Raw genomic sequence first — 55,451 nt, forward strand, 5'->3', positions numbered from 1 at the left:
GTCCAACCAATAAGTTAATTTTATTTTCGCTATTTAGCTGCTGCTGAATAAATGCCAATAACGGATATGATGCATTTTGTGCTAACGCTTCATTGTTTTTAAATAAAGTACGGTAATATTCGTTTTTAATTTCGTTAATTGCGCGCCATTTTTCTTGGCTATCCACACGACCGTTTGCAATTTCAGAATCAGGCTTACCCACATAATGTGCGAGCAATAATGCACTGACAATTTTCTTCCCGGTGCTGATAGACCCCGTAATCTTGACCGACTTGCCGTCTTTGATACTGTATTCACCGACTTTTCCACCTAAATCACATTCGCCTTTTTGCAAACAGTTTGGTGAATTTTTATAATCGATGATTTCACTCAATAGCGCATAATTTGGCGCTAATTTTTGCTGTAAAGCGGTTAAATCAACGTTATTTTTTGCAGATTCAATCAAAGCTTGGCTTGGATTGTGCGCCTGCGTGTTAAAAATTGGATCTTTTTCTGAACCAATTTCACCGTGATGTTGCAGTTGAACATTACAGCCTGCAAAAGCTCCCGCCACAATGGCCTGACCTGTTGCAATGGTGCGTTGCACTCCATTCGCATAAGCGAAAATACCTTCACCCGATGCACAACGATCTGTCGTTAATAATCCTTTATCCGCAAGCCATTGTCCTAAATATTGGCCGAAATAGGTTTCTAGCACTGTCCCTTTTGCCGTGAGATAACCAGATGGCACATCCCATTTTGCCCACGCATACGGGGAATATTTCGCCATTTCTTGCGGATCTTTTTCCACTGGTGAACGCAATCCGTGTCGGCTGAAAATCAATACTTTCTCTAATTCATAATCAGAACTTGAGGAAGTTTGACCATTTTCTGTTGCAAACGCACTACTTGCTAAAGCTGAGCCAAGCAAAAGTGCGGTGAATTTTAGGGTTATTTTTTTCATATTCGATACCTAATCATTTAATGTTGAAATTGAGCTATAAAAATTCAAGGCATATTTGGTGCCGTAAACTAACACCATAAATACTGCAACAATATTGACTACCGCTTAATCAGTGCAATATTAAGATACTGATAGATAGGTTTAGAACTTATAACTGATGGTAAACAGCAAAGTCCTGCCTCGTGCGTAGTTGTTCAAGACGGAGCGTGTCGTACCGCCATATTTGCCATTGCATAAACCGTTGGCATCGCATTCGACTTCCTCATCATCTAAACCGCCTTTTCTTTCAAATACGCTGAAATAGCGCTGGGTTGCGGCATCATTTGCGGCGTCCAAAGGATCGACATAGCGTTTATTGAAGGCATTTTGAATGTCGAAACGAAGGATAAGGTTTTTCTTCGGTTCATAATTGGCATAGAAATCAAAAATCATCGGCTGTCTGTTGATGCTTTCTGTTTTTTTGATCACCCTTCTGCCCATTTGATGTGAAGAGTAGGTATTAGCACCGGTTGTACCGTCAACAAATTCCTCCTCAGTCGTCGCCCGTGTACTTTTGCCGTAATAGCGCATAATGCCGCCGATGGTCAATTTGTTGCCCAACCATCGGGACCCTAATTCAAACCGACCGTAATCTCGGGGCAGGCGGGAAATTTTGCTTAAGCCGTAGCCTTGTTTGATTTGGTCTTCTTTAGAAGAGTTGCGGGGAGATTCGCTGGCATCGCTATAATTGGTCGGCTGGTTGGTTTTTTGATAGGCGTAAGACAGGATGGTAAAAAAGCGGCCGAAATCATAGTTCATTTCCACTTCCAAACCATTTTTATGGACAGGTTTGGCATAGTTTCTATGCTGGATGGAGTATTGCAGGCCGGTACTGGTTACCCAGCTGGGTGCTTTGTCCAAATCCCACCATTTGCCATAAACATTGTGGATATAGTTGTTTATCCTACTGCGATAGGCAACCAGTTTGAAACCCAATACATCATCCGGCTTGAAAATCCCTTTTTTGAAGGTATTGAAACCTATTTGGTAAGTATTGGCCTGTTCCGGCTTGAGGGTGGTATTGACGCCCGAGTCGCCGATTTGTGAAAAATACATTTCTTGAATATTCGGCATTCTATGCGTGCGCGAATAGCTGATAAACGGCATAAAGTAGTCGTTAACATTGATGTTTAATGCCACCGAATGGTTTACCGCATGCTTTTTACCGGATTTGGTATAAACCGGTTCGTAAAGGTCGCAGCTTGGTGTGCAATGCTGTTTATAAATTTTGGAATCTTCTCCAAATGCTTTTTTAAAGTCTTCTTGGGTATTGAAGTAGTCGGTATATTCGCCCTTGTAGCGGTAGTTGACCATATTGGCGCTGTAATTCAATTGATAAATACCTTTTTTCAAGGAAGTATCAAAATAGAAGGTATTGAATTTTTGCTGGCCTGAAGGTTGCAATATCGTTGATTTTTGGGGAAATATTCCTTTGTCTCCTTTGAAGCGGCCTAAAAAACTGTACAGGCCAGCATCTTGATCGGGACCGTCGTAAAACAAGCTCAGCTCTTCCGGAAAGCGGTTTTTACTGTATTGGTTTTTAAAGAAATTGAAACCGACGGTAGCTTTTAAATCTGTTTTTTGGGGAAGTTTGAAAGAAAAGCTGTTGTTGATATCCAAAAGATTGGCTGTGTTTTTGGTTTCCAAATAATCCAACAGCCCCCATCCTGAAAAACGTGAGTTTTTCGGATATTTTTGTTTACCCAGATTATGGGCGGCCAATACGTTTAAATCGACATAATCGCCAATGTTTAAGTTGTAATTGGCTTGGTAGTTGCGGTTTTCTACTTTGCGGCTGCCGATACGGTTGTTCATGGTACGAAGCTGAAGGTCCAGCTTGTTGTTGTCGTTTTCATATTCCACTTTGACTAAATGGCTGTTTGAGCGTTGTTGCAGGCTAGTCGGGTCGATTGGAGTCAGGTCCCATTGCGGTGCCAAATTCTCTTTCCAGCTTCTTTCCAAGTCATCGACATAATCTCTTTGTAAAACTTCAGGATCGTTATATTTTTTGGAGAAAGGGTAGTCCCAATAGCTTTTGCCGACTGCGTTACGTTTGGAAAAGTCACGAACCCAGAGATTTTGTTCGTGGTCGAATTTCAATAAGTTGCTTTCAAAATATTCTTGTTTTTTACGGTCCAAATATTCTTCGCCAAAATTGCCGATACGCTGACCGCCGCCGCCCACTTTATAGTTTTGCTCGACATTACGGTGGCTGTAACCATATAACGCGCCAAGGCGCGCACCGCTGTCAAACCATTTTTGTACCGCTCCGGTTGCCATAAAATTGCTTTTGGTGCTGTTTGTGCCGGTCAATCCTTTGGTTAAAAGGCCGAAGGTATGGTTTCCGTGTACCACATCATCTACCCGTAAAGTACGGAAATTGGCTGTACCGGATAAAGTATTGATGCCGTTGGCACCCGAGAAACTGCCTTTGGTTACATCCACACCGGCAATAAAATTGGGATCCAGTGCCGTACCAAATTGCGAGGAGCTGCCGCTGCGTCCGGCATCGGCGGAAGTGGAATAGAAGGTTTGGGTTACGCCGTCAACCATCGTATTGACACGTCCCAAACCGCTATCGCCACGGATATTAACTGCCAATACCCCCGATCCCTTGTCTTGTTGGGTGAAGACGCCGGGCATGCTCCGAACGATGGTATCGATGTTTTCGCTGGATTGATAAACCCGTTCACGCGAACTTTTGGCTTGGCCTTCGGTAAAAACTTTTTTCTCTTTGGCAATGTGTTTGCCTTTGACTTGAATTTCATCAAGCTCTTGAGTTGAAACTTCTTCTTCTGCGTGTGCGATACTTGTTATAGCCAGTAAAGATAATGTCAGTAGATTTAATTTGAAATTCGGATTCATGATAGTTACCTCAGAAACGAAGTCGCTACTTTATAACATATTATTAAACTTTACAAATATTTTGAAAATGGTTTTTATTTATTAAAAAATAAAGTAAAATTTTGTTTTATAAGATAATCCAACCGCATATGATTAATCTGGCTGAAAAGATAAAGCAGGTCTGAATTTGAATTGGGTTGGTTGAGAAAAGGGGAGATTTAATTGAATTTAAACAGCCGGAAGAAGAAAATTTGATTGCGCTATGTGAATTGAGCCGTCGGTTTCAAATGAAACCGGTAAAAAACATGAAATGCAAAATATAAAGTCGATATAGAAAGGTTTGAAGTCAGTTGAAGAAAAGGCCGTCTGAAAATGATATTTCAGACGGCCTTTATTGTTTGTTTTAAGCCTTATTCCGGACCGCGGAATGTATCGTGGCAGGATTTGCAGGTTGCACCGGTTTCGCCGTAAGCGGCTTTGATTTCTTCGAGCTTGCCGGTTTGGGCAGCGGCGTTGAGTTTTTCAACCGCAGCAACGAATTTTTCTTCTTCGGCTTTGAATGTTGCTGTGTCTGTCCAGATGGCAGGCAGGGCGCGGCCGTTGCCTTGAGGATCGGATTCAAACAGGGTGAACGGTTTTTTGCTGTTTTCAGCAAAAGTGGCTGCAGCTTGTTTGAATTTCTCAACGTCGTAAGGCTCTTCGTCTTTGACCATTTTGCCCATGCGGGTAAACTCAGGCATCATGGATTTGAATGCGGCCGTACGGTCTTCGGAAATAGGGCCTTTAGGCTGGGAAGGCGCGCCGCTGCCGCCGCAGGCGGAAAGGGTAAGCGCCACTGTTGCCAAAGCAACAGGGAGAAAACGGGTTTTCATATGGAGTGTGTCCTATTGTAATGATATGATTATCGTTAAATTTAAAATCAGCCGGTCAACCACTCAGGCCGTCTGATAAGGCGTTATCATACCTTAAAACCCAAGTCTGAAACGAGTACAGAAAGGAAACGATATGGCAATTTTGATTACCGGGGCATCGGCAGGATTCGGCGCGGCAATGTGCCGCACCTTTGTTGCAGCAGGCTATCATGTCATCGGCGCGGCACGGCGCGAAGACAAATTGCAGCAGTTGGCAGAGGAATTGGGCGAGCAGTTTTACCCTTTGGAAATGGATGTTTCGCGCACGGAGTCGATTCAAAACGCTTTGAACAGCCTGCCCGAGCATTTGTCCGAAATCGATTGCCTGATCAACAACGCCGGTTTGGCTTTGGGTTTGGATACTGCCGATAAAGCCGATTTTGGCGATTGGGAAACCATGATTCAAACCAATATCATCGGCCTGACTTTTCTGACCCGACAGATTTTGCCGCAAATGGTCGCGCGCAAACAGGGCTATATCATCAATTTGGGTTCGATTGCCGGCAGTTATGCTTATCCCGGCAGTAATGTCTATGGCGCGACCAAGGCTTTTGTGCGTCAATTCAGCATGAATCTGCGCGCCGAATTGGCAGACAAAAACATCCGCATTACCAATATCGAACCGGGCTTGTGCGGCGATACCGAGTTTTCCAACGTCCGTTTCAAAGGCGACGACCAGCGTGCGGCCGAGGTTTATGAGAATGTCGAGTTTATCCAGCCGCAAGATATTGCCGATACCGCTTTATGGCTCTATCAGCGTCCGGCGCGGATGAACGTCAATTCCATCGAAATCATGCCGGTTGCCCAGACCTTTGCAGGCATGAAAGTTTACCGCGACGAGCCTGCACCGGCGAAGGAAGAAACGTTTGAAAAACAAAGCATGTCTTTGTTTGGAAAAATTAAATCTTGGTTTAAGTAATCGGCATAAGGCCGTCTGAACGTTTCAGACGGCCTCTTTGTTATCTGAAATTGAGTAAACACGCTATAATGTAATTTTTTATTAACAAGGCCGTCTGAAAGGCTGTTTCAGTTATGAACGCAATCAAACAAAAAATCTTAGAACAAGCGCAGCGCGATGGCGTGCAGGTAACCGCATTGCGCGAGCAAGTGCTTGATATTGTTTTGAAACAAAGCGGCGTGATTAAAGCCTACAACGTTCTGTCGCAGATGCAGCAGCAAAGCGAGGGTGTGGTTGCGCCGCCGACGGCCTACCGCGCCCTTGATTTTTGGGCGGAACAGGGCGTTTTGCACAAAGTGGCGGCGGTCAACGGCTATATTTTGTGCAGCCACGCGCAGCACGAGTGCAACGACCATTGCCACGACCACGAAGAAACAGAGGCGCACCACAGCGCGTTTATTTTGGTTTGCACCGAATGCGGTACGGCGGATGAGCAGACCTTGAGCCAAGAATGGGCGGCCTTGCGTGCAGGCGTGGCTGAAACCGGTTTCTCATTAAAAGAAGAACATGTTGTTTTAACAGGAATTTGTAAAAAATGTCAGAAGTAAAAAAGACTAAAGTCCACCTGATTTCAGGCTTTCTCGGAACAGGTAAAACCACCGCACTCAAAAGTCTGATGGCGCAAAAAGACCCGAATGAAAAATGGGTCATCATCGTCAACGAATTTGGCGAAATCGGCATTGACGGCGCCGTCTTGAGCGACAACGGCATTCCCGTGGCCGAAATTGCCGGCGGCTGTTTGTGCTGTACTGCCGGCGCGCAAATGGGGACGACCGTACAAAAAATGCTGCGCGATGCCCAACCCGACCGCTTGATGATTGAAGCCAGCGGTCTGGCGCACGCCGCCAGCGTTATTGACGAACTGAAAGCCAAACCGCTCGACAGCATGCTGGAAATTGGCGCCGTCTTTACCGTTGTCGATCCGCGCCAGTTTATTAATCCCGATTACGCGCAACAAGCCTTGTATAAAGACCAAATCGGCATTTGCGACGTATTGGTCGCCAGCAAAACCGACTTGTGCACGCCGGATCAACTGGCCGAATTTCATGATAAAGCGGCCAAACTGTTCCCGCCCAAAGCCAAAGTGGTTGAAGTCCAAAATGCGCAACTCGACATCCAATGGCTTGACATTCCCGTTATCGAAAAATCACGTTACCGCCTCAAAGCCCTGCCGGACAACACCATGGGCTTCCAGTCGCAAGGCTTCACATTCCCTGCCGGACGCGATTTCGACGGCGAAAAATTGACCGATTTCTTCAATGACCTGCCTAAATTGACAGACGGCCTCGTCCGTGCCAAAGGCGTGTTCCAAGTGCTCGGTACTTGGGTATGGCTCAACTGGGTGGACGGACAATGGGGCGCAAATCAGGTTTCATGGCGTCGCGACTCGCGCTTCGAGCTGATTGCCAAATCCTTTGATGCGGATTTGATTGAGAAAAAATTGCTGGAGGCTTTGGAGAAGTAAATCATCGTCCAAACGCTTATTAATCCGTTACGATAACGCCGTCTGAAGCAAGCGGTTTCAGACGGCCTTCAAATCAAAAAAATAGAGGAACACTTAACCATGTGGCGTTATATCTTTCATCGTTTGCTCCTTTTGATTCCCACGCTGTTGGGGATTTTGGCGATTACTTTCGCCGTGATTCAGTTTGTTCCCGGCGGCCCGGTGGAGCAGATGGTTCAGCAGCTGACGCAGGGCGCGGTTGGCGGCGAGACGGCGGGACACAGTATGCCCGGAACTTTGGCCAAAAACGGCAACCGCATCAGTGCGGAGGATTTGGCCGCGCTGAATGCTTTATACGGTTTCGACAAGCCGCCTTTGACGCGTTTTGCCGATATGGTATGGAAATTCGCCCGTTTCGATTTGGGCGAGAGCTTTTTCCATCACCAAACTGTGTTTGAATTGGTGAAAGAGAAAATGCCGGTATCGATGAGTTTGGGTTTGTGGACGTTTTTCCTGACTTATTTGATATGTATTCCGTTGGGTATTGCCAAGGCGGTCAGGGATGGCAGCCGATTCGATACGATTACGGGCATGATCATTTTGGTCGGCTATACCGTACCGCCGTTTGTCTTGGGCTTGGTGTTGCTGGTGTTGTTTGGCGGCGGCAGCTTTTTTGCCTGGTTCCCGCAGGGCGGTTTGGTCGGCGATGATTTCGATACGCTCTCTTGGGCCGGTAAAGTCAAAGATTATTTGTGGCATATGGCCTTGCCGATTACCGCTTCGGTGGCAGGCAACTTGGCGGTGATGACCGTATTGACGAAAAACGTGTTCCTTGAAGAAATCCGTCGCCAATATGTTTATACCGCGCGGGCCAAGGGCTTGCCTGAGAAACAGATTTTGTGGAAACATATTTTCCGCAACGCCATGATTCCTCTGATTACCGGTTTCCCGGCCGCATTTATCGGCGCATTCTTTACCGGAAGCCTGTTGATTGAAACGCTGTTCTCGCTGGACGGGTTGGGTTTGCTGTCTTACGAGGCAGTGATGAAACGTGATTATCCTGTCGTAATGGGCACGCTGTATGTGTTCACGCTGATGGGGTTGTTGGCTAAATTGGTGTCGGATATTTCTTATTCGTGGGTCGATCCGCGCATTCACTTTGGCGGACAGAAATAAGGCCGTCTGAAAATATCTTCAATCCATTATTAAAGAATGTTTCGAACCATGAAAAAGAAAAAATCTACTTCAAACCCTACTTGGCAGGCCTTTAAGCAGCATAAGCGCGGTTGGCTGGCTTTGCGGATTTTGGCCGTTTTGTTTGTCGTTACCTTGCTTGCGCCTTTGTGGAGCAACGACAAACCTTTGTGGATACGCTATCAGGGCGAGTATTTCTTCCCTTTGGTAACTGAATACAATGAAACCACATTTGGCGGCGATTTCGATACGCCTGCGGATTATTTGGATCCGCTTATCCGCCACAACATCACTTCAGACGGCAATTTCGCCCTGTATCTGCCCAATCCTTACGATGCCGATACCTTGAACGATTTCGATACGGCCCCCGATCCTGCCAAACCGTCCGAACGGCATATCTTGGGAACGGACGACCGCGGCCGCGACCTGTTGGCGCGCTTGGTTTACGGTTTCCGCGATTCGCTGCTGTTTGCCTTGGTATTGACCGTGGTGACTACCGTAATCGGCGTGGTTGCAGGCGCGGTGCAGGGTTATTTCGGCGGCAAAACCGACCTTCTGATGCAGCGTTTTATCGAGGTTTGGGGCGGTATGCCGGAGCTGTACCTCCTGATTATCCTGTCTTCGTTCTTTAATCCCGGACTGTTGATTTTGCTGGTATTGCTGTCGCTTTTCGGCTGGATGGGCTTGTCCGACTATGTCCGCGCCGAGTTTTTGAAAAACCGTCAGACCGATTACGTTTTGGCGGCGCGCGCGATGGGCGTGAGCAACCGTGAAATCATGTGGCGCCATATCCTGCCCAACAGCTTGACGCCGGTATTGGCCTTTTTGCCTTTCCGTATTTCAGGTGCGGTACTCGCCCTGACCAGTTTGGACTTCTTGGGCTTGGGCGTACCTGCCTCACAGGCGAGCTTGGGCGAGTTGCTGGCGCAAGGCAAAGACAACTTGGACGCGTGGTGGATCGGTCTGTCTGCCGTTGCTACGCTGACGGTGATGCTGCTTTTGCTGGTTATGATCGGCGAAGGTTTGCGTCAGGCATTTGATGTACGCGCACGCAGCTAATTGCTTTTCTAAAGCGTGAAGAGGGTGGGCGGAAAAGCTTATCCTTCATTCTCAAGGCCGTCTGAAAAGTTTCAGACGGCCTCATCCATTCGTTTGAATCATTAAAAACCATGAATCAAGAAATCACATTTCTTACGCTTTTTCTGCTCGGCTTTTTTGGCGGAACGCATTGCGTCGGCATGTGCGGCGGATTGAGCAGCGCATTCGCATTGCAGCTGCCGCCACATTTAAACCGAATCGGGCTGATTGTATTGTTGAACTTAGGGCGCATCAGCAGCTATGTCGTCATTGGCCTGTTGGTCGGTTTGGTCGGGCAGGTTGGCATTTCCTTGGACGATACGCGCGCGGTTCAAAACGGTTTGTATATTGCCGCCAATGTCTTGCTGCTTTTACTTGGGCTGTATCTTGCCGGTATTTCGACTGCCGCAACCAAAATCGAAGGCATCGGCAAACCGATATGGAAACGCCTGAATCCTTTACTGAACAAATTGCTGCCGATTAAATCAGTGCCTGCCTGTTTCGGCGTGGGCGTGCTTTGGGGCTGGCTGCCTTGCGGCTTGGTGTACAGCGCGTCTTTATATGCTTTGGGCAGCGGCAATGCCTTGCACGGCGGACTGTATATGCTGGCGTTTGCGTTGGGGACCTTGCCGAACCTGCTCGCGATGGGCATATTTGCAGCGCAGTTGAAAACCTTTTTGCAAAAACGCATGGTTCGTTTGTGCGCCGGATTATTGGTGGCAGGATGGGCGATATGGCGCTTGGCCGTCTTTGCGATGGGGCAAATCGGGTAGGGAAAAAGGTTTTATCTAGTTTGTTGTTTTGCAATCAAAAAGGCCGTCTGAAAGATTTTCAGACGGCCTTTTCACAAGAAAGATTTAATGAATCAAATTCCAAGTCATTTTGGCGGCAATCAGCAGCAACATGATGCCGAAAGCAATTTTGAGTTTTCGGGCGGGCAGCTTGTGCGCCGTTTTAACGCCGAGCGGGGCAAAGAGGATGGTGGCAATGCTCAAAATGGCTACGGCCGGAAGATAGATAAAGCCTGCCGCACCTTCAGGCAGGTTGGCAATAGGCAAACCGTTGGCAAAATAGCCGATGGTGCCGGCAACTGCAATCGGCCATGCCAGGCCTGAAGATGTGCCGATGGCGCGGTGCGCCGGAAAGTTGCAATACAGTAGGAATGGAACGGATAGTGAACCGCCGCCGATACCGACCCAGCTTGAAGCCGCACCAAAAAGCGTGCCTGCGGCTGTCAGGCCGGGGAGGGCGGGCAGGGTGCGTGAAGGTGTGGGTTTGGAATCGCGTAGGGTTTTGAGTGCGATAAGGGTAAGAAATGCAATAAAGAAAACCTGCAAAGCCAGCGTCGGCATATATTTTGCCGTTGCTGCGCCGAGGAAGACGCCGAGTATCATGCCCGGCGTCATCCGGCGGACGGTTGCCCAATCGATGGCGTATTTTTTATGCTGGGCATACATGCTGGAGAAGGTGGTAAACACCATGACGGCAAAGGAAGTGCCGATGGCGAGATGCTGTGCATAGGGGTGGTTGCCTACGCCTTGCAGTTGCAATGCCCATAAGACAACGGGGACAACCAGCGTGCCGCCGCCTACGCCGAACAGCCCGGCAATAAAGCCCGCCGCGCTGCCGACGGCGAGCAGGGCAAGGATGATGTCCCAAGACCACATTTCAGACGGCCTTGTCGTGTTTGTGTGATTTATGGCGTTTTTTAAACCAACGGATGACTGCCATCACATAACCGGACAAGCTGTAACCGAGGAAAAACAGGAAGAGGACGAGCGAAGGCTCCCAATTGATCAAAAGCAGAATCAATACGGCCAACACCATGCCCATAAACGGCACTTGGCGGCGGATGTTGATTTCTTTGAAGCTCCAAAACGGAATCTGCACAATCATGGAAATGCCGGCAAACAGGGTGATACCCAATGCCCACCAATGCACGTTGGGGAAACGCTCGACGCTGTGGTTGACCCAAATCAGGCCAACAATCAACGCAGCGGCAGTCGGGCTGGGCACGCCGATAAACCAGCGTTTGTCGACTTTGCCGATAAGCGTGTTGAACAGTGCCAAACGCAGGGCGGCGCAGGCGCAGTAGATAAAGGCAACGGAATAACCGATTTTGCCAAATTGCCAAAGTTGCCATTTGTAGGCAATCAGGGCAGGCGCGACGCCGAAGCTGACCATATCGGCAAGGCTGTCGAGCTGTTCGCCGAACGCGCTTTGGCTGTTGGTCAGCCGCGCCACGCGTCCATCCATACCGTCGAGCAGCATGGAAAGGAAAACTGCAATCGCCGCTGTTTCATAACGTCCGTGCATAGACTGGGTAATGGCAAAGAAGGCGCAAAACAGTGCGGCGATGGTAAAGGAATTGGGCAGCAGGTAAATGCTGTTTTTGCGGATGGAGTTGCGCGGTGGAATCGGATTTTCTGTATTTTGTGAGTTGTCCATAATGTTTCCGTATATGCTGCGGGTGCAGATGAGGCATTATACCGCATTGGCAGGTTAAGGATTTTTAAAAGGCAGTCGTAGTTTCACTTCATCAGCATAAAGTTTCAGACGGCCTTTATTGCGTCAGTCAAACAACTCGCCCTGCGCCTGCTCTTTGGTCACGCGTACGTCGGTTTCGCCGTCGGCAAAAGTGATGTGCAGTTTCTGCCCTTGTTTCAACGTATCGGCATTGCGGATGACTTGTCCGCGGGTGTTTTTGACGACGGAGAAACCGCGCTCTAGAATATGCTGCGGCGATACGGCTTCGAGCAATGCTGCTTGGGCGGTCAGGCTTTGACGGCGGTGGGTAAGCAGCTGGCGGAAGGAATGCGATAAGGCCGTCTGAAAGTGGTCGATGTTGTGTTTGTAAATGGAAACATCAGGATGGCAATGTTTCAGGGTTTGGGTTTGGCGTTCAAAACGGGCGGTATGGGCGCGGAGGTTTTGCGTCATCGAGTAAGACAGCGTTTGCGCCAGTTTGCTGATTGAAGCGCGCTGATCGTCAAGTTTTTGGCGCGGATGACGGATTTGCCGCGCGAGCCAGTCGAGTTTTTGGCTGGCATCGAAATAGCGTTGTTCCAAAACGGTTTTCAGACGGCCTTTGGCTTGGGCGAGGCGGTGTAACGATTCTTGGCGGTTTGGGCTGACCAATTCTGCCGCGCCGGTCGGCGTGGGCGCGCGTACGTCGGCAACAAAATCGGCAAGCGTGAAATCGGTTTCGTGTCCTACGCCGCTGACAACGGGAATCGCGCAGGCTTCAATGGCACGCACGACCGGCTCTTCATTAAACGCCCACAAGTCTTCAATGCTGCCGCCGCCGCGACAGACAATCAACACATCGCATTCGGCGCGTTGCGAAGCGGTTTTAATCGCTTGGGCAATTTGCAACTCGCTGCCTGTACCTTGAACGGGCGTCGGATAAACGATAATGGGAATTTCAGGCGCGCGGCGGTTTAAGGTGGTTACAACATCGCGCAATGCCGCCGCCGCCAGGCTGGTGATGATACCGATACATTGCGGACGGGCGGGCAACGGTTTTTTGCGTTCCGCTGAAAACGCGCCTTCCGCCTGCAACTGCGCTTTCAATCGCTCATAGGCTTCGTAAAGCTGCCCCAAGCCTTTGAGCCGCACCTCGTTCACGGTAATCTGAAATTCGCCCCGCGCTTCATAAATACTGATTTTTCCTGATACTTCGATATGGTCGCCTTCTTTCAAAGGCTTCGCCAAACGCGCCGCCGCACCTTTAAACATCGCGCAACGTACCTGCGCGCGGCTGTCTTTGAGCGAGAAATAATAATGTCCGCTGGCGGCATGGGTCAGGTTGGACACTTCGCCGGCAATCCACAAGCCTGCGAGATGGTCTTCCAACAAGGCTTTGGCGAGGGCGTTGAGTTCGGATACGGAAATGGAGGAGGGTGCGAAGAGTTCGGACATTACGAAACAGAAAAATTGGGGAAAGCTGAATTATAAGGGTTTTAGGGCGATTCGTTGTATTCGTTTTTATGAAACTTGCGCCCTTTGTTTTAATATTATCAAAGCCGCATGTTCAGACGGCCTTGTCCGGGCAGGCTTGTGTTATATTATCGTTTGATTTTCGCTTCAAAAGCCGTGCGTATGCCCAAACTCCACCAAATTATCGAGCGCCATTGGCAATCCCCCAATCCGTTTTTGTCTTTGCTGTTAAAACCATTGTCCAAGCTGTTTGCCAAAATTGCGGCGAAACGGCGCGATGATTTTGTTTCAGGCCGTCTGAAAAGCGAAAAATTGCCTGTGCCAGTGGTGGTGGTCGGCAATATCCATGCAGGCGGAACAGGGAAAACGCCGATAGTCGCCGCGCTGGTGTCGGGTTTGCAGAAAAAGGGCGTTAAGGTCGGCATCATCAGCCGGGGTTACGGGCGCAAGAGCAAGGCGGTTCATGTATTGAATACAGCCAGCAGCGCGGCAGATGCAGGCGACGAGCCTTTATTATTATTTCGCCAAACCGGTGCGCCTACGGCGGTAGGCAGCAGCCGTACAGAAGCAGGCAGGGCATTGCTTGCGGCGCATCCGGAGCTTAAATTGATTGTGGCCGACGACGGTTTGCAACATTATGCCTTGCAACGCGATATGGAAATTGCCGTATTTCCTGCGGCAGATACAGGGCGTACCAATTTGGATTTACTGCCCAACGGCAGCTTGCGCGAACCTTTGTCTCGATTGGCTTCCGTTGATGCGGTTGTCGTCAGCGGAGGGAAAGCAGATGCGGCATTTAGGCCGTCTGAAAATATGTTTGCCAGCCATATTGAAACAGGGCGGATTTACCGTTTGAACAGGCCGTCTGAAAAATTGGATTTTGCGGGTTTGGGAAATCAAACCGTCGCCGCCGTCGCCGGTATCGCCAAGCCGGAGCGTTTTTTCGATTCGTTGCGGAACATGGGCATCACCTTGAACCAAACCGTTGCACTGCCCGACCATGCCGACATCGCAGCAGCAGACTTGCCCAATGCGGATGTGGTCATTATTACGGAGAAAGATGCAGTCAAGTTTTCAGACGGCCTTAATCTGAATCATGTATGGGTCTTGCCTGTTTGTGCGATAATTGAACCTAATTTGGCGGTGTTCGTATCCGCGAAAGTTTCAATCTAAATGCTTATATATGTTTCACAGATGTTTTAAAGATGATCTTCAAACTACGCGATAGGAGTAAATCATGAAGTTAAAATATTTGTTGGTCGCTTGCGCAGCTTTATTTGTATCCACTCAAAGCCTGGCTGCTAAACCAAGTGATGAATCTGCAATGAAATGGTTGGAGATTCAAGACATAAGCAATAATTATAGCGAGAAAGTACAACGTTCTTTGGAGATGGTGAATAAAGAGGACAATGAGCGCTTGTTAGCGATGACGCCCAAAACGCAAAAAGCGCAGATGAAGGCGGTCATCAGCCGTTATATGAAAAATATGCAAGACGATTTGAGCCGCCCTGAGTTGAAAAAACAATGGTTGGATGAAGAAAAGCGTGCCGTACAGAAAGTATTTACACAAGAAGAAGTCGATGCAACCAACCGTTTTTTCTCTTCGGCTCAGGGAAAAAATATTTTGAAAAAGATAAGAAGTTTACAACAGCATGGTGGAAATCTTGAGGATGTATTGAGCCAATCGGATATAGAAAAGATGGCTGAAGCATTTGGGCATGGTGCCGGCAAGTCTGCGCTCGAAAAAGTCAAGCATTTCGATAAGCTGAGCGATGAGATTATCCAAAAAAACATGAGTCAAAACTACCTCAATGCAAGCGATAAATATACGCCCGCTTTTGAGGCTCAAACACGCGATATTTTGTGTAAGGGTAATAAACATTCTTCGGAATGTGCCAAATAATTTTCCGACTATCTGAAAATATTTTTTTATTGAAAAGGAGAAAAAATGAAACTGAAAACCTTATTATTGCCCTTCGCCACGCTGGTCTTGTGTGCCAATGCGTTTGCCGCGCCGCCCAGTGATGCGTCGCTGGAGCGTTTGTTTGAAGTTCAGAAGATGGATGCACTGCTGAATCAGTCTCTCCAAAGCGATGGAGGTATTGTGCTCTCTGATCCGAAGATACAGGATTTTTTAAAAGATGTGCCAAAAGATAAGCGTCCACAGTTAGAAGAGGTCCTTAAAAAATATACAAATCAATTAATGAACGAAATTAATGCACTACAAGAGAATACCCAGGTACATAAAGCAGCTTTAGATGGTATAAAGGCGGTTTATACTCAGGAAGAAGTCAACGCATTGATTGACTTTTACGGCACTGCAGTGGGGCAATTATACTTACTAAAACGCCGCGCTATTTTGAGGCTACAATGAATCTAATATTGAGAATTATCACTGAAAAATACGAAAAATCCAGTAAAAACAAAAATTTAGTCCGTAAAATCCGTCAGATCATGTACAACGGCAAAAATCCTGACCAAGTCTGTACACGGCAAACAAAGCAAGCAAAGAAAACGGCACGGAAAAAATGATGCCTCTTGAGGCCGTCTGAAAACGAGCGCAGCGAGTTTCGCCAAAACGAGTGCAGCGAGTTTCACTAAAACCACCAAACCCGAAAGTAAACCCCCATGGAAAAAAAATTCTTAGACATCCTTGTTTGTCCTGTTACCAAAGGCAAACTCGAATACCATCAAGACAAACAGGAATTGTGGAGCCGTCAGGCGAAGCTGGCTTATCCGATTAAAGACGGCATCCCTTATATGCTGGAAAACGAAGCGCGAGCGTTGAGCGAAGAGGAACTGAAAGCATGACCGAATTTGTCGTATTGATTCCGGCGCGGTTGGATTCTTCACGTCTGCCGGGCAAGGCTTTGGCTGATATTCATGGTAAACCGATGGTTGTACGCGTTGCCGAACAAGCAGCAAAAAGCGAGGCTGCGCGTGTTGTCGTTGCCACCGACCATCCCGATATTCAGACGGCCTGTCAGGTGCACGGTGTCGAAGTGGTCATGACTTCCAATCAACATGAAAGCGGTACAACGCGCCTTGCCGAAGCGGCCAATACGCTGAAACTGCCACAGCATCTGATTGTCGTGAACGTACAAGGCGACGAGCCTTTAATCGATCCCGAACTCATCAACCGTACGGCCAAAGTTTTGGTTGAAAACAATGTGCAAATGGCGACGGCCGCCCACGAATTGCACGATTTTGACGAGTTTATGAATCCCAACGTCGTCAAAGCCGTCCTCGACAAAAACCGCAACGCCATCTATTTCAGCCGCGCTCCGATTCCTTATCCGCGCGACACCATGCGCGCCGAAAAACGCGAATTGCCTTCCGAAACAGCCGTTTTACGCCATATCGGCATTTATGCCTACCGCGCAGGCTTCCTGCAACGCTATTCCGAAATGGAAGTTTCTCCTTTGGAAACCATCGAATCGCTGGAACAATTGCGCGTCTTGTGGCACGGCTATCCGATTGCCGTTGAAATTGCCCAAGAAGCGCCAGCCGCCGGCGTGGATACGCAGGAAGATTTGGACAGGGTAAGGGCTGTGTTCGAGGCCGTCTGAAAGGAAAAAACATGAATGATTTACGCCATTTGAGCCGTGACGAACAAAAACTGCTTGCCGATGTCGCTTTGCTGGTCAAAGACGACGATCAAGAGTTCAACTACGAAATGTTGAAAGTGGCCGCGCCCGATGAAGCCAGCGGCGAATTTTGGTTTCGCATGGCAGAAATGCTCAGCACCCTGCCGCCCAACCAGTCTTTAGATTTGCGCATGACCGGTGGACGGTTGGCGGTCGCCGTATCGATTTTATCGGTGTTGTTGCAGGAAAGCCCCGACATTCCCCAGCTTTGGGCGCAAAAAGTGATTGCGCTCAACTATCTGGCACACGGCCATCGGACACGCGCCCTCGGTTTGGCGCAACAGCCGGACAAAGCGGCAGAAGCCAACGAGGAAGAATATTTGGCAAAAGCCTTGTCCCAAAATCTACTTTCCACGTTGAAAGACGCGTTGGAACGCTTCCCCGAAGACAGCTGGTTTATCGAAATGCGCGATGATGCGTGGCAGCACTTTGGCGCAGAGCAGGCCGTCTGAAGTTTTGAACGATAAACGCAAGGCGTGTAGAATTAAACAAACATCAAATCCATAAACCAAGAAGGACTCATCATGAAAGTATTATTGTTGGGCGCACCCGGCGCAGGCAAAGGCACTCAGGCCCAATTCATCACTGCCGCATTCGGCATTCCTCAAATTTCTACCGGCGACATGCTCCGCGCGGCCATCAAAGCAGGCACCCCGCTGGGTTTGGAAGCAAAAAAAATTATTGATGAAGGCGGTTTGGTGCGCGACGACATCATCATCGGCATGGTGAAAGAACGCATCGCCCAAGACGACTGCAAAAATGGTTTCCTGTTTGACGGTTTCCCACGCACATTGGCACAAGCCGAAGCGATGGTTGAAGCAGGCGTGGATTTGGACGCGGTTGTTGAAATCGACGTACCCGACAGCGTGATTGTCGACCGCATGAGTGGTCGCCGCGTGCATTTGGCTTCCGGCCGTACTTACCATGTTACCTACAATCCGCCTAAAGTCGAAGGCAAAGACGACGTAACCGGCGAAGATTTGATTCAACGCGATGACGACAAAGAAGAAACCGTGAAAAAACGCCTTGCCGTTTACCACGAGCAAACCGAAGTTTTGGTTGATTTTTACAGCAAACTGGAAGGCGAACACGCGCCGAAATACATCAAAGTTGACGGCACCCAAGCAGTAGAAGCCGTGAAAGCCGAAGTATTGAAAGGTTTGGGCAAATAAGTTTTGCCGAAGTAAAATCATGAGGCCGTCTGAAAAAATATTTTCAGACGGCCTTTTCATATTATTGTATGAGGATCAACTGAATTTTTGTTCTAGTTCTTTTGCTAGAGTCCATCCTGCTGCTTCAAGTAATGCAACAGAAATAGTTGGTGCAACAACGCTGCCTAAGCCTGGAATTAATTTTGAAAGTTCTTTTGCCATTGTTTTTATGGGTTGTTTTAACATGGTATTTTTAATTGCAGCAATAGCCATTGCCTTGGCAGCTGCTTCGGTCATATTGCCACCAAAAACAGCACAAAGACTTGTGCACATGGTAGTCATTGTAACCATATCTGTAGCGATACCCAGTCCTGGTACTGGTATGGCGTTGCCTGCGGCAGCAGCAATTGCATGAGAATGAATAATTTTATGGCATTTTGATTCTTGGTCTGGTGTCATGGTTTTCTCACAATAGGTAAAGTATAAAATCATTAAATACTACGTTATTCGTAGTAAATAATCAAGAGAAATATACGAGATTCGTAACTTTGATTTTTAGGATAGAAGTTATGAATTTACAAGAAATTTTTACAAGGCGATTTAAGGAAGCAAGAAAAGCAAAAAATTTGACGCAGGAGAAGCTGGGACTGGCGATAGGATTAGATGAGTTTGTGGCAAGTACGCGTATTAATCGTTATGAGAAAGGAAATCATCAGCCTGATTTGAATACTTTGCAGAAAATTGCTGAAGTATTGGAAGTTCCACCAGCCTTTTTTTTCAGCGATGATGAATTTTCTGTAAAAATTTTAGATTTATATAAGAATAATTAAGGTATGTTGTGATGAGGCCGTTTGAAAAAATATTTTCAGACGGCCTTTTGTGTACAAAAGCTGTTAAAATCGAAGCTATAACCGTTTATCCGCAGGCATCTTATGAATCCCTTAATCTCCGACTTCCAAACCCAGCAACAACGCACTCCCGTCATCGTCGCCCTTGATTTTGCCAACGAAAAAGACACGCTCGGATTTGTCCGCAATCTTGACCCGACATTGTGTCAAATCAAAATCGGCAAAGAGCTGTTTACCGCGACCGGCCGCAATTTGGCGGAAAGCTTAATCAATCAAGGTTTCAAACTTTTCCTCGATTTGAAATACCACGATATTCCCCACACCGTCGCTCAGGCATGCAAAGTTGCCGCCGATATGGGCGTTTGGATGGTCGATATGCACGCATCGGGCGGCCGCCGCATGATGGAAGCCGCCGTAGAAGCCGTTGCCGGATATCACACCAAGCCGCTTTTGATCGGTGTAACCGTGTTGACCAGCATGGAACAAAGCGACTTGGCCGAAATCGGTTTGAACATCGCCCCTGAAGAACAAGTCATCCGCTTGGCGAAACTGGCGCAAAGTTCAGGCTTGGACGGCGTGGTATGTTCTGCTCAAGAAGCCGCACCGTTGCGCCGCGAATTAGGACAAGATTTTGTCTTGGTTACGCCGGGTATCCGCTTGGACGTTGCCGGCAACAACGACGATCAACGCCGCATCATGACACCGGCCGAAGCATTGGCGGCAGGCTCGACTTATCTGGTAATGGGCCGTCCGGTAACCAAAGCTGCCGATCCGGTAGCCGTATTGCGCGAAGTGAATCGCGTAGCAAACGCTTAAGGAGTCTGAATATGAGAGCCATCATCATCGGAGCAACCGGCGCAACAGGCAAATCCCTGTTACCCTTGTTGACAGATCATTCGGAAATCGAGCGTATCGACTGCTTCGGACGCAGAAATTCCGATTTTTCCCATCCAAAACTGTACGCTCATCAGATTGACTTTGCACAGATTGAAACATGGCGTGATGAAGTGCAGGGTGATGTATTGTTTGCCTGCTTGGGCACGACTTTGAAAGCAGCAGGCAGCAAAGAGGCGTAATGGGCTGTCGATTACGAAGCAAATCTTAAGTTTGCCAAAGCCGCACGAGAAAACGGCGTGAATACCTTGGTTTTGGTTTCCGCTTCCGGCGCCAATGCCGCTTCACGCCTGTTTTATCAAAGGATGAAAGGCGAATTGGAGCAGGCATTGATTGCTTTGAACTTTCCGCGCCTTATCATTTTCCGTCCGCCATTATTGATTCGTCCAAATAGCGACCGCTTGGGCGAAAAAGTCGCCAAACGGATTTTGTACGGACTCAACCGCATCGGCCTGCTGAAAAACCAACGTCCGCTTGCCGTTGAGACATTGGCAAAAGCCATGCTGAAAGTAGCTTTGAGACCGCCTGAACATTCAGTGCAGGTATATGAATCTCAGGACATTTTCAGACTTTCGGACGGATAATCCGAATACGCAGTTTTGCAGAAAATTTTAACAACGGAGGCAATATGCCCACCAAGTTCCAACAAGAAACCCTCAAATCTCGTTTTGCACAAGCCAAAGTCCTTGTTGTCGGCGATGTGATGCTCGACCGCTATTGGTTTGGCGATGTGTCCCGTATTTCTCCTGAAGCCCCCGTGCCGGTGGCGAAAATCGGACGTATCGACCAACGCGCGGGTGGCGCGGCAAACGTTGCGCGCAATATCGCCTCATTGGGTGGCAAAGCAGGGCTGTTGTCCGTGACTGGCGATGATGAAGCTGCGGATGCACTGGATGCGTTGATGGCGCAAGACGGTGTTTCTTCCTATCTGATGCGCGACAAGCAAATTGCGACTACTGTCAAACTGCGCGTTGTTGCTCGCAACCAGCAGCTTATCCGACTTGATTTTGAAGAGCCGCCGCATCGTGAGGTATTGGAACAAATCAAGCAGCAATACCGCGAAGTGTTGCCTGAATATGATGCCATTATTTTTTCAGATTACGGCAAGGGCGGCCTGTCGCATATTTCCGATATGATTGATTGGGCGAAACAGGCCTGTAAACCTGTTTTAATCGACCCCAAAGGCGACGATTACGAAAAATATGCCGGTGCTACGCTGATTACGCCGAATCGTGCAGAATTGAAAGAAGTGGTGGGCAGTTGGAAAAACGAAAACGATTTGACCGAAAAAGCTCAAAACCTGCGCCGTCATCTTGATTTGAACGCAATTTTGCTGACCCGAAGCGAAGAGGGCATGACCTTGTTCAATGAGGGCGAGCCGATTTATCAGCCTACACGGGCTCAAGAAGTCTATGATGTATCCGGTGCGGGCGATACCGTTATTGCCGGAGTGGGCTTGGGTTTGGCGGCAGGTTATACCATGCCTGAAGCGATGCACCTTGCCAATACGGCGGCAGGCGTTGTCGTGGCAAAACTTGGTACGGCGGTTTGCTCGTTTGCCGAATTGACCAAGGCATTGGAAGAGCAATAATGATTGTTTCTGACGGCCTTAAAATTCTAAATGCCGTCTAAAAATAAGAATTGGAAAATAATCCAGACAGAGAAGTTTTTATTTTCAGACGGCATGATTACTTCAAGGCCGTCTGAAAAATCAAAATAAAGGAAACTTATTATGACCATTATCGTAACAGGCGCGGCCGGCTTTATCGGCAGCAACATCGTTAAAGCACTTAACCAGCGCGGTATTACCGACATTGTTGCCGTTGACAATTTGAGCAAAGGCGAAAAATTTAAAAACCTTGCCGAGTGTGAAATTGCCCATTATCTCGATAAACATGAATTTATCCGCCAAGTGCGCGGCCATCTTCTGCCTTACGAAAACATCGAAGCCGTCTTCCACCAAGGCGCGTGTTCCGACACCATGAACCACGACGGCCTCTACATGATGGACAACAACTATCAGTACACGCTTGATCTCTTGGACTGGTGTCAGGACGAACGTATTCCGTTTCTTTATGCTTCCAGCGCCGCCGTGTACGGCAAAGGCGAAATCTTCCGAGAAGAGCGCGAACTGGAAAAACCACTCAATGTTTACGGCTACTCTAAATTCTTGTTTGATCAAGTATTGCGCCGTCGCATGAAAGAAGGCCTGACCGCCCAAGTCGTCGGCTTCCGTTACTTCAACGTATATGGACAGCAGGAGCAACACAAAGGCCGTATGGCATCCGTCGCCTTCCACCATTTCCACCAATACCGTGAACATGGCTATGTTAACCTGTTTGGCGCCAATGACGGCTACGGCAACGGCGAACAAACCCGCGATTTTGTCAGCGTAGAAGACGTCGCCAAAGTTAACCTTTACTTCTTCGATCATCCCGAGCTTTCAGGCATCTTTAACCTCGGTACAGGCCGCAGCCAACAGTTTAACGAACTTGCCGCCGCAACCGTCAACGCCTGCCGTGCAGCCGAAGGCAAGCCTGAAATGAGTTTGAAAGAGCTGGTTGAAGAAGAACTTATTCGCTATATTCCATTCCCAGATGCACTTAAAGGCAAATATCAGAGCTTCACTCAAGCGGACATCACCAAGCTGCGTGAAGCCGGGTATACAGAAGAATTCTTGGATGTAAAACAAGGCGTCAGCCGTTACGTGAAATGGATGCTGGAGAACTTGGTTTAAGTCCTTCTGATTTGAATGATAAGGCCGTCTGAAAAAGGATTTTCAGACGGCCTTATCATTTTGGGAAATTTTAAAATGAGAAATTTACTTTTCTGCGATGGAAATTGGAATAGTATTTTCAAAACTCATGTTTTATAAAAGATTTAGCTTATCAGGGGGATATCTGATGGGGTAGTGGTTGATTACTTTTCTAAAAGCGGTTGGGATAATTAGATGTAAATAGGTATAAATAGGCTAAGGTTATGGCCTGTAAAAATAACTGAAAGTTCTTGTTTTGTAGATTGTAATAGACAAAAAAATAACCGCTTAAAAGCGGTAAATGGTGCCCGGAGCCGGAATCGAACCGGCACGGCCGGTTTAGGGCCGACGGATTTTAAGTCCGTTGTGTCTACCTATTTCACCACCCGGGCGTAGACAGTAAATTGAGAAGTTGGAGGCGGGGGCGCGGATTTGAACCGGCCTGTATAAGGGTTGCACCCCTTATAGCATAAACACTCTGCCACCCCGCCATGAAAGGGATGGAGGCGAGAGTCGGAATCGAACCGGCGTAGACGGATTTGCAATCCGCTGCATAACCACTTTGCTATCTCGCCAAAACTACGCTTGAGTGTTGTAGTATGAAACTGGAGCGGGAAACGAGTCTCGAACTCGCGACCTCAACCTTGGCAAGGTTGCGCTCTACCAACTGAGCTATTCCCGCATATTCGGATGCATGATTTGATGGAGCGGGAAACGAGTCTCGAACTCGCGACCTCAACCTTGGCAAGGTTGCGCTCTACCAACTGAGCTATTCCCGCATTTGAGTGCATCTGAAATTAAACTGGAGCGGGAAACGAGTCTCGAACTCGCGACCTCAACCTTGGCAAGGTTGCGCTCTACCAACTGAGCTATTCCCGCATATTGAAAAAGAACAATCAACAAGTAATCGGAATGGAGCGGGAAACGAGTCTCGAACTCGCGACCTCAACCTTGGCAAGGTTGCGCTCTACCAACTGAGCTATTCCCGCTCTGATATTTGTTGCTTCGTATATCGAAGAAGACGCAATTATTATGGATTTAATCGTGTGCGTCAAGTGTTTTGTTTTTATTTTTTTAAAAAATTTATTTGAATTCTTTCCATGCCATTTTCAGGTAGTAGCACATTGACCAGATGGTCAATACAGATGCTATAAACATCAATATGTTACCAATGAGATAGAAAGGATCGTTATATTTGTCTGTGCCGATAAGCAAAAGGAAGATGGCGATCATTTGGGCAGTGGTTTTGAATTTGCCGATGGTTGCCACGGCAACGCTGCCGCGTTTGCCCATTTGTGCCATCCATTCGCGCAAGGCGGAAATGGTAATTTCCCGGCCGATGATAATCATGGCGAAGATGGCGTATGTCCTGCCAAGGCTGACGAGCAGGAGCAGGGCAACTGCGACCATGAGTTTGTCGGCAACGGGGTCGAGGAATGCGCCAAAGTCGGAAGTTTGTTTCCAGCGGCGTGCCAAAAAGCCGTCGAACCAGTCTGTAATAGCGGCAAGTGCAAAGATGATGGCGGCTGTCCAGTTGACGGTTTGTGGTTGAATCCATGTGTTCGGTAAATAGAATAGGATGGTGAACACGGGGATTAATAGGACGCGCATCCAGGTAAGTAAAATAGGTATGTTCCAAGGCATGGTTTGGGATCTTTTGGATGATGTGTCGGGTTGTTCATTATAGCTTATTTGTTCACTCTGCTTTTTGAAGTGTTGTTTTTTTGCCGACAAGTATCTCGGGCATAGGTTTTTATCGTGTGGGTTGTGAAGAAAATCTGCTAAGGCTGTCTGAAAAATAGGCTGTTGCGGGGTGTAAATGTTTTTGGGTAGAAAAGTGGCTGCGAAATAGTGGGCAATAAGGTCTGCCTGCTGTTCGATATTTAATTGGTTAATGTGTGGTAAGGGGATGGGATAGGCGTAAGCTTTGCGTTTTCTGTATCCGCCTTTGAGCATGATGAATAGGCCGGAAAGCCAAACTTTGTGACCGTGTTGGTGTTGCCAGACATGTGTCAGCTCATGAATCAGCCAAATTTTGTAGGCTATGCCGGCTTGAGTGAAATCTTCGGGGCAGTGTTTACGCGGAAAGTATATGTTTCCATTGGGTGCAATGGCGGTATTGGCGTTGGGTATAAGCGGAATGCCGCGATATATTTTGATGCGGTGGAAATCTATGCTGTCCGCAAAAACTTGTTTTGCCATACGGACTTCGTTTTCGGTCAGTCTGCGCCAATCGGAAAAAATCATATTTGGAAGAGAATAAATATAAGAGGGCATGAAGATTTCAGGCCGTCTGAAAGGTTTCAGACGGCCTGGGTCGGGATTTATTGTTCTGTTGAAGCGGCTTGTTTGCCGTTGTCGAACAATTTGTCCATGGGTGTCAGGTTGACTGCATTGCCTTGGCTGACTATCCATTTGTTTTCAACACGCCATACGCCTGAAGCATCTTCAACGCGCAAGTACCAATGATTGGTTGGGCGTAAAGGCTTAAAGACGGCTTCGTATTCCATGCGGCCGTTTTGCGGTTCGGCTGTTACGGCGCGCAGCTTGACGGTTTGGTCATCGGCTTTGCGCGTCGGGTGCATCAACAATAGGTTTAATGGCTGTTTGGTATCGAATTGTCCGCTGACGAATACTTTGGCGGCGTTCATATCCGGACTGATTAAGACCTGCACCTGAATTTGCCGTTTAACGGCTTCTTCATCGCGGTGAAGTTGGATTTCGATGTGTTTGCCGTCTTTGTAGTAATCGTCAGACACCAAGTCTGTCGTGTGTTCTTTTGCGACGAAGAACATGGAAACGCTGGCGATAACGACGAAGATGGGGCCGGCCATCAGCACCCAGGGCCAAATATGTTTGTACCAAGGTTTGATTTGGGGTTGTGGGGACACCGTTTATTCTCCGATAAAGGTTGCTTTTTCTTCTAAAGTAGTCGGTTTGGAGTCGGCAGAGCCGGTCTCACGATAGGTAAAGGTAAATTCGATCGGATGGCTGCCTTTGTCGGCGTATTCGGGAATGGTAGATACCTGTACCGGGATGGTAACGGTTTCCCGCGGCGCAATTTTAATACCGTTTTCAGGCAGGCCGGTCAGCGCGATTTCGTCAAAGCCTTTGACGGTTGCGGTCATCAGTTGTTCGTTTTCACTATTGTTGATAATGCGCAGGTTATAGGCATTTTCCAACCAGCCTTGGCTGTTTTCGCGAACCATGACGCCACGGTCTTTCAGGATATCGACTTCGACCATTTTTCGGGTGGAAATGCCGACTAAGAAGGCGATGATGACCACCAGGAGTACTGCGCCATAACCGGCTACGCGCGGACGTTTCAAGCGTTTTTTGATGTCGCTTTCAGGGTATTCGTGTTCCAACGCGCCTTCGGTCGTATAACGGATCAAGCCGCGCTCGTAGCCCATTTTGTCCATGATTTCGTCACAGGCATCGATACACGCCGCGCAGCCGATACATTGGTATTGCAAACCGTTGCGGATGTCGATACCGACGGGGCAGACTTGCACGCACATGGTGCAGTTGATGCAGTCGCCCAAGCCGCTGTCTTCTTTGTTGGCGGTTTTTTTGCGTGCGCCGCGCGGTTCGCCGCGTTCGGCATCGTAAGAAATAATCAGCGTGTCTTTGTCAAACATTGCACTTTGGAAGCGTGCATACGGACACATATGCAGACAAACTTTTTCGCGCATGATGTGGGCGAAGAAGAAAGTCATGAATCCGTAAAACGCTGCGGCAAACATCGCGCCGCCGCCTGCTGCTCCGGCAAACAAATCAGGAACAAACTGGCGGATTGGGACAAACCAGCCTGCAAAAGTAATGCCTGTCCATGCGCAGACAAGGAAAATCAGCAGGTATTTGGTGGCTTTGGTGCGGATTTTGGTGAAATTCCACGGCGATTTTTCCAGTTTTAGGCGTTTGTTTCTATCGCCTTCGACCAAGTTGTCAATCCACAGCATAATTTCGGTGTAAACCGTTTGCGGGCATGAATAGCCGCACCACAAACGACCGGCAATGGTTGTCCACCAAAACAATCCGAATGCGCAAATCATCAGCAGCAAGGCAAGGTAGATCAAATCGCCCATGCCCAGCGACAGTCCGAAAATGAAGAAATGACGGTCAGGGATATTGAATAAAACCGCCTGACGGCCGCTCCAGTTGAACCATGGAATAACGTAAAATACAAACTGGGTCGCCAATACGGCGGCGATACGCAGTTTGGCAAAGCGTCCTTCCGCCTTTTTGGGATGGATGCGTTCACCTTCGGGATGGATTTGAATCACGCTGGATTTGGGTTTGGAAGGTTTGGGCGGAGTGGCTTTTGCTGTTTTTTCTGTTGAGGGTGTGGTGTTTTCAGCTTGGTTTTCTGGTGACATTTCAGTGTTCCTTGATGAAGTGCACACAAGCCTGTTGTCATGGTAGTAGTTTGATGTGAATGTTTTCAGACGGCCTTTCGCGTGCATACAAATCATAACATTTGACTCTATTCAAAGCAAAAGAGGGACTTCGTCTTAACGATGGATTCCTTGCGGCCGTTTGATGTAGGGCCGTCTGAAAAGGGCAGTATTCAAAGGTTTATGGTTCGGCCTGTGTGCAAACTTATAGTGATTTGCTATTTACACGATAAAAATATATAAAGCACTGTTTCAAAACGAAATAACAGTTAATATCATCTATCCTGTCCGTTTCGGGCAACCGAGTGGAAACAGGCCGTCTGACAAAGCGAATATCAAAAGCTATCCTTGAAAGCACGGCTGATTCAGGCGATAATCGGTACACCTTTTTTCATATTTCCAATCTTGTCCAAGGAAGGTCAAACCATGTCTCAACTGGCAAACGCAATCCGTTTCCTCTCAGTCGATGCCGTACAGAAAGCAAACTCCGGCCACCCCGGCGCACCTATGGGTATGGCGGAAATGGCGGAAGTATTGTGGACGAAGTTCCTCAACCATAACCCTGCCAATCCTAAATTCTACAACCGTGACCGCTTCATCCTTTCCAACGGCCACGCGTCCATGCTGCTGTACAGCCTGTTGCACCTGACCGGTTACAACGTATCCATCGAAGACTTGAAAAACTTCCGCCAATTGCACAGCAAAACCCCCGGCCACCCCGAATACGGTTACACCGACGGTGTGGAAACCACGACCGGCCCGTTGGGACAAGGTATTGCCAACGCAGTGGGCATGGCTTTGGCCGAAAAAATCTTGGCTGCCGAATTCAATAAAGACGGCTTAAACATCGTTGACCACCACACCTACGTCTTCATGGGCGACGGCTGCATGATGGAAGGCGTGTCGCACGAAGCCTGTTCGCTCGCCGGCACTTTGGGCTTGGGCAAGCTGATTGTTTTATATGATGACAACAATATTTCCATTGACGGCAAAGTGGACGGCTGGTTTACCGAAAACATCCCGCAACGTTTTGAAAGCTACGGCTGGCATGTGATTCCAAATGTAAACGGTCATGATACCGATGCCATTCAGACGGCCATTGAAGCGGCCAAAGCCGAAACCGGCAAACCGTCCCTTATCTGCTGCAAAACCTTAATCGGCAAAGGCAGCGCCAACAAAGAAGGCAGCCACAAAACCCACGGCGCACCTTTGGGCGCGGACGAAATCGAAGCCACGCGCAAACATTTGGGTTGGACTTATCCTGTGTTTGAAATCCCTCAAGAAATCTATGCCGCATGGAATGCAAAAGAAAAAGGCGCGAAACTTGAGGCCGAATGGAACGAGCTTTTTGCCCAATATCAAGCCAAATATCCCGCCGAAGCCGCAGAATTCGTGCGCCGCATGGATAAAAAACTGCCGGACAACTTCGATGCTTACGTTCAAGCCGCATTGAAAGAAGTGTGTGCCAAAGCCGAAACCATCGCCACCCGTAAAGCCAGCCAAAACAGCATCGAAATTCTGGCCAAAGAGCTGCCCGAATTGGTGGGCGGTTCTGCCGACCTGACCCCGTCCAACCTGACTGACTGGTCAAACAGCGTCTCCGTTACCCGCGAACACGGCGGCAACTATATTCACTACGGCGTACGCGAGTTCGGCATGGGCGCTATCATGAACGGCCTTGCCTTGCACGGCGGTGTAAAACCCTTCGGCGCGACTTTCCTGATGTTTAGCGAATACGAACGCAACGCCCTGCGTATGGCAGCGCTGATGAAAATCAACCCAGTATTTGTGTTTACCCACGATTCCATCGGCCTCGGTGAAGACGGCCCAACCCACCAACCTGTCGAACAAACCGCCACCCTGCGCCTGATTCCAAATATGGACGTATGGCGTCCGTGCGATACCGTTGAATCTTTGGTGGCGTGGTCTGAAGCCGTTAAAGCGGCCGATCATCCGTCCAGCTTGATTTTCAGTCGTCAAAACCTGAAATTCCAAGCGCGCAACGAACAACAACTGAACGACATCAAACGCGGTGGCTACGTCATCAGCGAAGCCCAAGGCAACGCCCAAGCCGTCATCATTGCCACCGGTTCTGAAGTTGAATTAGCTCTGGAAGTGCAAAAAGTATTGGCAGAACAAGGTGTTGCCGTGCGCGTTGTTTCCATGCCATCCACCAACGTATTCGACCGCCAAGACGCCGCCTATAAAGCCGCCGTTCTGCCTGAAGGCTTGCCGCGCATAGCCGTAGAAGCCGGACACGCCGACGGTTGGTATAAATACGTTGGTTTGAACGGTGCAGTGGTCGGTATTAACCGCTTCGGCGAGTCTGCACCTGCTGACTTGCTCTTTAAAGAATTCGGCTTTACCGTAGACAATGTGGTTGCTACTGTAAAATCCGTTTTGTAAATCAGATTTTTGATTGAGATAAAAAGGCCGTCTGAAATTTCAGACGGCCTTTTATTTTTCAACTGGTTAAACAGTTTCTGCTTCAGGTTTGACCTTGTTTTTCTTAAACTTCAACACGGCTTCTTCTTTTGCTGCATCCCAGTCTATCCGCACGAAGCCGCCGTCGGCGAGTTTGCCGAACAGGAGTTCGTCGGCGAGCGGTTTGCGGATTTTTTCCTGAATCAGGCGGTGCATCGGGCGTGCGCCCATTTGTGGGTCGAAACCTTTTTCTGCCAGATATTTGCGCAATGCCGGCGTGAATTCGGCTTCGACTTTTTTGTCGAGGAGCTGGTGCTCGAGCTGGAGCAGGAATTTGTCCACGACTTTGGCGATGACGGGTTCGGACAGGGGCGCAAACGGGATAATCGCATCCAAACGGTTGCGGAACTCGGGCGTAAAGAGTTTGTTGATTGCCTGCATTTCGTCGCCGCGTTCGCGTTTGGTGGTAAAGCCGAGGCTGGGTCGGCTGAGGCTTTCCGCGCCTGCGTTGGTGGTCATAATCAGGATGACGTTGCGGAAATCGGCGCTCTTGCCGTTGTTGTCGGTCAGTTTGCCTGCGTCCATGACTTGCAGGAGGACGTTGAAAATGTCGGGGTGGGCTTTTTCGATTTCGTCCAAAAGCAACACGCAATGTGGCTGTTTGTTGACGGCTTCGGTCAAAAGACCGCCTTGTTCAAAGCCGACGTAGCCCGGCGGCGCACCGATGAGGCGCGATACGGCGTGGCGTTCCATGTATTCGGACATATCGAAGCGTTGCAGCGATACACCCATTGAGTAGGCAAGCTGTTTGGCGACTTCGGTTTTGCCGACGCCGGTCGGGCCGGAGAAGAGGAAGCTGCCTATCGGTTTGTCGGGCAGGGCAAGGCCGGAGCGCGACATTTTGACGGCGGCAACCAGCGCGTCGATGGCATTTTCCTGACCGTAAACCATGTTTTTCAAATCGCGGCCGAGGAATTGCAACACTTGTTTGTCGTCGTGCGACACGGTTTTTTCAGGAATCCGCGCGACTTTGGCGATGACGGTTTCGATTTGCGCTTTGCCGATGACTTTTTTCTGTTTGGATTTGGGCAAAATCCGTTGCGCTGCGCCTGCTTCGTCCATCACGTCGATGGCTTTGTCGGGCAGGAAACGTTCGTTGATGTAGCGGGCGGAAAGTTCGGCGGCGGCTTCGAGCGCACCTTGCGTATAGCGCACTTGGTGGAAATCTTCAAACATTGGCTTTAAGCCGCGCAGGATTTGCACGGTCTCGGAAACGGTGGGTTCGACCACGTCAATTTTTTGAAAGCGGCGGCTTAAGGCGTGGTCTTTGTCGAAAATGGTGCGGTATTCGTCGTAAGTGGTTGCGCCGATACAGCGCAGCGAGCCTTTCGCCAGCGCGGGTTTGAGCAGGTTGGATGCGTCCATCGTGCCGCCGCTGGTACTGCCCGCGCCGATGATGGTGTGGATTTCGTCGATAAACAAAATGGCGTGCGGGATTTTTTCGAGCTGTTTCAAGACGGATTTGACCCGCGCTTCAAAGTCGCCGCGGTATTTCGTGCCCGCCAAAAGCGAACCCATATCCAGTGCGTACACTTCGGCTTCTTTCAGCGCGTCGGGAATGTCGCCGTTGACGATTTGATGTGCCAAACCTTCCGCCAGCGCAGTTTTGCCTACGCCTGCTTCGCCGACTAAAAGCGGATTGTTTTTGCGGCGGCGGCACAGGATTTGCACCAACCGTTCCATTTCGTGTTTGCGACCAATCAAAGGATCGATGCGGCCGGCTTTGACTTCGGCGTTGAGGTTGACGGTGTAGTCGGAAAGGGAGCCGGTTTTTTGTTCTGCTTCTTCGCCCTCACGTTCAAGGCCGTCTGAATCATTGCCGTCTTCGTCATCGGGCGAGCCATGGGCAATGCAACGCAAGACTTCAAAGCGCGTAATGGATTGCAATTTGAGGAAATAAACGGCATGGCTTTCGGATTCGCTCATCATGGCAACTAAAATATCCAAAGGCTCTACTGCGGCTTTACCGGCAGACTGGGTATGCACCATCGCCCGTTGGATGACGCGTTGGAAGCCCAATGTCGGCTGGGTTTCGACCGTATCCAGAAGATGATCGGGAATTTGCGGCGTATTTTCGGCCACGCTGGCGGCCAGCTGCTCGGACAGGACTTTCAAATCCGCACCACACAGTTTCAAGACATTCGGCACAGCCGCATCTTCTTCTATCAGCACCAAAAGCAGGTGTTCCAAGCTGATAAACTCATAACGCGCGTTGCGTGCTTCACGATAGAGCAGTTGCAGGATGTGTTCCAATTCGGGTGAAAGCATGGTTTAAACCTCTTCGACTATACATTTGAGCGGATGCCCTTCAGCTTTGGCGCGTTCCATGACCTGATGCTGCTTGGTTTGCGCAATATCGCGCGTGTAGGTGCCGCACAGGCCTTTGCCTTCATGGTGCACCAGCAGCATGACGGCCACGGCCTGTTCCTGTGCAAGCATAAAGACTTCGGTCAGGATTTCGACGACAAATTCCATGGTGGTGTAATCGTCGTTCAATAAAAATACGCCGTAACGTTTCGGCGGCTGTGTGTTGATATCGCTGAGCAGGGTATCGGATTGGTGGTCGGTATTCGGATGGTTCATGATCTTAGATTTCAGTTTTCAGACGGCCTGTTTTAGAGTGCAAACCGTTTTCTGTTGTATTTCGGCCAATTTTTTCTATTTTCCCACTTTTTTGAAAACATAGCTTGACGTTTTGTCTTAACAAATGTAAAAAGACAGTTAAGCAGAAGTTGGCACTCGACCGCGTAATAAAAACGGGGGAGAAACGCTGAACGTTTTAGTTTGCTGTATGCCTTGTTTTGCTGATTTTGTTAATTTTTAAGTATAGGAAGTTTCTAATGGCAACCGGTATCGTAAAATGGTTTAACGACGCTAAAGGTTTTGGTTTCATCACTCCTGACGAAGGCGGCGAAGATCTGTTCGCTCACTTCTCAGCGATCAACATGGAAGGTTTCAAAACCCTGAAAGAAGGCCAACGCGTGTCTTTCGACGTAACCACCGGCCCTAAAGGCAAACAAGCTGCTAACATTCAAGCTGCTTAATCAAATGCGCGGCGTAAGCCGTAAAATCATGGCGGGGTTTCCCGCCATTTTTTATGGGCGTTCGAGTTAAAAATTATGAATCCAAATTCATCTTATCAAAATGCTTTAAACCAGTTGGACGAGCTTATCCGTCATTTCCGCAGCGAAGGCGAGGTCAGCTGCGCCGTTGCCGAGCGTGAAGACCAAATTTTGATCCGCCTTGCCGATTTGAAACTGGATTTACGCCCTGAAGATGAAAAAGCCATTGCCGATATAGACCGCTTTTACCGCCGCCATGTTTTAAGCGAATAAACGTTTCAAAACCGTTTGCCGTTTTAATTTTTAAGCATGCCTGATAAAATAGGCCGTCTGAAAAGTTTGTAAAGAATCAGCACAATGAGTATTGCCAATAATAAAAAAGCCTTTCACGATTTCTTTATCGAAGACCAAATCGAAGCCGGTATAGTATTGGAGGGATGGGAAGTCAAAGCCATCCGCGCTGCACGCGTGCAATTAAAAGAAAGCTATATCTACTGGAAAAAAGACGCATTCTATTTGGTGGGCTGCCACATTACCGCATTGCCCACTGCCTCGACACACGTCAAACCTGACCCTGTCCGTCCGCGTAAGTTGTTGTTGAAACAATCGGAAATTAATAAGTTAATCGGCAAAACCGAACGCGCCGGTTATACGATTGTGCCCTTAAACCTGCATTACACCCGCGGTAGAATCAAAGTGGAAATCGGTTTGGCCAAGGGTAAGAAACAGCATGACAAACGCCAAAGCCTGAAAGAAGCGGATTGGAAGCGTGAGAAACAACGTTTAATGAAAAACGTACGTTGATTTTTTCAGACGGCCTTTGTATAAAGGCCGTCTGAATATTTATTGTTTGAACATTTTAAAAGGAAAACAGATGAAAACCATGATTTTAGCGGCGGCTTCAGCCGTATTATTGCTGGGCGCGTGTTCTACGACCGAACAAAGAGTATTGAAACCTGAAGAGCTGACCAGCATCAAACATGTCTGCATCATTCAAAATGCAAAAGTAAGACCGCATGATTTGGATCGTGCTTTGTCTAAAGCTTTGGCAAAACGCGGCATTGGCAGCACTATTGTGACAGCGGACAACCGCGGCAAACTGTATGATTCTTCTTGCCCGTATAATCTGCGTTACAAGACCAAAGGCAATAACGAAATCTTGCGTAAAGGCGTATTTGTGTTGAGAAGCACCAAGTATGCGGTTTCTACTGTCAGCTACTCTTTGAATGATGAAAACCACTTCCGAACCAATCCTGATTTGGTGAAACAGGCTGAAGGCGTTGTGGCCAACTTGTTGGAAAAAAACAGCAAATAAAAACCAGAATAAAAAACCGGCTTGCCGTGATATGGAGAATATCGGGCAAGCCGGTTTTATTTTCAGACGGCCTTAAATGGATTTGATTTTTTCCCAAAGGGTTTTGACCGTACCTTGATAGTAGGTTTCAGAAGTGCAATAGACTGTTTCTAAAGCGCATTGTCCTTGTGAGCCGTATTTTTTGATGCATTGGTTCAAGGCAATTTGATGCACGGTTTTGAAACGTGGGGAGGTAATGGCCACTACGTTTTGAGCAGTCAATTTGCCCATGGCTTTAGGGTAGGCAACCGCGATGCAGGTGTTGTGCAGAGGGACAACCGTTTTGCAGCCTGTGGCTTGGCCTGAGCGGATACCGGCTAAGGCATCTTGGCCTTTGCAGAATGTTTCGAGTTCTGCCGTCGCATCCAGTTGGGTGGCATTTTCTTTGGTGGTTTTGATTTGCAGCGCTTCATTGCTGTCGGCAGGGTTTTGCCACATGGCCAAGTAGCCGTAAGTGTCGGCAGCCAGGGCGGCAGGAGTCAGTGCGCAAAGGATAAGTGTCGTTAGTGTTTTTTTCATGTTTGTTCCCTGTTTGTTGGGTATTTGTTGTCATTATAAAGCAAAAGTACTTATTTGATATAAATTTGCCATTAAAATGAAATTCAGTGTGGCAAACAGATAATAGGCCGTCTGAAATTTCAGACGGCCTGTTGATGATGTTTCAAAGAATAGAATGTAGCTTAGAGGCTTATACGCTGTGGCGGTCGAGCCAACGTTCGGCATCAAGTGCGGCCTGACAGCCGGAAGCCGCACTGGTGATGGCTTGACGGTAAGTATGGTCTTTGACGTCGCCAGCCGCCCATACGCCTTCGATATTGGTGGCGCCGACATTGTCACCGGTACCGCCTTTGGTTTTCAGGTAGCCGGTTTCATCCATGTCGAGTTGGCCTTTGAAAATATCAGTGTTGGGTTTGTGGCCGATGGCGATGAAAACGCCTTTGACGGCGATTTCTTCAGTGCTTCCATCATTGTGTTTCAGGCGTGCACCGGTAACGCCGCTTTCGTCGCCCAAGATTTCATCAACCGAGCTGTTGAGCTTGAGGATGATTTTGCCTTCTTCGACCCGTTGCATGAGTTTGTCCACCATGATTTTTTCGGCGCGGAAGCTGTCACGGCGGTGAATCAGGGTAACGGTGTTGGCGATATTGGCAAGGTAGAGGGCTTCTTCTACAGCGGTATTGCCACCGCCGACTACGGCAACATCTTGTTTTTTATAGAAGAAACCATCACAAGTTGCACAGGCGGAAACGCCTTTGCCGGCAAAGGTTTCTTCGCTTGGCAAACCTAAATATTTGGCGGATGCGCCGGTGGCAACGATGAGCGCATCGCAGGTGTATTCGCCCATATCGCCTTTGAGGGTAAACGGACGGTTTTGCAAATCGACGGTGTGGATTTGGTCGAAAATCATTTCAGTGCCGAAGCGTTCGGCATGAGCTTGGAAACGGGCCATCAGTTCCGGACCTTGTACGCCTTCTGCGTCGGCAGGCCAGTTGTCCACTTCGGTGGTGGTCATCAGTTGTCCGCCTTGCTCAACGCCGGTAATGATTACAGGGTTAAGGTTGGCGCGGGCGGCATAGACGGCGGCAGTATAGCCGGCAGGGCCGGAGCCGAGGATGATGAGTTTGTGATGGTTGCTCATGATGGTTTCCTTGCTGATAAATGATTGAATTTTGTCGTGTCTACGCTTTCAGACGGCCTAAATTCTACTTGAATCTGCCGCCGTCTGAAATATATTTGTCGTTTGGGTTTAGTGGCTGTCTTTCCACTGGTAGTATTTGGAACCGAGGTAAGAGCCGAGTTTGCGCAGGAACGGCTGGGTGATGATGTTGCTGTGGCGCAGTTGCTCGAAAGGTTTCAGACGGCCGTCATCACCCATGATGGCTTCGGCAATTGCCAAACCGGCAATGCCGGTAATCGCCATGCCGTGTCCGGAGTAGCCTTGTGCAAAGAAAACGGTAGGGGCGAGGCGGCCGAAATGTGGGGCAAGGTTGCGCGTGATGTCGCATTCTCCGCCCCAAGAATGCTCGATTCTGACATCGGCAAGTTGCGGGAAAACTTTCAGCATGTCTTGGCGGACGAGTTCGGTCATGCGGTCTGGATCGTCGATAAACTCGTTGTCTTTGCCGCCGAAGAGAAGGCGACCGTCGGCGCTGAGGCGGTAGTAGTCGAGGATGTGGCGGTTGTCGCAGATGGCCATATTGTTGCGGATCAGGTCTTTGGCACGTTCGCCCAGAGGCTCGGTGGCGATGATAAAGGTGCTGACGGCAATGGCTTTTTGTTCCAATACTTTGAATTTCGGGTGTAAACCTGCATAAGTATTGACGGCATAAACGAGGTTTTTGCACTCAACGCTGCCATTGGGCGTATGAACCAGCCAGCCGTTATCGCATGGCTCGATACGAGTCATGGGGGACTGCTCAAAAAGTTGTGCGCCTGCATCGGCTGCCGCTTTGGCAATGCCTAGGGTGTAATTGAGCGGGTGCAAGTGGCCGGATAAAGGATCAAATTGCGCGCCTTGATACCTATCGCTGGCTAGTTGTTGCTTCAGCGTGGCTTTATCCCAAATCTGGTAATGGCTTGCGCCATAATGTTTTTGGGCATGTTCGTGCCATTGCTGCAATTCTTCCCAATGCTGAGGACGGACGGCGACGGTCGCATAGCCGCGTTGCCAATCGCATTGGATATTGTGTTTTTGAATGCGCGAGTCAACCAGTTCAACGGCTTGCAGGGATTGCTGCCAGAACCATTGGGCCTGTTCTAAGCCGACTTGTTTTTCGATCTCTTCCATGCCGCAGGCAAAATCGCTGATGACTTGTCCGCCGCTTCGGCCTGATGCGCCGAAACCGATACGTGCGGCTTCAAGTACGATGACTTCATGGCCGTTTTCGGCAAGCGGTAGGGCGGTGCATAAACCGGTCAAGCCGCCGCCGATAACGCAGGTTTCAGTTTTCAGACGGCCTTCAAGCGTCGGATAAGACGGATGGGGATTGGCCGTGCTAACATAGTAGGAAGGAAGGTATTCTTTGAAGCTGGGATTGATCATGATTTGTGCTTTAGGTTGGTTTTAACTTCATTGAAAACAGGTTTTCAAACGGCCTGGAATATGGGCTTAAGTTCAGGCCGTCTGAAAGGATAAGATGCAGTTAATAAAACAGGCTGTTCCGACGCTTTATCGGACAGCCTGTCTGCATATTAGGCGGCTTTTTCGGCTGCCAATTTTTCTTGGCGGTAGGCTTCGGCAGCCTCACGTTCCCGTTTGGTTGCCTGACGCATCATCCAGTAGTTGACGACAATCACCAGCGTACCGATGATGCCGATTAGGATGGTTGCCAAAACGTTCATCTGAGGGTCAAGGCCGAGTTTGATTTTGGAGAAAATCACTTGCGGCAATGTCGATGAACCCGGGCCTGACAGGAAGGAGGTAATCACCAAGTCGTCCAAAGACAGGGTGATGCCCAAGAGGAAGCCGGAAGCAATCGCAGGGGCAATCAGCGGCAGGGTAATCACGAAGAAAATCTTCAGCGGACGGGCCCCCAAGTCCATAGCGGCTTCTTCCAAGGATTGATCCAATTCCACCAAGCGCGAGCGGATAACGACGGTAATGTACGCCATGCAAAGCGTGGTGTGGCCGAGGAAGATGGTGAAGAAGCCGCGATCGAAGTAGAGTGATTGCAGCAATTCACTGCCTTGTAGGAACATTTGCACCTGAATAATCAACAGCAGCATGGACAAACCGGTAATCACATCAGGCATCACCATAGGCGCGGAAATCATACCGGCAAACAGTGTGCTGCCTCGGAAGCGTTTGATACGCGCCATGGAGTAACCAGCCAATGTGCCGAGTGCTACGGCGGCAAGTGAGGAAACGATGGCGATACGCAATGACAGCCAGGCCGCTTCCAAGATGGTGTCGTTTTCCATTAATGCGCCATACCATTTGGTCGAGAAACCGCCCCAAACGGTAACCAGCTTAGATTCATTGAAAGAATAGATGACCAAAACCACCAGCGGAATATAGAGGAATGCCAGCGAGAGCAGGAGCATCAGTTTCAAGAACCAGGATAATTTGGTTTTCTGCATTATTTGCCTCCTTCTTCCAATTCGCGGTTTTCATAGTGTTGGAACAGGGCAATCGGTACAACCAACAGGGCAACCATGACGACGGCGACGGCAGAAGCCAGCGGCCAGTTGTTTTGGTCGAAGAATGCCTGCCACAATACTTTACCGATCATCAGGTTTTCAGAACCGCCCACCAATTCAGGAATCACAAATTCACCGACGGCCGGCACAAAGACCAGCATAGAGCCTGCGATGATGCCTGTTTTGGATAAAGGCAGGGTAATGGTAAAGAACGATTTGATCGGACCTGCACCCAAGTCGGAAGCGGCTTCGAGCAGACGGTTGTCCAGTTTTACCAATTGTGTGTACAGCGGCAAAATCATAAACGGCAAATAGGCGTAAACCATCACCAAATTCAGCGAAAACGCATTGTAGAACAAGTCTAAAGGCTCGCTGATGATTCCGTATTTAATTAAGAAATTGTTGATGATGCCGTTGTGTCCCAATAAGCCCATCCATGCGTAAACACGCAACAGGAAAGAGGTCCAGAAAGGCAGCATGATTGCCAACAGCAGGCCGTTGCGCGCAGCCGGATTGGCGCGTGAAATAGCATAAGCGGTCGGATAACCGATCAACAGGCAGATGATGGTCGTCGTCAGCGCAGTCTTAATCGAAGACCAGTAGGTCATCAAATAGATATTGCTGTTTTCACTGTCGCCAAACGGATTGAGCGTATTCCAAAAGTTTTGGAAAATGTCGGCGTAGTTCTGATAGCTGATGGCAATGTTCAGACGGCCTAAGTCTTCATCAATCGTTGTCAGCGGCGTAAATGGCGGAATGGCAATTTCTTGTTCGGCAAAGCTGATTTTCAATACGATGGCGAACGGAATCAGAAACAGAATCAAAAGCCAAATATACGGCACGGCAATCACTGCACGCTGGCCGGGGCGGCGGAACAGTTTGTTTTTCAGTTTTTTAAGGTTCATTGCATTTCCCTCAAATTAACTGAACAGAGGTGTCGGTTGGTTTTCAGGCCAGCTGATATAGACAGTCTCGTCCCAGGTCGGCGGCGTAATGTTACGCACATACCAATAAGGTGCGGGAACTTGGCTCTTGACGACACGGCCGTTGGCAAGTTTGATGTGGTAAATCGCGAAGCTGCCCAAGTAGGCAATTTCTTTGACTGTGCCTTGGGCCCAGTTGTGCGCGCCCAAGTGTTCTGGTTTTTCTTTATGCAAATCAATATCTTCAGGACGAATACTGATCCAAATTTCATGGTCGTTCGGAACGCCCAGGCCGTGGTCGATGCGGACGTGGTTTTCCAAGCCGTCACATTTGACGATGGAGAAATCGGCGCGGTCGTCAATAACGACGCCGTCAAAAATATTGGTTTCGCCGATAAATTCAGCGGTAAAGCGACTGTTAGGGTAGTCGTACACATCGCTAGGTGTGCCGACTTGGCGCAATTGGCCGTCGGACATAATGGCGATACGGGTAGCCATCGTCATCGCTTCTTCTTGGTCGTGGGTAACCATGATGCAGGTTACGCCGACTTGTTCCAGCGTGTTGACCAATTCCAGTTGGGTTTGTTGGCGCAGTTTTTTATCGAGTGCGCCCAAAGGTTCGTCAAGCAACAGGATTTTCGGACGTTTTGCCAGGCTGCGCGCCAAAGCGATACGCTGTTGTTGGCCGCCGGAAAGTTGGTGCGGCTTGCGTTTGGCGTATTTGGTCATTTGCACCAGGCGCAACATTTCTTCGACGCGGGCGTCGATTTCGCCTTTAGGCATTTTGTCTTGTTTCAGGCCGAAAGCAATGTTTTGTTCAACGCTCATGTGCGGGAACAGGGCATAGCTTTGGAACATCATGTTGATTGGGCGCTCGTACGGGGCAAGCTTGGTAATGTCTTGACCGTCGAGAATGATTTTGCCCTGATTGGGGCTTTCCATGCCTGCCAACATACGCAGCAGTGTGGATTTGCCACTGCCTGAGCTGCCCAAAAGGGCGAAGATTTCGTGTTGATAGATGTCCAAGTCGATGTTATCGACAGCGTAATTGTCACCAAACTTTTTCACCAAACCTTGGATTTGCAAATAAGGTTTGGCTGAAGACGCAGTGGTTGCGGTCATAATGGCAATACTCCAAAAAGAAAGACGAGTACCGGCAAAACGGATTTTCGAATGGGTGATAAAAAGCTGTTTGATTGCTGGCGGGAGTCGGACGGAGGCCGTCTGAAACTCTTGTAAAGCGCACGGGCAGCGTGGATAGAAAGCAGTTTAAGCCTCAGCTTTTGCTCTCGGCAAACTCAATATTATATTAGCCTAAGCCTCATAGGGGCAATATGAAAATGCTTGTAGCGGCTGATTTGAAGTAAATAGGAAAGGAAAGGCAGGCAGGGGAACAGGATAGCGAAAATAGGTAACGTTGTTTTTCTGCACAAAAGGATTTAATTTATATTCAAATGTCTTAAAAAATAATTAGAGATAGAATAAAATACGCAAATTGCATTAATTTTAATAAAATCGTGCGGATTGCGTTTTATGCGGGCAAGATGGTTTTGTCCTAAATAAAAACCAAATCCGCTATATGAATAAAAAGGGAAAACATGAGCATTAAAGAATGGCCCGAGGGGGAGCGACCGCGTGAGAAGCTGTTGGAGCGCGGCGCGGCGGCGTTGAGTGATGCGGAGTTGCTGGCAATTTTATTGCGTGTCGGAACGCGCGGCATGAGCGCGGTTGATTTGGCGCGTTATTTGTTGAGCGAGTTCGGCAGCTTGGGAAAGCTGATGAGTGCGGATGCCAAAACACTTTCTGCTTGCAAGGGCATGGGTTTGGCGAGCTATACTCAGTTTGCCGTGGTCAAAGAAATCGGGCGGCGGATTTTGGGTGAGGATTTGCAGGAGCAGATGGTTTTGTCAAACCCGAAATCGGTTGCGGATTATCTGCGCCTGCATCTTGGGCATGAAAAAATCGAGGTCAGCGTTGCCTTGCTGCTCAACCGTCAAAATCAATTGATTGCGGTACGGGAATTGTCGCGTGGTACGGTGGCGGAGAATACGGTTTATATTCGTGAAATTGTCAAATTGGCATTGGATGAATACGCCGACAGTTTGATTTTGGCACACAATCATCCGGGCGGCTCGGCAAGGCCGTCTGAATCTGATGTGCAGTTTACAGAGCGTTTGAAACAGGCTTTAAGTTTGGTGGATATTACGCTCTTAGACCATTTTATCGTAACGGCAAAAGAAACCTGCTCTTTGCGTGAACAGGGCTATATGTAAGGATGAATGTTCAGACGGCCTCAGTAGGATGGGTTACCTTACCAAGGCCGTCTGAAGGATTATTGCGTTACTTCATCGGAGGACTCTTCCTTATAGATGATTTCTTCCGATTTTGGCTTTTCTTTGCTCTTTTCTTTTTCCTTGTCCTTGTCTTTTTTGCCGTCAGGAATGGCGGCATCAATCACTGCTCCCGTTCCTTTGACAACCAATTTTCCGGCAGTCAGGACGGTCGTGGCAGCCAAATCGACAGCCGCGCCTACAACGCAGCCGTTAAGCGTCAGGCAAAGGGCAAGTGCCAGAAGCAGGCGTTTTGTGCATCTCAATGGCTGCATCCGCAGTGTCCTTCGTGATGATGGCCGCATCCGAGTGCTTCTTGCCAAGCATCATCGTCGCCGTCAAATTCTTCGACTTCGTCAAATTCGCCGTTTTCTACCATGCTTACCAGCTCTTCCAGGCTTTCTGCGCCTTCTACCCAAAAGCAGGGAATATCGGGTGGGGTGTCGGGGGCAAGCAGGGCGGCTTGTTGGTCGTGCCAAGCAATCCAGTAGCCGTTTTGCGTTTGTACGAATACGGCATCGGGATGGATGGTTTCGTTTTCGGTATTGACCAGCATTCTGGCGGCGATATCGGTTTGAAAGGGTAAGGTTTGCATGATGGTTTGAGAATGTGGGAAAAGAAAGTATTGTAACATGGCAAAAACAAACGCACCGTCTGAGTCAGGCGGTGCGTTTGTATCTCGGCAACTTGGGTGCGGACGGTTTAAGGTGTCGGCCGCACCGGAAATATCATTCCGTTCAGATTATTTGTCGTCGTTGTTTGCCAAAACAAAGCGGTAAATAGCCGCGCCAACTGCTGCGCCGGCAATAGGGGCCAACCAGAACAACCACAATTGTTCAACAGCCCAGCCGCCTTGGAACAAGGCAACGCCGGTAGAGCGTGCAGGGTTGACGGAAGTATTGGTCACAGGAATGCTGATCAAGTGAATCAGGGTCAGACCCAGGCCGATGGCGATAGGGGCGAAGCCGGCCGGAGCCAGTTTGTCGGTAGAACCCATGATGATGATCAGGAAGAATGCGGTCAGTACGAATTCGATCAGCAACGCGGCCATCATGTCGTAACCGTTAGGAGAGTGTTCGCCGAAACCATTGCTGGCAAAGCCGGAAGCAACAGCATCAAAACCGGTTTTACCGGAAGCAATCAGATACAGAACGCCTGCAGCGGCAATCGCACCGATGACTTGGGATAAGATGTAAGGCAACAAGTCTTTACCGTTGAAACGGCCGCCGATGAAGAGGCCGACGGAAACGGCAGGGTTGAAGTGGCCGCCGGAAATATGGCCGACGGCGTAAGCCATGGTCAGTACGGTCAAGCCAAACGCCAAGGCGACACCGGCAAAGCCAATGCCGAGTTCAGGGTAGGCTGCTGCCAATACTGCGCTGCCGCAGCCGCCGAATACCAGCCAGAAAGTGCCGAAAAATTCTGCAAAATATTTTTTCATTTGTTTTTCCTCGTAAAGGTTGGGGTGTTGCCGAGGGCATGAATCATAATAATATTGTTTCTAAATCTAAAAACGGATTTACCTGTTTTTTCCGGTTTTGACAAAAGGCCGTCTGAAAATAGTGACGAATCGCAGTGGATAAGGTAGAAATTTTGTAGGGCTTAGGAAGTAAAATCATCCAAAATTGACAATAAGTTTGTCCGTAGAAGGTGGCATATTAACAGTATTGAGTCTTTTTAGAGTTATGCTAAGCATCGCTTAGTACAAATTTAACGGGATACCGAAGAATACGTTTTACTTGCATTTATATTTAAAGGAAACTGAGTTTCGCTTCAATCACAGGCATGATGATTTGTACAAAATAATTTTGAAAATATAGCAGAAAACCATTTAGAATAAATTTTGCTTCCTAAGTTCTAAATATCTTATTATAATGTTTTAATTTAAACATCATACAAAGGGATGACGATGAAACACCTATTTTTGACTCTTGCTGTGTGCAGCTTATTGTCTGCCTGCGCAACTACACTTGAAATGCAAACAGACGGTTTTGAAATTCAACAAGATACCATCACATTAAAACAACCGCCCGAAGGGCAAGCACGGATTTATGCCTTTCGCCCCAGTCGGTTTGCTGGTGGTGGAGTGAGATACTTTGTAAGTGGGCATTACAATAAATTTACCTATCAGCGTCCATTTGCTAATCTTGATGATACATTTTTCATTTTGCGTTCCGAAAATGGAGCAGGCAATTTCGTAGATATTGAACGACTTGAACCTATTACGCTATACGCACAAACAGAGGCCGCAGAAACTTTGAGTTTTACTCCAGTGGCTAATCGTATCTATTGCTTAAGAACAAGTGTTATTCCAGGTGCTTGGGTAGGACGACCAAAATTTGATTTACTTTCACAGAAAACTTGTGAACAAGAAATCAAATCAATCAATATGATTAAGCAATATGAAAAACAAAAACAACACGCCAAAACATTTTGGCAAAAAGTTGAGCAAAAAGCTAAAAAACAATAACCACATTAAATTCTGAAATATTGTTAAGTACAGTCTGATGACATAATTATTTCTTATTTGGTTAATCTATCTTCATGTGCTGGTTTCAGAGAATCTCTATATCAGCATTTTATAAGTTATTTATTTTTATGACTAAAAAAGGCCGTCTGAAAAATTTTCAGACGGCCTTAATTTAAGCAAGGATAAATTAATCCAGATGGTCGCTGCTTTGTGCCAAGATGGTGCGGTTGCCGTTGTTTTCCGCCGGGGAAACAATACCGTCGGCTTCCATTTGGTCAATCAGGCGGGCGGCGCGGTTGTAGCCGATGCGCAGTTGGCGTTGGACATTGGAAATGCTGGCTTTACGCGATTTTAAGACAACGGAAACGGCTTCGTCATACATGGGGTCGAGGTCGCTGTCGTTGCTGCGGCTGGTGCCGGTAAAGTCTTCGGTCGAACCGCTGCTTAAAATATCATCGATATAGTCGGGTGCGCCGAATTGTTTCAGGTATTCCACTACGCGGTGTACTTCGTTATCGGAGGCGAACGCGCCGTGTACACGTTGCGGATAGCCGGTGCCGGGCGGCAGGAACAGCATATCGCCTTGGCCGAGCAGGTTTTCCGCACCCATTTGGTCAAGAATCGTGCGGCTGTCGATTTTGCTGGACACTTGGAAGGCAATGCGTGTCGGAATATTGGCTTTAATCAGGCCGGTAATGACATCCACGCTTGGGCGTTGGGTGGCAAGAATCAAATGGATGCCGGCTGCGCGGGCTTTTTGGGCGAGGCGGGCAATCAGTTCTTCAATTTTCTTGCCTGCAGTCATCATCAGGTCGGCAAATTCATCTACGACGACCACGATAAACGGCAGTTTTTCCAATGGCTCAGGGTCTTCAGGCGTGAGGCTGAACGGGCTGCCGATTTTTTCACCACGCGCGGCGGCTTCGGCAATTTTTTGGTTGAAACCGGCAAGGTTGCGCACGCCCATAAAGCTCATCAGGCGGTAGCGTTTTTCCATTTCGTTGACGCACCAGTTCAGTGCGTTTGCAGCCAATTTCATATCGGTCACGACAGGGGCGAGCAGGTGCGGAATGCCTTCGTAAATGCTTAATTCCAGCATTTTCGGGTCAATCATAATCATGCGCACGTCTTCCGGCGTTGCTTTGAAGAGCATGGACAGAATCATGGCGTTCACACCCACGGATTTACCCGAACCGGTCGTACCGGCAACCAGCAGATGCGGCGCTTTGGCCAAGTCGGTGACGACAGGCTGGCCGGTGATGTCTTGGCCAAGTGCGAGGGTGAGTTTGGATTTGGATTCGGTAAACGCAGGCGAATTGAAGATTTCGCTCAGGCGGATCATTTGGCGTTTCGGATTAGGCAATTCCAAGCCCATGCAGGTTTTGCCGGGGATGGTTTCCACTACGCGGATGGAAGCCACGCCAAGCGAGCGCGCCAAGTCTTTTTCAAGGTTCAAAACGGCACTGCCGCGCACGCCGACATCAGGCTCAATCTCATAACGCGTAATGACCGGGCCGGAATAGGAGTCCATCACTTTGACTTTAACTTTGAACTCGGCCAGTTTTTCTTCGATAGTAATGCTGTTTTCCAGCAACTGTTCTTCAGTTTGCGAGGCGCTCGGGTCAAACTGCGGCGGCAGGAGCAGGGCAGTGGTCGGTAGAAGCGCATCAGTCAGTGTTGCCGAAGTTGGAATAGCTATGCTTGGTGTATCTTCTTGAACGCTTGGTTCTACGCTTCGAACAGGCGTTTCAACGATTGTCTGTGTATATTCAGACGGCCTTGCGATTGTTTCAACAGGATCAACGGGTTCAATGGTTTCAACCGCTTGAATCGCTTCTGCTTCCGCTTGTACAGGCGCTTCCGGCTCACCATCGAATTCTATTTCTTCTTCGGCTGATTCGCTGATTAAATAATCGCGGATACTGCGTTCAGGCTGATTGCTAACATGCGCATTGACTTGTGCATCAAAAATCGGCACTTGGATTTTATGTTCGAAAGCAGGCGGCTCGGGAATATCAATCGGCGCAATCGAGGTTTGGAAAACGGGCGGCTCGGGGATATCAGTTTTAGCCATCGGGACGACCGGTACGGCAGGCGGCTCGACTACGGTTGCGTTTGGCGCGGCAGGTCGGGAGATATAAGGAGATTTTTTAACAGGCGCAGCCGGTTTCGGACGGGACGGTGTTGCCGATACGGCAGGTTGTGGTGCAACAGCTTCCGTAGCAGCTTGTTTACGCGCCCATCTTTCGGCGGCCGCTTCGGTATGGCGAACTTGACGGCGCAGGCTGGCAGGACGGCTGATTTGTCCCAAGTTGGCCAGAATTTCGTCATTTTCGATGGTGCGCGGAGAGTAGTCGCGCAATGGGGCGACGGCCGCGGCCAGTTTGTGGCGTGCGGCGGTACGGCGGGCAAGGTTGTCGTGAATATCTTCCGCTTGGATTTCAGAAGGGAATGCCTGCATGGAAGTATAAGGGAGGATGGCTTCTTTTTCGGCAGTTCTTAAGGCCGTCTGAACGGTTTCGATATGTGGCGCATTGGCTTCTGCCACGCGGACATTGTTGGCACGCGCCAAGGCACGCTCGCGTGTGCGGCGCAAAACAGGATCGTTGTAGTCGATGATTTCCATGCCGGTCATCGGCAGGGATGAAGCGCGCAACAATGGGGTCTCGACTTCGTCTTTGTAAATCGGCGCATTTTTTTCGGCCAAATGTTCGTTCCATTCCTCAACCGCCGCTTCATGCAGGGAACGGGTGGCCTCTTCTAATGTGATTTCTTCAAAATTGCTGTTTTGCACCAAAGACGGGCTGTATTCGGGCGTTTCCATTTGTGCAAACGGCGTGATTTTAGGAATACGTTCCGGCTTGGCAGATTTGCGGGTTTTAGGCGCCACTTTGATTTCTTCTTCGGTCGCTGCGATGTGTTCCGGCTCTTCGGCAACGGGCTTTGCTGCGTGCTCTTTGTCTGTTTCGGCGTGTTGCGTTTTATTGTGTTCGAGCGCGGAAAGCAGGCGGATGCGGGCGATTTTATGGTTGTCGGCGGTGCGCTTGTTCATGCTGAACAAACGTTTCAGGCTGTCAAGTTGGCTGGCAAAACCGACCGGGCTGTCTTCTTCGTTGATTTCTTCTTCATCGCCACTGAGTCGGGCCAATTCTTGGCGCCACTTTTGCTCTTGTTTCTGGCGCCACCAGAACAAGCCGGTTATGGCGGCCAGTAGAATTAAAGCCAATATTGTCCAAAGCATGCGTTCATCCCCTTAATTAAACGGCAAAGTCCGTTATTCTAACGCTTTTTTCGGGTAAACAAAACCAGCTGAAACAAGCTTTAACGGCAAAGGCAGACAGGATTGTCAAAGCTGTGGCTTGAGGCGCGTATAATAGGCCGTCTGAACATTTTGCGGATGAGAAGATGATTTTTCAAAACGGATGGTTTCCCGTTGGTGTCGTGATGGCGGCATGGCCTGTATTGCTGGTGATTTTTGCTTTATGCGCAAAGCAGGCATGGGTGTCGGTATCGCAGCATCGTTCCGCATTTTTGTTGGCTGCCGTGATGTTGCCGCTGGCTTGGAGTTTGAATGCCTCTCCGGAAAGTGGGCAACTGGCCGGCATGAGCTATCATTTGCTTGCTTTAAACCTGACGGCTTTAATGCTGGGCACTTCTGCCGCATTCTGCCTTGGCGTTTTGCTGTTTTTTCCATATTTGTGGCTTTGGGGCGATTGGCATATGTTCCCCATCAATGCCTTGTCCGTATTGCTTCCGCCTTTGTTGGTGAACTTGGGTTTCCGCCATTGGGTGTCGTGTTTGCCTGCCAATATCTTTATCTTTATTTTTCTGAATGGTTTTTGGGCCGCGGCGGTCGGCATGGTGTTTACCGGCGTGGTTTTGGTCAGTTTGTTGGACTGGGCGGATGTATTTGATACGACAGTATTATGGAAAACCGCTTTTCCTGTTTTCTTCTTAATCGCTTGGGCAGAGGCATTTTTGAGCGGTATTTCAACAGCCATTTTTATTGCGCTTAAGCCGCAATGGATTTGTACTTTTGATGACGGCAGGTATTTGAAATCAGTGCCTAAGATTTGGCAATAAGATATGAAGGCATCCTTGCTTGGTTTTCAGACGGCCTAATGACCGGATGGCCTGTTTTTGAATTGAATTTTTAACGTGTTATGTTTGCTTATATTTTTCCCATTGTTTGCGGTGCCGCTGTCGGGGCTGTATTGCGTTGGCTGTTTGGCTTGTTGCTGGTGTCTTCTGCGCCTTTTTCTATCGGTACATTGGCGGCAAACTGGCTGGGCGCGCTGCTGATCGGCGTATTGGCAGAACTCTTAACCGATCCGCAATGGCGTTTGCTTTGGATTACCGGCTTTCTCGGCAGCTTGACCACATTTTCAGGTTTTTCAGTGGAGATGGTGGGTTTGATGCAGGCGCAACGCTGGGGCATGGCTTTAATGGCAACCTGTCTGCATGTTTTCGGTTCGTTTGGTTTGACGGCGCTGGGGATTAAATTGGTGCAGATTTGGAAGTAAGTTGCTATTTTTTATTTGAAATATAAACTAAAGGCCGTCTGAAAATCTGTTTTCAGACGGCCTTTGGCTTTATCAATTAGGGTTGTACATAGCTTTTTGTACGCGCTAAATCGGTAATCAACAGCGGATTGTCTTTGCGCATCATATCGATCAGCTCTTGGCAACGTTTGGTTGTTGGATCTTGCCAGAGCCAGTCAAGCTCAGGCTGGGTAAGGCCGACCATCTGCAGAAATTGAACTTCACCGTTTGGCGTTTTGATAGCGGGCAGCTTGGGGTCTGGTGCGAAGGCTACGCCGACGATGGCGGTTTCTGTATCCATTCGGATAGGGTCGTTAGTCGAAGTAAAGTGGTAGGCTTCAAACCAGTTGCCGCTTTCAAAAACGTAACGGCCAAGATTATTCATTAGATTAATTGCCCAGTAAGGCTCGTGTTTGGTGTTGTAGCCAGAATCCGGATCCTGATCGTAAGGGGGAGTACGGAAGGTAAATTCAAATCCCCATTTACTGTAATCTGCACCGGCAAGTTCTGGATTAAAGTAAAGTTCGCTCATGCCGTAGGAAACAATATGGCGATGGAAGGTTTGCTCTTCGCAATCAAAAATATCGCTATTGTCCAGTGGATCGGTGCCTCCCAACCAATATTTGATTATAGGGCCATAGGAGCGTGGTTTGACATCACCATAAAGTGCTTTAAGCGCAGCATCGATGGCTTCCCAGCCGACGGCTTGATCTTCTTTAAAAGTTTGGCGGTATTCTTGTTCGTTCATTGTCTGTTTCCGTGTCGTTGATAATTTGGTCGTAAATTAATTGGCGTGTTTCTTTTAGAATGAGCAGTTTCTAAAAATAAAGCGATTTAAATATGACATCTTATTTGCTTTTTTAATCAATGCCAATAGGTAAACAGACGGTTTCTTGACAATAGGTTTTGCCGGACTCGCTTAAGTGTGCCGGTTTGTAGGCGGCAAAGGTGTAGGTCAGGTCTGCGCGGAATGTGTCGGGATCGGCTTCGGCGGTGTCGCAGTTGAGGCCGGTGGGAATATCGAGGGCGACTTTCAGGCCGTCTGAATGATTGAGTTGGCGGCAGAGGGCGGCGATTTCTGATGGAAGCGCGCCGCTGAAGCCTGTACCGAATATGCCTTCGATAATGATGTCGTAACCTTTTTTCAGACGGCCTTCCAGTTCTTGTGCGGATATCAATTCAATATGGGGCAAACCGTTGAGGCGCTCCCGATTGGTTTGAGCCAAAGGGGAGAGGTTTTCTCCGAGTGAAAACAGAATATCGATATGCCAACCTTGCGCCTGCATATATCTTGCCATGACTAGGCCGTCGCCGCCGTTGTTGCCTTTGCCGCAAACGATCAGGGCGCGTCCGGCTTGGGGATGACGCTGCATGAGGTCTCGGGCGGCAGAGCTGCCGGCGTTTTCCATCAGTTGGTCGAAGCTCGTGCCTTTATCGACGGCTGCTTGTTCGCGTTCGCGCATTTGGGCGGCAGTATAGACTTTCATGATCGGCTCTCTTTGCAGGAAGTTATTGGTCGGCGGTATTCATCAGGCGCAAGGTTTTCAGACGGCCTATTTCTTTTTGATATTCCACCAGCCCGATAAATGTGCCGTCTCGGTTGTATACACGGATGGGCTGTTCGGCGGAAATGTTTTCGGTGAACTGGGGACGTTGGCCGTGTTTGAGCATGGTAACGGCGTAGTCGTTTAGCTCAAGTTTGGGGAAATGTTGCACCAAGACATCGCAAGGCAGCAGCAGGGCATCGCGTTCGGCTTCGTCTAATTCTGCCAAGGCTTCGAGCGTGTGGCTTTGGGCAATGGTAAAGCCGGCGGTTTCAGTACGGCGCAGGGCGGTCAGGTGGGCGAATGTGCCGATGTGTTTGGCGATGTCTTCGCTGAGGGTGCGGATATAAGTGCCCTTGCTGCAACGTACGTCTATCACGGCTTTGGGTGCATCAAATTCAGTGATATCAATGGAGTAAATCGTAATATCGCGTGCTTTGCGTTCGATAACGATGCCTTTGCGTGCGTATTCGTACAGCGGCTTGCCTTCGTGTTTGAGGGCGGAAAACATGGGCGGCACTTGGCGGATATCACCTGTTAAGGCTTGGCAGGCCGTCTGAAATTCGGATAATGAAATATCGGCGCGTGCGGTGGCGATGATTTCGCCTTCTGCATCGCCCGTACTGCTGGCTTCGCCGAGCTTCAGTGTGGCGGTGTAGGCTTTGTCGGCATCAATCAGGTATTGGGCAAACTTGGTCGCTTCGCCGAAACAAACAGGCAGAAGCCCTGTGGCCAAAGGATCGAGTACGCCGGTATGCCCGGCTTTTTTGGCACGGAACAACCGCCGCGCTTTTTGCAGGGCGGTGTTGCTGGAAAGACCTTCGGGTTTGTCGAGAAGAAGAACGCCGTTGACCGGGCGTTTGGTGGGTTTATTGGTCATATTAATTAGGGAATATTAATGTTCAGGCCGTCTGAAAGGGTTCAGACGGCCTGCGTGTTTTAATCAATCAGTCTTCAACCGGTTTTTCCGCCGCCACTTGGTCGATCAGGCTGGAAATGCTCATGCCGCGTTCGAGTGATTCGTCGTATTTGAAGTGCAGCTCGGGTGTTTTGAAGAGTTTGATGCGTTTGGCCAATTCGCTGCGCAAATGGCCTTTGGCGTGTTCCAAAGCTTCTTCGGTGATGTCGCGTGTGCTGTCGTCGAGGACAGTGTAGAACACGGTTGCATGGCTGTAATCTCGGGTGACTTCGACTTCGTTGATGGTGATGAAGCCTGCGCGCGGATCTTTCAGGCCGGTGCGGACGAGTTCGGCAAGCTCGCGCATGATTTGTTCTTTGACACGGTCTTGGCGGGCGTAGCCGCGTTGGGGTTTTCTCATGGTTTTCCTTGATGTATGGCAGGCTGTCGTTTTCAGACGGCCTGCGGTTTGAATCTTAAAAAGTTGCCTATTATAACGGAGCGCGGTTTATTGTGCTTGAACCGAGAAAGGCATATCGATTTTTTGCCATTGCGCGCTTTCGTAGTCCAGCGCATCGGCGATGAGGGGGTGTTGCTCCAGCCATTGGGCGTTGATGCGCAAGATGAAGCTGTGGTTGTTTTCATCAATGCGAAGCTGGGTTTGCGGCGGTAAATCAAGCGGCAGGCGCGAGCGGCAGAAGAGGGCTGCCAGGCGCAGGGACAATACGGCACACCACATGATTTCGTTATCGCCGATAATATCCGCCATTTTCTTGAGGTCGCCGCGATGGCCGATAACCAGTTGCGCCAAAATGGTTTGCTCTTTGCGTGAGAAGCCTGGCATATCGGCGTTTTCGAGAATGTAGGCGGAGTGTTTGTGATAACCGGTATGGGCAATATCCAAGCCGATTTCATGCAGACGGCCTGCGCGGCTGAGGTATTGGTTCCACAGGGCAAGCTCTTGAACGGTTACGTTTTTGGCGTGGCACAGACTGTTCATGAAGGCTTGCGCGGTATCGGCAACGCGTTTGGCTTGGTTGAGGCTGACGTGGTAGCGTTTTTGGAACTCTGCCGTTGTCTGTTCGCGCATATCGACATTGAGGCTGCGGCCGATTAAGTCGTAGAACACGCCGTCGCGGAGGGCGGCTTCGGTAACGGTCATTTTGGTCAGCGAGAGTTCGTCGAAAGCGGCCATCATCACAGCCAACCCGCCCGCAAAAACTTCGACGCGTTCGGGTTTGAGGTTTTCAAATTTGGCTTTTTTAACTGAACCGGCTTCGATAATCCTATCGGCAAGATAACGCATGCCTTGGGCGGTAATGTCGGCTTCCTGCGGCAATTCGGCCGCCAAAACGTCGCGTATGGATTTTGCCGAACCGGATGTGCCGATGGCGAAATCCCAGCCGGTACGCTTCATCAGTTTGCTGATGCGCTGGATTTCGATACGCGCGGCGGAAACGGCGGCTTGGAAATCTTTGGCGGTCACTTTGTTTTGGAAGAAGCGCATGCTGTATGTTACGCAACCCAAAGGCAGGCTTTCTGTGGTCAGCGGTTGCAAATCCGAGCCGATGACAAATTCGGTCGAACCGCCGCCGATGTCGATAACCAGCATTTTGTCGCCTTTGGGCGGCAGGGTATGCACTACGCCGGTGTAAATCAGACGCGCTTCTTCGCGGCCGGCAATGACTTCAATGGGAAAACCCAGCGCCGCTTCGGCACGGGGCAGGAATTGGGCGATGTTTTTGGCGACGCGGAAAGTGTTGGTGGCCACCACGCGCACGTTTTCAGGTTGGAATCCGCGCAGGCGTTCGCCGAATTTTGCCAAACATTCCAAGGCTTGTTCTTGAGAGGCCTCGCTTAGGTTTTTTTGTTCGTCCAAGCCGGCGGCAAAGCGTACCATTTGTTTGAAGGAGTCGATGACTTTCAGCTGGCCGTTGTTGTTTTCACAAATTTGCAGGCGGAAACTGTTGGAACCCAAATCGACGGAGGCTAAAACGTTGGCGGGAGTGGTGGTCATAAAAAATACCGCTTGATTAGAAAAACCTAAATGTTACTTGAGGCCGTATCACTTGACAATAAAAGGAATACAGCTCTTTGATTCTGCTCATAGATGTATTTTATAATGCCAATTTTAAGCAAATATATCAAAGGCCGTCTGAACTTTTCAGACGGCCTAAAAAGAGAAACACATGAAATCGGAAAACCAAGATTCCTTATTTTTATCACGCCGCCGCCTGTTGCAAGTCGGCGGAGCCATGCTTTTGACGCCTGCGGCTGCTTGGGCGGGGGCGCAACGTGAAGAAACGCTGGCCGATGATGTGGCGTCCGTGATGCGCAGTTCGATCAATAGCGCCAGTCCTGCGCGGCTGGTGTTTACCGATGCAAGGGAAGGGGAGCGTTGGTTGGCGGCGATGTCTTCCCGATTGGCACGCTTTATTCCCGATGAAGGCGAGCGCCGCCGCCTGCTGATCAATATCCAATACGAAAGCAGCCGCGCCGGACTCAATACTCAAGTGATTTTGGGCTTGATTGAAGTGGAAAGCGCGTTTCGCCAATATGCCATCAGCGGCGTGGGCGCGCGCGGTTTGATGCAGGTGATGCCGTTTTGGAAAAACTATATCGGCAATCCGTCACACAACCTTTTCGACATCCGCACCAATCTGCGCTACGGCTGCACCATTCTGCGCCATTACAACAATATCGAAAAAGGCAATATTGTCCGTGCCTTGGCAAGGTTTAACGGCAGCTTGGGCAGCAACAAATATCCGAATGCCGTATTGGGCGCGTGGCGGAATAGATGGCAGTGGGGTTGAGCGGCTTGCGATTTGCCCCATGCAATTCCTTTGAATCCTGTATAATAAGAAAATCTGTTAATTCACACTTTCAGACGGCCTTTCGCAAATTTAAGGCCGTCTGAAACATTATTTATGGCAAGAGATAACCGCATTCAAATGTTTCCGCACGAATGGCGTGCCAGTACCACACTCTCCGGCGTTTACGCACTGCGTATGCTGGGGATGTTTTTGGTGCTGCCTGTTTTGGCGATGTATGCCGCTTCGTTGCCCGGTGCGGAAGATAATAAAGCATTGGTCGGTATGGCAATGGGCATTTACGGGCTAACACAGGCCTTGTTGCAGCTGCCATTGGGCATCGCTTCCGACAAGTTCGGCCGTAAAAAAGTGATTTATATCGGCTTGATTGTGTTTGCCGCCGGTAGTTTCTTGGCCGCAGTTGCCGACAGCCTGCAAATGTTGGTTGTTGCGCGTGCCATTCAAGGCGCGGGTGCCGTCAGCGCGGCGGTAACGGCTTTGCTGGCGGATTTGACCCGTAGCGAAGTGCGGACGCGTGCGATGGCGATGATCGGCCTGAGCATAGGCTTGACCTTCTCCGTCAGCCTGGTGCTCGCGCCGATGATTGCCAGCTTTATCGGCGTATCCGGCCTGTTTGCGCTGACCGGTATCCTGACGGTAATCAGTATCGGCGTGGTTGCGTGGATGACGCCAGAGCCGGAAGAGTCAAAACTGCATGAAGACACGCAGGCGCAGCCTTCGCGTATGGGCGAAGTATTGAAAAACCGCCAGCTGCTCAATCTCGACTTCGGTATTTTTGCCTTGCATGCGGCGCAAATGGCATTATTTACCGCATTGCCGTTTGCCATGACGCAGCTGGGTTTGGAAAAAATCCATCACTGGCAAGTCTATCTGCCGTCAACCATTACCGGCCTGATTATTATGGTGCCGCTGATTATCGTCGGCGAAACGCGTAACAAGCTCAAGCAAGTGTTTATCCTCGGTATTGTCTGCATTGCCGCGGCACAAATCGGCTTGCTGTTTGGCATGCACTCGATATGGTTGATTACCGCCTATTTGATTGTTTATTTTATTGGTTTCAATGTATTGGAAGCCAGCCTGCCGTCTATGGTATCGAAAATCGCCCCGTCTGATTTGAAAGGCACGGCGATGGGCGTGTATAACACATTACAGTCAGTCGGCTTGTTTGTCGGCGGCGCGACCGGCGGCTTATTGTTCCAAAAATATGGGTTTTCAGGTGTTTTTACCTTTTGTAGCGTATTGATGCTGTTGTGGCTGGTATTGGCACTCATCTTACCGGCACCGAAATCCGTCAAAAACCTCAGCTATCCGCTTAACGCCGAATGGCAACAAAATCCGGATTTGCTCCACCAAAAACTGACCGAAATTGAAGGCGTCGAAAGCATCAGCTTCAGCGCAGACAAACAAACCATTTATATCAAGGCCTTGCAAAAAGGATTCGACCAAGAGGCCGCCGAAAAAATCATCACAGGAGTGTAAAATGTCATTGAATAAAGTTATCCTCATCGGCCGTCTCGGCCGCGACCCGGAAGTCCGCTATATGCCCAACGGCGAGGCCGTCTGTAACTTCAGCGTTGCCACCAGCGAAACTTGGAACGACCGCAACGGCCAACGCGTAGAACGTACCGAATGGCACAACATCACCATGTACCGCAAACTCGCCGAAATCGCCGGCCAATACCTGCGTAAAGGCAGCCAAGTGTATTTGGAAGGCCGTATCCAAAGCCGTAAATACCAAGGCAAAGACGGTATCGAGCGCACCGCTTACGACATCATCGCCAATGAGATGAAAATGCTCGGCAGCCGCAACGACAACAGCGGCGGCGCACCATA

Annotated in this window: 58 protein-coding genes, 7 tRNA genes and 1 pseudogene (2 of these 66 cut by a window edge); 32 read left to right on the plus strand and 34 right to left on the minus strand. The window is 49.1% G+C overall.

What is annotated here, in order from left to right; translation table 11 throughout:
- The 3 genes from FOC66_RS01810 to FOC66_RS01820 form a co-directional block, all read right to left on the minus strand.
- Positions 1-943, minus strand: the 5' portion of a protein-coding gene (locus FOC66_RS01810) for a histidine-type phosphatase (protein ID WP_003746068.1). 323 nt of this gene lie to the left of the window's left edge; 943 of the gene's 1,266 nt are visible here — the first part of the coding sequence; it begins with the start codon at positions 941-943; its stop codon lies off the left edge, out of view.
- A gap of 141 nt (positions 944-1,084) precedes the next feature.
- On the minus strand, positions 1,085-3,847 hold the full coding sequence (locus FOC66_RS01815; protein ID WP_003746070.1) for a TonB-dependent receptor domain-containing protein: 2,763 nt from the start codon (positions 3,845-3,847) through the stop codon (positions 1,085-1,087).
- A 389-nt stretch (positions 3,848-4,236) separates the two neighbouring features.
- Positions 4,237-4,698 carry a c-type cytochrome gene (locus FOC66_RS01820; RefSeq protein ID WP_003746073.1) on the minus strand — a complete coding sequence of 154 codons (462 nt, stop codon included), beginning with the start codon at positions 4,696-4,698 and terminating at the stop codon, positions 4,237-4,239.
- 133 nt (positions 4,699-4,831) lie between these two features.
- Here FOC66_RS01820 and FOC66_RS01825 point away from each other — a divergent pair, with 133 nt between their 5' ends.
- The 6 genes from FOC66_RS01825 to FOC66_RS01850 all read left to right on the plus strand — a co-directional run bounded on the left by FOC66_RS01825 (position 4,832) and on the right by FOC66_RS01850 (position 10,183).
- Entirely contained in the window at positions 4,832-5,656 is an 825-nt protein-coding gene (locus tag FOC66_RS01825; RefSeq protein ID WP_003746075.1) for an SDR family oxidoreductase, read from the plus strand.
- 113 nt (positions 5,657-5,769) lie between these two features.
- Positions 5,770-6,243, plus strand: coding sequence for a Fur family transcriptional regulator (locus FOC66_RS01830; RefSeq protein ID WP_003746077.1), 474 nt, complete (start codon positions 5,770-5,772; stop codon positions 6,241-6,243).
- Entirely contained in the window at positions 6,231-7,160 is a 930-nt protein-coding gene (locus FOC66_RS01835) for a CobW family GTP-binding protein (RefSeq protein ID WP_003746079.1), read from the plus strand. The genes FOC66_RS01830 and FOC66_RS01835 overlap by 13 nt, the downstream gene beginning before the upstream one ends.
- Positions 7,161-7,259: 99 nt before the next feature.
- Positions 7,260-8,315 carry an ABC transporter permease subunit gene (locus FOC66_RS01840; protein WP_003746080.1) on the plus strand — a complete coding sequence of 352 codons (1,056 nt, stop codon included), beginning with the start codon at positions 7,260-7,262 and terminating at the stop codon, positions 8,313-8,315.
- Positions 8,316-8,351: 36 nt separating this feature from the next.
- The gene (locus FOC66_RS01845; protein WP_003746082.1) at positions 8,352-9,392 is read left to right on the plus strand and encodes an ABC transporter permease; all 1,041 of its coding nucleotides are present in this window, start codon (positions 8,352-8,354) and stop codon (positions 9,390-9,392) included.
- 110 nt (positions 9,393-9,502) lie between these two features.
- Positions 9,503-10,183, plus strand: a complete 681-nt coding sequence (locus tag FOC66_RS01850; protein WP_003680951.1) for a sulfite exporter TauE/SafE family protein — start codon at positions 9,503-9,505, stop codon at positions 10,181-10,183.
- Positions 10,184-10,267: 84 nt separating this feature from the next.
- Here the strand turns inward: FOC66_RS01850 and FOC66_RS01855 are convergent, their stop codons facing one another.
- The 3 genes from FOC66_RS01855 to xseA all read right to left on the minus strand — a co-directional run bounded on the left by FOC66_RS01855 (position 10,268) and on the right by xseA (position 13,331).
- Positions 10,268-11,077 carry a sulfite exporter TauE/SafE family protein gene (locus FOC66_RS01855; protein ID WP_003746083.1) on the minus strand — a complete coding sequence of 270 codons (810 nt, stop codon included), beginning with the start codon at positions 11,075-11,077 and terminating at the stop codon, positions 10,268-10,270.
- A gap of 1 nt (position 11,078) precedes the next feature.
- Entirely contained in the window at positions 11,079-11,858 is a 780-nt protein-coding gene (pssA, locus tag FOC66_RS01860) for a CDP-diacylglycerol--serine O-phosphatidyltransferase (protein ID WP_003746086.1), read from the minus strand.
- Positions 11,859-11,981: 123 nt separating this feature from the next.
- Complete coding sequence (gene xseA / locus FOC66_RS01865) at positions 11,982-13,331, minus strand: exodeoxyribonuclease VII large subunit (RefSeq protein ID WP_003746088.1); 1,350 nt, start codon at positions 13,329-13,331, stop codon at positions 11,982-11,984.
- Between the two features lie 180 nt (positions 13,332-13,511).
- Here xseA and lpxK point away from each other — a divergent pair, with 180 nt between their 5' ends.
- From lpxK to adk, 7 genes are all read left to right on the plus strand, one after another.
- Entirely contained in the window at positions 13,512-14,522 is a 1,011-nt protein-coding gene (gene lpxK, locus FOC66_RS01870; RefSeq protein WP_036493566.1) for a tetraacyldisaccharide 4'-kinase, read from the plus strand.
- Between the two features lie 64 nt (positions 14,523-14,586).
- Positions 14,587-15,252, plus strand: a complete 666-nt coding sequence (locus FOC66_RS01875) for a hypothetical protein (protein ID WP_003746094.1) — start codon at positions 14,587-14,589, stop codon at positions 15,250-15,252.
- A gap of 45 nt (positions 15,253-15,297) precedes the next feature.
- Positions 15,298-15,723, plus strand: coding sequence for a DUF2059 domain-containing protein (locus FOC66_RS01880; RefSeq protein WP_003746096.1), 426 nt, complete (start codon positions 15,298-15,300; stop codon positions 15,721-15,723).
- Between the two features lie 254 nt (positions 15,724-15,977).
- On the plus strand, positions 15,978-16,160 hold the full coding sequence (locus tag FOC66_RS01885; protein WP_003746098.1) for a Trm112 family protein: 183 nt from the start codon (positions 15,978-15,980) through the stop codon (positions 16,158-16,160).
- Positions 16,157-16,918 carry a 3-deoxy-manno-octulosonate cytidylyltransferase gene (gene kdsB / locus FOC66_RS01890; protein WP_003746101.1) on the plus strand — a complete coding sequence of 254 codons (762 nt, stop codon included), beginning with the start codon at positions 16,157-16,159 and terminating at the stop codon, positions 16,916-16,918. Before FOC66_RS01885 ends, kdsB begins: the two co-directional genes overlap by 4 nt.
- An 11-nt stretch (positions 16,919-16,929) precedes the next feature.
- The gene (locus FOC66_RS01895; RefSeq protein ID WP_003746102.1) at positions 16,930-17,448 is read left to right on the plus strand and encodes a hypothetical protein; all 519 of its coding nucleotides are present in this window, start codon (positions 16,930-16,932) and stop codon (positions 17,446-17,448) included.
- Between the two features lie 72 nt (positions 17,449-17,520).
- Positions 17,521-18,168 carry an adenylate kinase gene (gene adk, locus FOC66_RS01900; RefSeq protein WP_003746105.1) on the plus strand — a complete coding sequence of 216 codons (648 nt, stop codon included), beginning with the start codon at positions 17,521-17,523 and terminating at the stop codon, positions 18,166-18,168.
- A 75-nt stretch (positions 18,169-18,243) separates the two neighbouring features.
- Here the strand turns inward: adk and FOC66_RS01905 are convergent, their stop codons facing one another.
- Positions 18,244-18,639, minus strand: coding sequence for a hypothetical protein (locus tag FOC66_RS01905; RefSeq protein WP_003746108.1), 396 nt, complete (start codon positions 18,637-18,639; stop codon positions 18,244-18,246).
- A gap of 77 nt (positions 18,640-18,716) precedes the next feature.
- Here FOC66_RS01905 and FOC66_RS01910 point away from each other — a divergent pair, with 77 nt between their 5' ends.
- From FOC66_RS01910 to rfaD, 6 genes are all read left to right on the plus strand, one after another.
- Positions 18,717-18,977 (plus strand): helix-turn-helix domain-containing protein, encoded by a 261-nt coding sequence (locus tag FOC66_RS01910; protein ID WP_003746109.1) that lies wholly within the window; start codon positions 18,717-18,719, stop codon positions 18,975-18,977.
- 102 nt (positions 18,978-19,079) lie between these two features.
- On the plus strand, positions 19,080-19,811 hold the full coding sequence (gene pyrF / locus FOC66_RS01915) for an orotidine-5'-phosphate decarboxylase (protein ID WP_003746111.1): 732 nt from the start codon (positions 19,080-19,082) through the stop codon (positions 19,809-19,811).
- A gap of 11 nt (positions 19,812-19,822) precedes the next feature.
- Positions 19,823-20,071, plus strand: coding sequence for an NADH dehydrogenase (locus FOC66_RS10675; RefSeq protein WP_003746114.1), 249 nt, complete (start codon positions 19,823-19,825; stop codon positions 20,069-20,071).
- A 57-nt stretch (positions 20,072-20,128) separates the two neighbouring features.
- Positions 20,129-20,473, plus strand: coding sequence for a hypothetical protein (locus FOC66_RS10680; protein WP_003746115.1), 345 nt, complete (start codon positions 20,129-20,131; stop codon positions 20,471-20,473).
- 44 nt (positions 20,474-20,517) lie between these two features.
- Positions 20,518-21,480, plus strand: coding sequence for a D-glycero-beta-D-manno-heptose-7-phosphate kinase (rfaE1, locus tag FOC66_RS01925; protein WP_003746117.1), 963 nt, complete (start codon positions 20,518-20,520; stop codon positions 21,478-21,480).
- A gap of 141 nt (positions 21,481-21,621) precedes the next feature.
- Complete coding sequence (rfaD, locus tag FOC66_RS01930; RefSeq protein ID WP_003746119.1) at positions 21,622-22,626, plus strand: ADP-glyceromanno-heptose 6-epimerase; 1,005 nt, start codon at positions 21,622-21,624, stop codon at positions 22,624-22,626.
- Between the two features lie 320 nt (positions 22,627-22,946).
- Here the strand turns inward: rfaD and FOC66_RS01935 are convergent.
- The 10 genes from FOC66_RS01935 to ccoG all read right to left on the minus strand — a co-directional run bounded on the left by FOC66_RS01935 (position 22,947) and on the right by ccoG (position 27,023).
- Positions 22,947-23,036: transfer RNA gene (locus FOC66_RS01935), tRNA-Leu, on the minus strand.
- A 21-nt stretch (positions 23,037-23,057) separates the two neighbouring features.
- Positions 23,058-23,135 (minus strand) — tRNA-Cys (locus FOC66_RS01940).
- Between the two features lie 10 nt (positions 23,136-23,145).
- Positions 23,146-23,219, minus strand: a tRNA-Cys gene (locus FOC66_RS01945).
- Positions 23,220-23,250: 31 nt separating this feature from the next.
- Positions 23,251-23,326 (minus strand) — tRNA-Gly (locus FOC66_RS01950).
- Positions 23,327-23,347: 21 nt separating this feature from the next.
- Positions 23,348-23,423, minus strand: a tRNA-Gly gene (locus tag FOC66_RS01955).
- A gap of 24 nt (positions 23,424-23,447) precedes the next feature.
- Positions 23,448-23,523, minus strand: a tRNA-Gly gene (locus FOC66_RS01960).
- Between the two features lie 34 nt (positions 23,524-23,557).
- Positions 23,558-23,633: transfer RNA gene (locus tag FOC66_RS01965), tRNA-Gly, on the minus strand.
- Positions 23,634-23,727: 94 nt separating this feature from the next.
- Entirely contained in the window at positions 23,728-24,288 is a 561-nt protein-coding gene (pgsA, locus tag FOC66_RS01970; RefSeq protein WP_003679552.1) for a CDP-diacylglycerol--glycerol-3-phosphate 3-phosphatidyltransferase, read from the minus strand.
- 680 nt (positions 24,289-24,968) lie between these two features.
- Positions 24,969-25,535, minus strand: coding sequence for a FixH family protein (locus FOC66_RS01980; protein WP_003746123.1), 567 nt, complete (start codon positions 25,533-25,535; stop codon positions 24,969-24,971).
- Positions 25,536-25,538: 3 nt separating this feature from the next.
- Positions 25,539-27,023, minus strand: a complete 1,485-nt coding sequence (gene ccoG, locus FOC66_RS01985) for a cytochrome c oxidase accessory protein CcoG (RefSeq protein WP_003746126.1) — start codon at positions 27,021-27,023, stop codon at positions 25,539-25,541.
- Positions 27,024-27,467: 444 nt separating this feature from the next.
- Between ccoG and tkt the strand changes: the two genes are divergently transcribed.
- Entirely contained in the window at positions 27,468-29,447 is a 1,980-nt protein-coding gene (gene tkt, locus FOC66_RS01990; RefSeq protein ID WP_003746130.1) for a transketolase, read from the plus strand.
- A gap of 66 nt (positions 29,448-29,513) precedes the next feature.
- Here tkt and clpA read toward each other — a convergent pair whose 3' ends face one another.
- Together clpA and clpS are read right to left on the minus strand one after the other, a co-directional pair.
- The gene (gene clpA, locus FOC66_RS01995; RefSeq protein ID WP_003746132.1) at positions 29,514-31,793 is read right to left on the minus strand and encodes an ATP-dependent Clp protease ATP-binding subunit ClpA; all 2,280 of its coding nucleotides are present in this window, start codon (positions 31,791-31,793) and stop codon (positions 29,514-29,516) included.
- Positions 31,794-31,796: 3 nt separating this feature from the next.
- Positions 31,797-32,108: an ATP-dependent Clp protease adapter ClpS gene (gene clpS / locus FOC66_RS02000; protein WP_003679561.1), complete on the minus strand. Its 312-nt coding sequence runs from the start codon at positions 32,106-32,108 to the stop codon at positions 31,797-31,799.
- Positions 32,109-32,365: 257 nt separating this feature from the next.
- On the opposite strand from clpS, the gene FOC66_RS02005 reads away from it, so the two are divergent.
- The 4 genes from FOC66_RS02005 to FOC66_RS02020 all read left to right on the plus strand — a co-directional run bounded on the left by FOC66_RS02005 (position 32,366) and on the right by FOC66_RS02020 (position 33,902).
- A complete protein-coding gene (locus FOC66_RS02005) occupies positions 32,366-32,569 on the plus strand; it encodes a cold-shock protein (RefSeq protein WP_002217533.1) in 204 nt (67 codons plus the stop codon).
- Between the two features lie 75 nt (positions 32,570-32,644).
- The gene (locus tag FOC66_RS02010; RefSeq protein ID WP_003746135.1) at positions 32,645-32,860 is read left to right on the plus strand and encodes a hypothetical protein; all 216 of its coding nucleotides are present in this window, start codon (positions 32,645-32,647) and stop codon (positions 32,858-32,860) included.
- A gap of 84 nt (positions 32,861-32,944) precedes the next feature.
- Entirely contained in the window at positions 32,945-33,391 is a 447-nt protein-coding gene (smpB, locus tag FOC66_RS02015) for an SsrA-binding protein SmpB (RefSeq protein WP_003679566.1), read from the plus strand.
- Between the two features lie 70 nt (positions 33,392-33,461).
- On the plus strand, positions 33,462-33,902 hold the full coding sequence (locus tag FOC66_RS02020) for a hypothetical protein (protein WP_003746136.1): 441 nt from the start codon (positions 33,462-33,464) through the stop codon (positions 33,900-33,902).
- Positions 33,903-33,974: 72 nt separating this feature from the next.
- On the opposite strand, the gene FOC66_RS02025 is transcribed toward FOC66_RS02020, so the two are convergent.
- The 6 genes from FOC66_RS02025 to FOC66_RS02050 all read right to left on the minus strand — a co-directional run bounded on the left by FOC66_RS02025 (position 33,975) and on the right by FOC66_RS02050 (position 40,126).
- On the minus strand, positions 33,975-34,460 hold the full coding sequence (locus tag FOC66_RS02025; RefSeq protein WP_003746138.1) for a DUF4189 domain-containing protein: 486 nt from the start codon (positions 34,458-34,460) through the stop codon (positions 33,975-33,977).
- Between the two features lie 169 nt (positions 34,461-34,629).
- Positions 34,630-35,580, minus strand: coding sequence for a thioredoxin-disulfide reductase (gene trxB, locus FOC66_RS02030; RefSeq protein ID WP_003746139.1), 951 nt, complete (start codon positions 35,578-35,580; stop codon positions 34,630-34,632).
- Between the two features lie 108 nt (positions 35,581-35,688).
- A complete protein-coding gene (locus FOC66_RS02035; protein ID WP_003746142.1) occupies positions 35,689-36,984 on the minus strand; it encodes an NAD(P)/FAD-dependent oxidoreductase in 1,296 nt (431 codons plus the stop codon).
- Between the two features lie 149 nt (positions 36,985-37,133).
- Positions 37,134-38,021 (minus strand): ABC transporter permease subunit, encoded by an 888-nt coding sequence (locus tag FOC66_RS02040; RefSeq protein ID WP_003746144.1) that lies wholly within the window; start codon positions 38,019-38,021, stop codon positions 37,134-37,136.
- Positions 38,021-38,986 carry an ABC transporter permease subunit gene (locus FOC66_RS02045; protein WP_003746146.1) on the minus strand — a complete coding sequence of 322 codons (966 nt, stop codon included), beginning with the start codon at positions 38,984-38,986 and terminating at the stop codon, positions 38,021-38,023. The genes FOC66_RS02040 and FOC66_RS02045 overlap by 1 nt, the downstream gene beginning before the upstream one ends.
- A 15-nt stretch (positions 38,987-39,001) precedes the next feature.
- Positions 39,002-40,126, minus strand: coding sequence for an ABC transporter ATP-binding protein (locus FOC66_RS02050; RefSeq protein ID WP_003746147.1), 1,125 nt, complete (start codon positions 40,124-40,126; stop codon positions 39,002-39,004).
- A gap of 476 nt (positions 40,127-40,602) precedes the next feature.
- Between FOC66_RS02050 and radC the strand changes: the two genes are divergently transcribed.
- The gene (radC, locus tag FOC66_RS02055; protein WP_003746150.1) at positions 40,603-41,277 is read left to right on the plus strand and encodes a RadC family protein; all 675 of its coding nucleotides are present in this window, start codon (positions 40,603-40,605) and stop codon (positions 41,275-41,277) included.
- Between the two features lie 59 nt (positions 41,278-41,336).
- On the opposite strand, the gene FOC66_RS02060 is transcribed toward radC, so the two are convergent.
- The 3 genes from FOC66_RS02060 to aqpZ all read right to left on the minus strand — a co-directional run bounded on the left by FOC66_RS02060 (position 41,337) and on the right by aqpZ (position 42,775).
- On the minus strand, positions 41,337-41,609 hold the full coding sequence (locus FOC66_RS02060) for an NF038104 family lipoprotein (protein WP_003746151.1): 273 nt from the start codon (positions 41,607-41,609) through the stop codon (positions 41,337-41,339).
- Positions 41,597-41,929, minus strand: a complete 333-nt coding sequence (locus FOC66_RS02065; RefSeq protein WP_004520787.1) for a hypothetical protein — start codon at positions 41,927-41,929, stop codon at positions 41,597-41,599. Before FOC66_RS02065 ends, FOC66_RS02060 begins: the two co-directional genes overlap by 13 nt.
- A 147-nt stretch (positions 41,930-42,076) precedes the next feature.
- Positions 42,077-42,775 (minus strand): aquaporin Z, encoded by a 699-nt coding sequence (gene aqpZ / locus FOC66_RS02070; protein WP_003746156.1) that lies wholly within the window; start codon positions 42,773-42,775, stop codon positions 42,077-42,079.
- A gap of 189 nt (positions 42,776-42,964) precedes the next feature.
- On the opposite strand from aqpZ, the pseudogene FOC66_RS02075 reads away from it, so the two are divergent.
- Together FOC66_RS02075 and FOC66_RS02080 are read left to right on the plus strand one after the other, a co-directional pair.
- Positions 42,965-43,154: pseudogene (locus tag FOC66_RS02075) on the plus strand (IS1595 family transposase); the annotation flags it as partial.
- An 89-nt stretch (positions 43,155-43,243) separates the two neighbouring features.
- Positions 43,244-43,804, plus strand: a complete 561-nt coding sequence (locus tag FOC66_RS02080; RefSeq protein ID WP_003746158.1) for a hypothetical protein — start codon at positions 43,244-43,246, stop codon at positions 43,802-43,804.
- A 187-nt stretch (positions 43,805-43,991) separates the two neighbouring features.
- Here the strand turns inward: FOC66_RS02080 and FOC66_RS02085 are convergent, their stop codons facing one another.
- Complete coding sequence (locus FOC66_RS02085; RefSeq protein ID WP_003746160.1) at positions 43,992-47,045, minus strand: DNA translocase FtsK; 3,054 nt, start codon at positions 47,043-47,045, stop codon at positions 43,992-43,994.
- A 164-nt stretch (positions 47,046-47,209) separates the two neighbouring features.
- Between FOC66_RS02085 and FOC66_RS02090 the strand changes: the two genes are divergently transcribed.
- Together FOC66_RS02090 and FOC66_RS02095 are read left to right on the plus strand one after the other, a co-directional pair.
- On the plus strand, positions 47,210-47,887 hold the full coding sequence (locus FOC66_RS02090) for an energy-coupling factor ABC transporter permease (RefSeq protein ID WP_003746162.1): 678 nt from the start codon (positions 47,210-47,212) through the stop codon (positions 47,885-47,887).
- A gap of 80 nt (positions 47,888-47,967) precedes the next feature.
- Positions 47,968-48,327 (plus strand): CrcB family protein, encoded by a 360-nt coding sequence (locus tag FOC66_RS02095; RefSeq protein ID WP_003746164.1) that lies wholly within the window; start codon positions 47,968-47,970, stop codon positions 48,325-48,327.
- A 76-nt stretch (positions 48,328-48,403) separates the two neighbouring features.
- Here the strand turns inward: FOC66_RS02095 and FOC66_RS02100 are convergent, their stop codons facing one another.
- From FOC66_RS02100 to ppx, 5 genes are all read right to left on the minus strand, one after another.
- Complete coding sequence (locus tag FOC66_RS02100; protein WP_003746166.1) at positions 48,404-49,093, minus strand: suppressor of fused domain protein; 690 nt, start codon at positions 49,091-49,093, stop codon at positions 48,404-48,406.
- Positions 49,094-49,205: 112 nt separating this feature from the next.
- Positions 49,206-49,832: an NAD(P)H-hydrate epimerase gene (locus tag FOC66_RS02105; RefSeq protein ID WP_003746168.1), complete on the minus strand. Its 627-nt coding sequence runs from the start codon at positions 49,830-49,832 to the stop codon at positions 49,206-49,208.
- 22 nt (positions 49,833-49,854) lie between these two features.
- Positions 49,855-50,769, minus strand: a complete 915-nt coding sequence (gene truB, locus FOC66_RS02110) for a tRNA pseudouridine(55) synthase TruB (RefSeq protein ID WP_003746170.1) — start codon at positions 50,767-50,769, stop codon at positions 49,855-49,857.
- Positions 50,770-50,836: 67 nt separating this feature from the next.
- Complete coding sequence (gene rbfA, locus FOC66_RS02115) at positions 50,837-51,208, minus strand: 30S ribosome-binding factor RbfA (RefSeq protein ID WP_003685554.1); 372 nt, start codon at positions 51,206-51,208, stop codon at positions 50,837-50,839.
- An 87-nt stretch (positions 51,209-51,295) separates the two neighbouring features.
- Positions 51,296-52,804 carry an exopolyphosphatase gene (gene ppx / locus FOC66_RS02120; protein WP_003746172.1) on the minus strand — a complete coding sequence of 503 codons (1,509 nt, stop codon included), beginning with the start codon at positions 52,802-52,804 and terminating at the stop codon, positions 51,296-51,298.
- A gap of 172 nt (positions 52,805-52,976) precedes the next feature.
- Between ppx and FOC66_RS02125 the strand changes: the two genes are divergently transcribed.
- The 3 genes from FOC66_RS02125 to FOC66_RS02135 all read left to right on the plus strand — a co-directional run.
- Entirely contained in the window at positions 52,977-53,600 is a 624-nt protein-coding gene (locus FOC66_RS02125; RefSeq protein WP_003746174.1) for a lytic transglycosylase domain-containing protein, read from the plus strand.
- A 114-nt stretch (positions 53,601-53,714) separates the two neighbouring features.
- The gene (locus FOC66_RS02130) at positions 53,715-55,097 is read left to right on the plus strand and encodes an MFS transporter (protein WP_003746177.1); all 1,383 of its coding nucleotides are present in this window, start codon (positions 53,715-53,717) and stop codon (positions 55,095-55,097) included.
- Position 55,098: 1 nt separating this feature from the next.
- Positions 55,099-55,451 carry the 5' portion of a single-stranded DNA-binding protein gene (locus FOC66_RS02135; protein WP_003746178.1) on the plus strand. The gene runs 175 nt beyond the window's last position, so 353 of the gene's 528 nt are visible here — the first part of the coding sequence; the start codon lies at positions 55,099-55,101; its stop codon lies beyond the right edge, outside the window.

Origin of the sequence: Neisseria mucosa (genome assembly GCF_013267835.1) — a bacterium.
Lineage (GTDB): Bacteria > Pseudomonadota > Gammaproteobacteria > Burkholderiales > Neisseriaceae > Neisseria.

Bases quoted from the DNA above. Each gene is read 5' to 3' on its own strand.
- FOC66_RS01845 (WP_003746082.1), top strand. From the start codon at position 8,352: ATGTTTCGAACCATGAAAAAGAAAAAATCTACTTCAAACCCTACTTGG.
- adk (WP_003746105.1), top strand. From the start codon at position 17,521: ATGAAAGTATTATTGTTGGGCGCACCCGGCGCAGGCAAAGGCACTCAG.
- ppx (WP_003746172.1), bottom strand. From the start codon at position 52,804: ATGACCACCACTCCCGCCAACGTTTTAGCCTCCGTCGATTTGGGTTCC.
- xseA (WP_003746088.1), bottom strand. From the start codon at position 13,331: ATGTCCGAACTCTTCGCACCCTCCTCCATTTCCGTATCCGAACTCAAC.
- pyrF (WP_003746111.1), top strand. From the start codon at position 19,080: ATGAATCCCTTAATCTCCGACTTCCAAACCCAGCAACAACGCACTCCC.
- rfaE1 (WP_003746117.1), top strand. From the start codon at position 20,518: ATGCCCACCAAGTTCCAACAAGAAACCCTCAAATCTCGTTTTGCACAA.
- FOC66_RS01815 (WP_003746070.1), bottom strand. From the start codon at position 3,847: ATGAATCCGAATTTCAAATTAAATCTACTGACATTATCTTTACTGGCT.
- FOC66_RS02040 (WP_003746144.1), bottom strand. From the start codon at position 38,021: ATGCAGAAAACCAAATTATCCTGGTTCTTGAAACTGATGCTCCTGCTC.
- FOC66_RS01840 (WP_003746080.1), top strand. From the start codon at position 7,260: ATGTGGCGTTATATCTTTCATCGTTTGCTCCTTTTGATTCCCACGCTG.
- FOC66_RS02095 (WP_003746164.1), top strand. From the start codon at position 47,968: ATGTTTGCTTATATTTTTCCCATTGTTTGCGGTGCCGCTGTCGGGGCT.
- FOC66_RS01905 (WP_003746108.1), bottom strand. From the start codon at position 18,639: ATGATTTTATACTTTACCTATTGTGAGAAAACCATGACACCAGACCAA.
- FOC66_RS02130 (WP_003746177.1), top strand. From the start codon at position 53,715: ATGGCAAGAGATAACCGCATTCAAATGTTTCCGCACGAATGGCGTGCC.
- FOC66_RS02050 (WP_003746147.1), bottom strand. From the start codon at position 40,126: ATGACCGCAACCACTGCGTCTTCAGCCAAACCTTATTTGCAAATCCAA.
- FOC66_RS01910 (WP_003746109.1), top strand. From the start codon at position 18,717: ATGAATTTACAAGAAATTTTTACAAGGCGATTTAAGGAAGCAAGAAAA.
- FOC66_RS01885 (WP_003746098.1), top strand. From the start codon at position 15,978: ATGGAAAAAAAATTCTTAGACATCCTTGTTTGTCCTGTTACCAAAGGC.
- FOC66_RS01875 (WP_003746094.1), top strand. From the start codon at position 14,587: ATGAAGTTAAAATATTTGTTGGTCGCTTGCGCAGCTTTATTTGTATCC.
- FOC66_RS02100 (WP_003746166.1), bottom strand. From the start codon at position 49,093: ATGAACGAACAAGAATACCGCCAAACTTTTAAAGAAGATCAAGCCGTC.
- FOC66_RS01880 (WP_003746096.1), top strand. From the start codon at position 15,298: ATGAAACTGAAAACCTTATTATTGCCCTTCGCCACGCTGGTCTTGTGT.
- FOC66_RS02005 (WP_002217533.1), top strand. From the start codon at position 32,366: ATGGCAACCGGTATCGTAAAATGGTTTAACGACGCTAAAGGTTTTGGT.
- radC (WP_003746150.1), top strand. From the start codon at position 40,603: ATGAGCATTAAAGAATGGCCCGAGGGGGAGCGACCGCGTGAGAAGCTG.
- ccoG (WP_003746126.1), bottom strand. From the start codon at position 27,023: ATGTCACCAGAAAACCAAGCTGAAAACACCACACCCTCAACAGAAAAA.
- FOC66_RS02090 (WP_003746162.1), top strand. From the start codon at position 47,210: ATGATTTTTCAAAACGGATGGTTTCCCGTTGGTGTCGTGATGGCGGCA.
- FOC66_RS02025 (WP_003746138.1), bottom strand. From the start codon at position 34,460: ATGAAAAAAACACTAACGACACTTATCCTTTGCGCACTGACTCCTGCC.
- FOC66_RS01855 (WP_003746083.1), bottom strand. From the start codon at position 11,077: ATGTGGTCTTGGGACATCATCCTTGCCCTGCTCGCCGTCGGCAGCGCG.
- FOC66_RS01820 (WP_003746073.1), bottom strand. From the start codon at position 4,698: ATGAAAACCCGTTTTCTCCCTGTTGCTTTGGCAACAGTGGCGCTTACC.
- FOC66_RS02060 (WP_003746151.1), bottom strand. From the start codon at position 41,609: ATGCAGCCATTGAGATGCACAAAACGCCTGCTTCTGGCACTTGCCCTT.
- kdsB (WP_003746101.1), top strand. From the start codon at position 16,157: ATGACCGAATTTGTCGTATTGATTCCGGCGCGGTTGGATTCTTCACGT.
- truB (WP_003746170.1), bottom strand. From the start codon at position 50,769: ATGACCAATAAACCCACCAAACGCCCGGTCAACGGCGTTCTTCTTCTC.
- clpA (WP_003746132.1), bottom strand. From the start codon at position 31,793: ATGCTTTCACCCGAATTGGAACACATCCTGCAACTGCTCTATCGTGAA.
- rfaD (WP_003746119.1), top strand. From the start codon at position 21,622: ATGACCATTATCGTAACAGGCGCGGCCGGCTTTATCGGCAGCAACATC.
- pssA (WP_003746086.1), bottom strand. From the start codon at position 11,858: ATGGACAACTCACAAAATACAGAAAATCCGATTCCACCGCGCAACTCC.
- clpS (WP_003679561.1), bottom strand. From the start codon at position 32,108: ATGAACCATCCGAATACCGACCACCAATCCGATACCCTGCTCAGCGAT.
- FOC66_RS02080 (WP_003746158.1), top strand. From the start codon at position 43,244: ATGAAACACCTATTTTTGACTCTTGCTGTGTGCAGCTTATTGTCTGCC.
- lpxK (WP_036493566.1), top strand. From the start codon at position 13,512: ATGCCCAAACTCCACCAAATTATCGAGCGCCATTGGCAATCCCCCAAT.
- FOC66_RS10675 (WP_003746114.1), top strand. From the start codon at position 19,823: ATGAGAGCCATCATCATCGGAGCAACCGGCGCAACAGGCAAATCCCTG.
- trxB (WP_003746139.1), bottom strand. From the start codon at position 35,580: ATGAGCAACCATCACAAACTCATCATCCTCGGCTCCGGCCCTGCCGGC.
- FOC66_RS02045 (WP_003746146.1), bottom strand. From the start codon at position 38,986: ATGAACCTTAAAAAACTGAAAAACAAACTGTTCCGCCGCCCCGGCCAG.
- FOC66_RS02065 (WP_004520787.1), bottom strand. From the start codon at position 41,929: ATGCAAACCTTACCCTTTCAAACCGATATCGCCGCCAGAATGCTGGTC.
- FOC66_RS02125 (WP_003746174.1), top strand. From the start codon at position 52,977: ATGAAATCGGAAAACCAAGATTCCTTATTTTTATCACGCCGCCGCCTG.
- FOC66_RS01825 (WP_003746075.1), top strand. From the start codon at position 4,832: ATGGCAATTTTGATTACCGGGGCATCGGCAGGATTCGGCGCGGCAATG.
- aqpZ (WP_003746156.1), bottom strand. From the start codon at position 42,775: ATGAAAAAATATTTTGCAGAATTTTTCGGCACTTTCTGGCTGGTATTC.
- FOC66_RS01830 (WP_003746077.1), top strand. From the start codon at position 5,770: ATGAACGCAATCAAACAAAAAATCTTAGAACAAGCGCAGCGCGATGGC.
- FOC66_RS01850 (WP_003680951.1), top strand. From the start codon at position 9,503: ATGAATCAAGAAATCACATTTCTTACGCTTTTTCTGCTCGGCTTTTTT.
- FOC66_RS01895 (WP_003746102.1), top strand. From the start codon at position 16,930: ATGAATGATTTACGCCATTTGAGCCGTGACGAACAAAAACTGCTTGCC.
- FOC66_RS02035 (WP_003746142.1), bottom strand. From the start codon at position 36,984: ATGATCAATCCCAGCTTCAAAGAATACCTTCCTTCCTACTATGTTAGC.
- rbfA (WP_003685554.1), bottom strand. From the start codon at position 51,208: ATGAGAAAACCCCAACGCGGCTACGCCCGCCAAGACCGTGTCAAAGAA.
- pgsA (WP_003679552.1), bottom strand. From the start codon at position 24,288: ATGCCTTGGAACATACCTATTTTACTTACCTGGATGCGCGTCCTATTA.
- FOC66_RS01835 (WP_003746079.1), top strand. From the start codon at position 6,231: ATGTCAGAAGTAAAAAAGACTAAAGTCCACCTGATTTCAGGCTTTCTC.
- FOC66_RS02105 (WP_003746168.1), bottom strand. From the start codon at position 49,832: ATGAAAGTCTATACTGCCGCCCAAATGCGCGAACGCGAACAAGCAGCC.
- FOC66_RS02010 (WP_003746135.1), top strand. From the start codon at position 32,645: ATGAATCCAAATTCATCTTATCAAAATGCTTTAAACCAGTTGGACGAG.
- FOC66_RS02020 (WP_003746136.1), top strand. From the start codon at position 33,462: ATGAAAACCATGATTTTAGCGGCGGCTTCAGCCGTATTATTGCTGGGC.
- FOC66_RS02085 (WP_003746160.1), bottom strand. From the start codon at position 47,045: ATGCTTTGGACAATATTGGCTTTAATTCTACTGGCCGCCATAACCGGC.
- tkt (WP_003746130.1), top strand. From the start codon at position 27,468: ATGTCTCAACTGGCAAACGCAATCCGTTTCCTCTCAGTCGATGCCGTA.
- smpB (WP_003679566.1), top strand. From the start codon at position 32,945: ATGAGTATTGCCAATAATAAAAAAGCCTTTCACGATTTCTTTATCGAA.